The sequence below is a fragment of the Alkalicoccobacillus gibsonii genome, from assembly GCF_016798245.1.
Taxonomy (GTDB): Bacteria; Bacillota; Bacilli; order Bacillales; family Bacillaceae_D; genus Alkalicoccobacillus; species Alkalicoccobacillus gibsonii.
In genome coordinates, this window is record NZ_JAEUZA010000001.1 from 677,199 (window position 1) to 734,685 (window position 57,487).

Annotated in this window: 70 protein-coding genes and 1 other RNA gene (2 of these 71 only partly in view); 62 read left to right on the forward strand and 9 right to left on the reverse strand. The window is 36.5% G+C overall.

The features are described from left to right. From JNO66_RS03685 to JNO66_RS03745, 13 genes are all read left to right on the forward strand, one after another. Positions 1-405: the end of a ribonuclease H-like domain-containing protein gene (locus JNO66_RS03685; protein ID WP_203086844.1), read on the forward strand. Its footprint begins 858 nt before the window's first position; the window shows 405 of its 1,263 coding nt (coding positions 859-1,263); the start codon falls outside the window, past its left edge; it ends in the stop codon at positions 403-405. A gap of 221 nt (positions 406-626) precedes the next feature. Then, on the forward strand, positions 627-1,142 hold the full coding sequence (locus tag JNO66_RS03690; RefSeq protein ID WP_203086845.1) for a spore coat protein: 516 nt from the start codon (positions 627-629) through the stop codon (positions 1,140-1,142). Positions 1,143-1,199: 57 nt separating this feature from the next. Further along, on the forward strand, positions 1,200-1,751 hold the full coding sequence (locus JNO66_RS03695; RefSeq protein WP_203086846.1) for an SLOG family protein: 552 nt from the start codon (positions 1,200-1,202) through the stop codon (positions 1,749-1,751). Between the two features lie 91 nt (positions 1,752-1,842). After that, positions 1,843-2,160 carry a cell division regulator GpsB gene (gpsB, locus tag JNO66_RS03700; protein WP_203086847.1) on the forward strand — a complete coding sequence of 106 codons (318 nt, stop codon included), beginning with the start codon at positions 1,843-1,845 and terminating at the stop codon, positions 2,158-2,160. Between the two features lie 17 nt (positions 2,161-2,177). Next, positions 2,178-2,579 (forward strand): reverse transcriptase-like protein, encoded by a 402-nt coding sequence (locus tag JNO66_RS03705; RefSeq protein ID WP_203086848.1) that lies wholly within the window; start codon positions 2,178-2,180, stop codon positions 2,577-2,579. Positions 2,580-2,651: 72 nt separating this feature from the next. Then, positions 2,652-3,036: RNase P RNA component class B (gene rnpB, locus JNO66_RS03710), an RNA gene on the forward strand. 184 nt (positions 3,037-3,220) lie between these two features. Continuing rightward, positions 3,221-4,225: an ABC transporter substrate-binding protein gene (locus tag JNO66_RS03715; protein ID WP_203087492.1), complete on the forward strand. Its 1,005-nt coding sequence runs from the start codon at positions 3,221-3,223 to the stop codon at positions 4,223-4,225. 58 nt (positions 4,226-4,283) lie between these two features. Then, complete coding sequence (locus JNO66_RS03720) at positions 4,284-5,279, forward strand: ABC transporter permease (RefSeq protein WP_203086849.1); 996 nt, start codon at positions 4,284-4,286, stop codon at positions 5,277-5,279. Further along, positions 5,263-6,057, forward strand: coding sequence for an ABC transporter ATP-binding protein (locus JNO66_RS03725; protein ID WP_203086850.1), 795 nt, complete (start codon positions 5,263-5,265; stop codon positions 6,055-6,057). The genes JNO66_RS03720 and JNO66_RS03725 overlap by 17 nt, the downstream gene beginning before the upstream one ends. Positions 6,058-6,240: 183 nt before the next feature. Then, positions 6,241-7,455 carry a serine/threonine transporter SstT gene (gene sstT / locus JNO66_RS03730; RefSeq protein WP_203086851.1) on the forward strand — a complete coding sequence of 405 codons (1,215 nt, stop codon included), beginning with the start codon at positions 6,241-6,243 and terminating at the stop codon, positions 7,453-7,455. A gap of 139 nt (positions 7,456-7,594) precedes the next feature. Then, a complete protein-coding gene (locus tag JNO66_RS03735; RefSeq protein ID WP_203086852.1) occupies positions 7,595-8,737 on the forward strand; it encodes a THUMP domain-containing class I SAM-dependent RNA methyltransferase in 1,143 nt (380 codons plus the stop codon). 142 nt (positions 8,738-8,879) lie between these two features. Beyond that, positions 8,880-9,788 carry a tyrosine-type recombinase/integrase gene (locus JNO66_RS03740; protein WP_203086853.1) on the forward strand — a complete coding sequence of 303 codons (909 nt, stop codon included), beginning with the start codon at positions 8,880-8,882 and terminating at the stop codon, positions 9,786-9,788. Between the two features lie 209 nt (positions 9,789-9,997). Continuing rightward, positions 9,998-10,783: a winged helix-turn-helix domain-containing protein gene (locus JNO66_RS03745; RefSeq protein ID WP_203086854.1), complete on the forward strand. Its 786-nt coding sequence runs from the start codon at positions 9,998-10,000 to the stop codon at positions 10,781-10,783. Here the strand turns inward: JNO66_RS03745 and JNO66_RS03750 are convergent. Further along, positions 10,775-12,214: an SEFIR domain-containing protein gene (locus JNO66_RS03750; RefSeq protein WP_203086855.1), complete on the reverse strand. Its 1,440-nt coding sequence runs from the start codon at positions 12,212-12,214 to the stop codon at positions 10,775-10,777. The genes JNO66_RS03745 and JNO66_RS03750 overlap by 9 nt on opposite strands. A gap of 31 nt (positions 12,215-12,245) precedes the next feature. Then, entirely contained in the window at positions 12,246-12,959 is a 714-nt protein-coding gene (locus JNO66_RS03755) for a hypothetical protein (RefSeq protein ID WP_203086856.1), read from the reverse strand. Between the two features lie 172 nt (positions 12,960-13,131). Here JNO66_RS03755 and JNO66_RS03760 point away from each other — a divergent pair, with 172 nt between their 5' ends. The 34 genes from JNO66_RS03760 to JNO66_RS03920 all read left to right on the forward strand — a co-directional run bounded on the left by JNO66_RS03760 (position 13,132) and on the right by JNO66_RS03920 (position 40,607). Continuing rightward, positions 13,132-13,839: a helix-turn-helix domain-containing protein gene (locus JNO66_RS03760; RefSeq protein ID WP_203086857.1), complete on the forward strand. Its 708-nt coding sequence runs from the start codon at positions 13,132-13,134 to the stop codon at positions 13,837-13,839. A gap of 100 nt (positions 13,840-13,939) precedes the next feature. Beyond that, positions 13,940-15,016: a hypothetical protein gene (locus tag JNO66_RS03765; protein ID WP_210340758.1), complete on the forward strand. Its 1,077-nt coding sequence runs from the start codon at positions 13,940-13,942 to the stop codon at positions 15,014-15,016. Between the two features lie 419 nt (positions 15,017-15,435). Then, a complete protein-coding gene (locus tag JNO66_RS03770) occupies positions 15,436-17,895 on the forward strand; it encodes a hypothetical protein (RefSeq protein ID WP_246483156.1) in 2,460 nt (819 codons plus the stop codon). Between the two features lie 431 nt (positions 17,896-18,326). After that, complete coding sequence (locus JNO66_RS03775; protein ID WP_203086859.1) at positions 18,327-18,950, forward strand: HNH endonuclease; 624 nt, start codon at positions 18,327-18,329, stop codon at positions 18,948-18,950. Between the two features lie 130 nt (positions 18,951-19,080). After that, on the forward strand, positions 19,081-19,410 hold the full coding sequence (locus JNO66_RS03780; protein ID WP_203086860.1) for a hypothetical protein: 330 nt from the start codon (positions 19,081-19,083) through the stop codon (positions 19,408-19,410). A 60-nt stretch (positions 19,411-19,470) separates the two neighbouring features. Beyond that, the gene (locus JNO66_RS03785; protein ID WP_203086861.1) at positions 19,471-19,899 is read left to right on the forward strand and encodes a hypothetical protein; all 429 of its coding nucleotides are present in this window, start codon (positions 19,471-19,473) and stop codon (positions 19,897-19,899) included. After that, positions 19,892-20,266, forward strand: coding sequence for a hypothetical protein (locus tag JNO66_RS03790; RefSeq protein WP_203086862.1), 375 nt, complete (start codon positions 19,892-19,894; stop codon positions 20,264-20,266). Before JNO66_RS03785 ends, JNO66_RS03790 begins: the two co-directional genes overlap by 8 nt. Next, on the forward strand, positions 20,254-20,430 hold the full coding sequence (locus JNO66_RS03795; protein WP_203086863.1) for a hypothetical protein: 177 nt from the start codon (positions 20,254-20,256) through the stop codon (positions 20,428-20,430). Before JNO66_RS03790 ends, JNO66_RS03795 begins: the two co-directional genes overlap by 13 nt. Then, a complete protein-coding gene (locus tag JNO66_RS03800) occupies positions 20,420-20,656 on the forward strand; it encodes a hypothetical protein (RefSeq protein WP_203086864.1) in 237 nt (78 codons plus the stop codon). The genes JNO66_RS03795 and JNO66_RS03800 overlap by 11 nt, the downstream gene beginning before the upstream one ends. Before the next feature lie 4 nt (positions 20,657-20,660). Beyond that, complete coding sequence (locus JNO66_RS03805; RefSeq protein WP_203086865.1) at positions 20,661-20,948, forward strand: hypothetical protein; 288 nt, start codon at positions 20,661-20,663, stop codon at positions 20,946-20,948. 149 nt (positions 20,949-21,097) lie between these two features. Continuing rightward, positions 21,098-21,268 (forward strand): hypothetical protein, encoded by a 171-nt coding sequence (locus tag JNO66_RS03810; protein ID WP_210340759.1) that lies wholly within the window; start codon positions 21,098-21,100, stop codon positions 21,266-21,268. A gap of 284 nt (positions 21,269-21,552) precedes the next feature. Further along, positions 21,553-21,717 (forward strand): hypothetical protein, encoded by a 165-nt coding sequence (locus tag JNO66_RS03815; protein ID WP_203086867.1) that lies wholly within the window; start codon positions 21,553-21,555, stop codon positions 21,715-21,717. Next, complete coding sequence (locus JNO66_RS03820) at positions 21,718-21,921, forward strand: hypothetical protein (RefSeq protein WP_203086868.1); 204 nt, start codon at positions 21,718-21,720, stop codon at positions 21,919-21,921. After that, positions 21,905-22,303 carry an HNH endonuclease gene (locus JNO66_RS03825; RefSeq protein ID WP_203086869.1) on the forward strand — a complete coding sequence of 133 codons (399 nt, stop codon included), beginning with the start codon at positions 21,905-21,907 and terminating at the stop codon, positions 22,301-22,303. The genes JNO66_RS03820 and JNO66_RS03825 overlap by 17 nt, the downstream gene beginning before the upstream one ends. A 1-nt stretch (position 22,304) precedes the next feature. Further along, positions 22,305-22,619, forward strand: coding sequence for a hypothetical protein (locus JNO66_RS03830; RefSeq protein WP_203086870.1), 315 nt, complete (start codon positions 22,305-22,307; stop codon positions 22,617-22,619). A 306-nt stretch (positions 22,620-22,925) separates the two neighbouring features. Further along, positions 22,926-23,246 (forward strand): P27 family phage terminase small subunit, encoded by a 321-nt coding sequence (locus JNO66_RS03835; protein WP_203086871.1) that lies wholly within the window; start codon positions 22,926-22,928, stop codon positions 23,244-23,246. Beyond that, positions 23,243-24,910: a terminase TerL endonuclease subunit gene (locus JNO66_RS03840; RefSeq protein ID WP_203086872.1), complete on the forward strand. Its 1,668-nt coding sequence runs from the start codon at positions 23,243-23,245 to the stop codon at positions 24,908-24,910. Before JNO66_RS03835 ends, JNO66_RS03840 begins: the two co-directional genes overlap by 4 nt. Continuing rightward, complete coding sequence (locus JNO66_RS03845; RefSeq protein WP_203087494.1) at positions 24,894-26,072, forward strand: phage portal protein; 1,179 nt, start codon at positions 24,894-24,896, stop codon at positions 26,070-26,072. The genes JNO66_RS03840 and JNO66_RS03845 overlap by 17 nt, the downstream gene beginning before the upstream one ends. After that, positions 26,073-26,831, forward strand: coding sequence for a head maturation protease, ClpP-related (locus JNO66_RS03850; RefSeq protein ID WP_203086873.1), 759 nt, complete (start codon positions 26,073-26,075; stop codon positions 26,829-26,831). A 32-nt stretch (positions 26,832-26,863) separates the two neighbouring features. Then, on the forward strand, positions 26,864-28,024 hold the full coding sequence (locus tag JNO66_RS03855; RefSeq protein WP_203086874.1) for a phage major capsid protein: 1,161 nt from the start codon (positions 26,864-26,866) through the stop codon (positions 28,022-28,024). 11 nt (positions 28,025-28,035) lie between these two features. Beyond that, positions 28,036-28,323: a phage gp6-like head-tail connector protein gene (locus JNO66_RS03860; RefSeq protein WP_210340760.1), complete on the forward strand. Its 288-nt coding sequence runs from the start codon at positions 28,036-28,038 to the stop codon at positions 28,321-28,323. Then, the gene (locus tag JNO66_RS03865) at positions 28,310-28,675 is read left to right on the forward strand and encodes a phage head completion protein (RefSeq protein WP_203086876.1); all 366 of its coding nucleotides are present in this window, start codon (positions 28,310-28,312) and stop codon (positions 28,673-28,675) included. The genes JNO66_RS03860 and JNO66_RS03865 overlap by 14 nt, the downstream gene beginning before the upstream one ends. Position 28,676: 1 nt before the next feature. Further along, the gene (locus JNO66_RS03870) at positions 28,677-29,072 is read left to right on the forward strand and encodes an HK97-gp10 family putative phage morphogenesis protein (RefSeq protein WP_203086877.1); all 396 of its coding nucleotides are present in this window, start codon (positions 28,677-28,679) and stop codon (positions 29,070-29,072) included. Between the two features lie 3 nt (positions 29,073-29,075). After that, entirely contained in the window at positions 29,076-29,432 is a 357-nt protein-coding gene (locus tag JNO66_RS03875; protein WP_203086878.1) for a hypothetical protein, read from the forward strand. 26 nt (positions 29,433-29,458) lie between these two features. After that, on the forward strand, positions 29,459-30,037 hold the full coding sequence (locus tag JNO66_RS03880; RefSeq protein ID WP_203086879.1) for a major tail protein: 579 nt from the start codon (positions 29,459-29,461) through the stop codon (positions 30,035-30,037). Position 30,038: 1 nt separating this feature from the next. After that, a complete protein-coding gene (locus tag JNO66_RS03885; RefSeq protein WP_203086880.1) occupies positions 30,039-30,257 on the forward strand; it encodes a hypothetical protein in 219 nt (72 codons plus the stop codon). A gap of 77 nt (positions 30,258-30,334) precedes the next feature. Then, positions 30,335-30,721 carry a phage tail assembly chaperone G gene (gpG, locus tag JNO66_RS03890; RefSeq protein WP_210340761.1) on the forward strand — a complete coding sequence of 129 codons (387 nt, stop codon included), beginning with the start codon at positions 30,335-30,337 and terminating at the stop codon, positions 30,719-30,721. Between the two features lie 62 nt (positions 30,722-30,783). Next, positions 30,784-30,918, forward strand: a complete 135-nt coding sequence (gene gpGT, locus JNO66_RS20980; protein ID WP_373367150.1) for a phage tail assembly chaperone GT — start codon at positions 30,784-30,786, stop codon at positions 30,916-30,918. Positions 30,919-30,957: 39 nt separating this feature from the next. Continuing rightward, positions 30,958-34,998, forward strand: coding sequence for a peptidoglycan DD-metalloendopeptidase family protein (locus JNO66_RS03895; protein ID WP_203086882.1), 4,041 nt, complete (start codon positions 30,958-30,960; stop codon positions 34,996-34,998). Further along, entirely contained in the window at positions 34,998-35,708 is a 711-nt protein-coding gene (locus JNO66_RS03900) for a phage tail family protein (RefSeq protein ID WP_203086883.1), read from the forward strand. The genes JNO66_RS03895 and JNO66_RS03900 overlap by 1 nt, the downstream gene beginning before the upstream one ends. Then, complete coding sequence (locus tag JNO66_RS03905) at positions 35,708-37,273, forward strand: phage tail spike protein (protein WP_203086884.1); 1,566 nt, start codon at positions 35,708-35,710, stop codon at positions 37,271-37,273. Before JNO66_RS03900 ends, JNO66_RS03905 begins: the two co-directional genes overlap by 1 nt. Beyond that, on the forward strand, positions 37,266-39,143 hold the full coding sequence (locus JNO66_RS03910) for a glycosyl hydrolase family 28-related protein (RefSeq protein ID WP_203086885.1): 1,878 nt from the start codon (positions 37,266-37,268) through the stop codon (positions 39,141-39,143). Before JNO66_RS03905 ends, JNO66_RS03910 begins: the two co-directional genes overlap by 8 nt. Positions 39,144-39,152: 9 nt before the next feature. Continuing rightward, entirely contained in the window at positions 39,153-39,491 is a 339-nt protein-coding gene (locus JNO66_RS03915) for a hypothetical protein (protein ID WP_203086886.1), read from the forward strand. 360 nt (positions 39,492-39,851) lie between these two features. Next, positions 39,852-40,607: a DUF6236 family protein gene (locus JNO66_RS03920; RefSeq protein WP_373367156.1), complete on the forward strand. Its 756-nt coding sequence runs from the start codon at positions 39,852-39,854 to the stop codon at positions 40,605-40,607. Between the two features lie 227 nt (positions 40,608-40,834). Here the strand turns inward: JNO66_RS03920 and JNO66_RS03925 are convergent, their stop codons facing one another. Next, positions 40,835-41,290: a hypothetical protein gene (locus tag JNO66_RS03925; protein ID WP_203086888.1), complete on the reverse strand. Its 456-nt coding sequence runs from the start codon at positions 41,288-41,290 to the stop codon at positions 40,835-40,837. Positions 41,291-41,426: 136 nt separating this feature from the next. On the opposite strand from JNO66_RS03925, the gene JNO66_RS03930 reads away from it, so the two are divergent. The 4 genes from JNO66_RS03930 (at position 41,427) to JNO66_RS03945 (ending at position 43,858) form a co-directional block, all read left to right on the forward strand. Then, entirely contained in the window at positions 41,427-41,834 is a 408-nt protein-coding gene (locus tag JNO66_RS03930; protein ID WP_203086889.1) for a phage holin family protein, read from the forward strand. Next, positions 41,835-42,953 (forward strand): N-acetylmuramoyl-L-alanine amidase, encoded by a 1,119-nt coding sequence (locus JNO66_RS03935; RefSeq protein ID WP_203086890.1) that lies wholly within the window; start codon positions 41,835-41,837, stop codon positions 42,951-42,953. 188 nt (positions 42,954-43,141) lie between these two features. Then, the gene (locus tag JNO66_RS03940; RefSeq protein ID WP_203086891.1) at positions 43,142-43,318 is read left to right on the forward strand and encodes a hypothetical protein; all 177 of its coding nucleotides are present in this window, start codon (positions 43,142-43,144) and stop codon (positions 43,316-43,318) included. Positions 43,319-43,324: 6 nt separating this feature from the next. Beyond that, positions 43,325-43,858 (forward strand): type II toxin-antitoxin system PemK/MazF family toxin, encoded by a 534-nt coding sequence (locus tag JNO66_RS03945; protein ID WP_203086892.1) that lies wholly within the window; start codon positions 43,325-43,327, stop codon positions 43,856-43,858. A 61-nt stretch (positions 43,859-43,919) separates the two neighbouring features. Here JNO66_RS03945 and JNO66_RS03950 read toward each other — a convergent pair whose 3' ends face one another. Both JNO66_RS03950 and JNO66_RS03955 read right to left on the reverse strand, forming a co-directional pair. Further along, positions 43,920-44,915: a hypothetical protein gene (locus JNO66_RS03950; protein ID WP_203086893.1), complete on the reverse strand. Its 996-nt coding sequence runs from the start codon at positions 44,913-44,915 to the stop codon at positions 43,920-43,922. Positions 44,916-45,032: 117 nt separating this feature from the next. Next, entirely contained in the window at positions 45,033-45,929 is an 897-nt protein-coding gene (locus tag JNO66_RS03955; RefSeq protein ID WP_203086894.1) for an LptM family lipoprotein, read from the reverse strand. A gap of 135 nt (positions 45,930-46,064) precedes the next feature. On the opposite strand from JNO66_RS03955, the gene JNO66_RS03960 reads away from it, so the two are divergent. Further along, the gene (locus JNO66_RS03960; protein WP_203086895.1) at positions 46,065-46,871 is read left to right on the forward strand and encodes a hypothetical protein; all 807 of its coding nucleotides are present in this window, start codon (positions 46,065-46,067) and stop codon (positions 46,869-46,871) included. 520 nt (positions 46,872-47,391) lie between these two features. Here JNO66_RS03960 and JNO66_RS03965 read toward each other — a convergent pair. Further along, positions 47,392-47,634 carry a hypothetical protein gene (locus tag JNO66_RS03965; RefSeq protein ID WP_203086896.1) on the reverse strand — a complete coding sequence of 81 codons (243 nt, stop codon included), beginning with the start codon at positions 47,632-47,634 and terminating at the stop codon, positions 47,392-47,394. 202 nt (positions 47,635-47,836) lie between these two features. Between JNO66_RS03965 and JNO66_RS03970 the strand changes: the two genes are divergently transcribed. Further along, positions 47,837-48,049, forward strand: a complete 213-nt coding sequence (locus tag JNO66_RS03970) for a helix-turn-helix transcriptional regulator (protein WP_203086897.1) — start codon at positions 47,837-47,839, stop codon at positions 48,047-48,049. A gap of 116 nt (positions 48,050-48,165) precedes the next feature. Here JNO66_RS03970 and JNO66_RS03975 read toward each other — a convergent pair whose 3' ends face one another. After that, complete coding sequence (locus JNO66_RS03975; protein WP_203086898.1) at positions 48,166-48,846, reverse strand: hypothetical protein; 681 nt, start codon at positions 48,844-48,846, stop codon at positions 48,166-48,168. Positions 48,847-49,052: 206 nt separating this feature from the next. Between JNO66_RS03975 and JNO66_RS03980 the strand changes: the two genes are divergently transcribed. The 6 genes from JNO66_RS03980 (at position 49,053) to JNO66_RS04005 (ending at position 53,466) form a co-directional block, all read left to right on the forward strand. Then, entirely contained in the window at positions 49,053-49,235 is a 183-nt protein-coding gene (locus tag JNO66_RS03980; RefSeq protein WP_203086899.1) for a hypothetical protein, read from the forward strand. A 658-nt stretch (positions 49,236-49,893) separates the two neighbouring features. Then, positions 49,894-50,250 carry a DUF4870 domain-containing protein gene (locus tag JNO66_RS03985; protein ID WP_203086900.1) on the forward strand — a complete coding sequence of 119 codons (357 nt, stop codon included), beginning with the start codon at positions 49,894-49,896 and terminating at the stop codon, positions 50,248-50,250. A gap of 103 nt (positions 50,251-50,353) precedes the next feature. Continuing rightward, positions 50,354-50,713: a hypothetical protein gene (locus JNO66_RS03990; protein ID WP_203086901.1), complete on the forward strand. Its 360-nt coding sequence runs from the start codon at positions 50,354-50,356 to the stop codon at positions 50,711-50,713. 33 nt (positions 50,714-50,746) lie between these two features. Continuing rightward, positions 50,747-52,306, forward strand: coding sequence for a gluconokinase (locus JNO66_RS03995; RefSeq protein WP_246483157.1), 1,560 nt, complete (start codon positions 50,747-50,749; stop codon positions 52,304-52,306). 109 nt (positions 52,307-52,415) lie between these two features. Further along, complete coding sequence (locus JNO66_RS04000) at positions 52,416-53,189, forward strand: N-acetylmuramoyl-L-alanine amidase (RefSeq protein ID WP_203086902.1); 774 nt, start codon at positions 52,416-52,418, stop codon at positions 53,187-53,189. Between the two features lie 73 nt (positions 53,190-53,262). Continuing rightward, complete coding sequence (locus JNO66_RS04005; protein ID WP_203086903.1) at positions 53,263-53,466, forward strand: hypothetical protein; 204 nt, start codon at positions 53,263-53,265, stop codon at positions 53,464-53,466. Positions 53,467-53,494: 28 nt separating this feature from the next. On the opposite strand, the gene JNO66_RS04010 is transcribed toward JNO66_RS04005, so the two are convergent. Continuing rightward, entirely contained in the window at positions 53,495-53,818 is a 324-nt protein-coding gene (locus tag JNO66_RS04010) for an iron-sulfur cluster biosynthesis family protein (RefSeq protein ID WP_203086904.1), read from the reverse strand. A 133-nt stretch (positions 53,819-53,951) separates the two neighbouring features. Between JNO66_RS04010 and JNO66_RS04015 the strand changes: the two genes are divergently transcribed. After that, positions 53,952-55,451 carry a carboxypeptidase M32 gene (locus tag JNO66_RS04015; RefSeq protein ID WP_203086905.1) on the forward strand — a complete coding sequence of 500 codons (1,500 nt, stop codon included), beginning with the start codon at positions 53,952-53,954 and terminating at the stop codon, positions 55,449-55,451. A 107-nt stretch (positions 55,452-55,558) separates the two neighbouring features. Beyond that, positions 55,559-56,011 carry an NADPH-dependent FMN reductase family protein gene (locus tag JNO66_RS04020; protein ID WP_203086906.1) on the forward strand — a complete coding sequence of 151 codons (453 nt, stop codon included), beginning with the start codon at positions 55,559-55,561 and terminating at the stop codon, positions 56,009-56,011. 49 nt (positions 56,012-56,060) lie between these two features. Here the strand turns inward: JNO66_RS04020 and JNO66_RS04025 are convergent, their stop codons facing one another. Then, positions 56,061-56,687 (reverse strand): MarC family protein, encoded by a 627-nt coding sequence (locus JNO66_RS04025; protein ID WP_203086907.1) that lies wholly within the window; start codon positions 56,685-56,687, stop codon positions 56,061-56,063. A gap of 148 nt (positions 56,688-56,835) precedes the next feature. Here JNO66_RS04025 and JNO66_RS04030 point away from each other — a divergent pair, with 148 nt between their 5' ends. Next, positions 56,836-57,487: the 5' portion of an ABC transporter ATP-binding protein gene (locus JNO66_RS04030; protein WP_203086908.1), read on the forward strand. The gene runs 383 nt beyond the window's last position; the window shows 652 of its 1,035 coding nt (coding positions 1-652); the start codon lies at positions 56,836-56,838; the stop codon falls past the right edge of the window.

Genomic DNA, 57,487 nt, shown 5'->3' on the forward strand with positions numbered 1-57,487 from the left:
GAGCTTTCTAACGAATCAGAGAGTTATGAGCTCGGACGTTGGTATGCATCACTTGGTGAAATAGAGCCAGCGACTCGTTTTTTAAAAAGAGGAATGTTGAGTTCTAGAGGGGATATTGTCTCTAAGAGTATATTTGAATATGCGGAACTATTAAAAAAACAAAAAAAGCTGCGTGAGGCACTGACCTATTATCAACAATCCATTGATTTAGAATATAGAGTCACTGAGGCTGCTCTTGAATGCGCGAAAATGATGGAGCACTCAGAAAAAGATCTTTTAAGCGCTATTGATTTTACTCGAATTGCACTAAATGAATTATCATCAGTTTCAATTAAGAAACGATCTAAGCTTCAATTAGATCTTACAAAGCGTATGAATCGATTGGAATCAAAGCTAAGAAAATAATGAATCATTTCCTGGGGAAGCGCATAAACACTCATATTTCAGCATCTTTTGTACAGTTAAGATGAGAAATATGTTTGAAGCTGTAGAATTTTGATTAATTAGGGTCCTGGTTTAAAGCCTTCCAAAGAGATTCACCTAAAATAGGTCATACAACTAGTACACATATAGTGACATGAACATAGGTTATTAGTGATTCTAAATATAAAGGAGGCACTAATCCTATGTATGGAAAGAAAAAACACTGTAAACCTTGTCAATCATTTAACCCTTGCCCGACGTTACCTGCTTTCACTCAGAAGCCTACTACAACAAAAATGATGCCTGCGATCATTCATCCAACGAAACATAGTGTGGTGGAGAAAACGTGTGAGTATATCGTTCCTGAGGTTCATCCAACTCACACTGATTACGTAACAAATCATGTGTATAAGCATGTACACAGCTGCCCACACACTGAAGCTAACCATCAAAATGTGAGCAACCAACAATTCATGGCTAACAACCCAGTAATGGGAGCACAAAGCAATATGCCAGTAATGGGAGCACAAAGCAATATGCCAGTAATGGGTGCGCAGAGCAATATGCCAGTAATGGGAGCACAGAGCAATATGCCGGTAATGGGAGCGCAAAGCAACATGCCGGTAATGGGAGCGCAGAGCAACATGCCAGTAATGGGCGCACAAAACAACATGCCTAACTGGCCAGTAATGGGTGCACAATCAGGTAAAAAACGATAAACTAGTGTAATGGTACGAATCGGGTCCTTAGGGGCCCGTCTTTTTTAGGAGGTTGATATGAAGACGTTACTTGTTACAGGTTATAAACCCCATGAGTTAGGGATTTTTGATCATAAACACATCGGTATCACATACATAAAAAAAGCGTTACAGAAAAGATATATTCCATTAATAGAAGAAGGAATCGAATGGATTATGATTAGTGGTCAGCCTGGTGTAGAGTTATGGGCTGCTGAATGTGCATACGAATTAAAGAAATTGTATCCGGAATTAAAAGTGGCTGTCTTACCACCGTTTCTAGAGCAAGAAGCTCAATGGAAAGAAGAGTCCAAGGAAAGATATCGTGAAGTATTAAATCAAGCTGACTTTGTGAAACCTATTACAAATCGAGCGTATGAGAGTCCGTCACAACTACGACTAAAAAACGATTTTTTAATCGAAAAATCCGATGCACTACTTGTTCTCTATGACCATGATCAACCAGGAACTCCAAAATTTTATTTAGAGCCAGCTCTAAAAAAACAAAATAGTGTAGCCGACTATCCTATTTTTTATTTAACACCAGAGGATATTGAGGATGCTAGAAGAGAAGAAGAAATGGACTGGTAAAAGCCAACAGAAACAAAATTGACTTTTGACGGGACTTTTGAAAAAATATAAGTGAGATAATACAGTAAAGAAAAAAGCAGGGGTGATTTGAATGAACAATCAAGAGATTAAACATTCAGCAAAAGAAATTTTGAATAAAGACTTTAAAACAAGCATGAGAGGGTATAACCCAGACGAGGTAGACAAATTTTTGGATTCGATTATTCAAGATTATGAGCTTTATGAAAAGAAGGTTGAAGCGCTTGAGCTTGAGTTACAGCAGCTTCGTCAAGAAAACAAGAAATTACAAGAAAGACCTGTAAGACAAGCATCAAGCTCATCCCCTTCATCAAATAATACGAATTATGATATTCTGCAGCGCCTTTCGAATCTAGAGAAAAAAGTATTTGGAAGTAAGATGTACGAATAACTGAAGGAGGCTCCATAATGATTGATGTTTATTTTGATGGAGCGAGTTCCGGTAATCCTGGTCTATCGGGAGCTGGAATTTTTATTAACTTTAAAAATGGAAAGGTTGAAGAGCATGCAATACCGCTTTCAGCCATGTCCAATCATGAAGCCGAATATGAAGCCTTTCTTTTTGCTCTCAAACGTTGTTTAGAGTTAAAGCTAGAACATGTCTCTTTTCGTACAGATTCGCAACTAATTGATGACGCGGTTGAAAGGCAACATGTGAGGAACCCTCTTTATAAACCGTACCTAGATGAAGCTTTAACTCTTATCGGTCAATTCGAATCCTTTTATCTTAAATGGGTGCCAAGTAAGTTAAATGGAAATGCTGATCGCCTGGCCAAACAAGGAATTTTGCTTCAAAAGAAGAACAGATGAAAACAAAACTTGCGTTTCATCCCGAAACAAGCTATATTAGATAAGCGCGTTTGCGTATCAGGTTTAAGTTAAGCATTCAGGTGGCCGCTGTGTAGCAATGCATAGAGGAAAGTCCATGCTCGCACGGGCTGAGATGCCCGTAGTGTTCGTGCCTAGCCAATTCATAAGCTAGGGTAGTCAGGTAACTGGCTAACGGCAGGAGAATTGCCTAAGTCTTTGTGGATATGGTAAACACTCCTTGAAAGTGCCACAGTGACGGAGTCCATTTGGAAACAAATGGAGTGGAACGAGGTAAACCCCTCGAGCGAGAAACCCAAAAATAGGTAGGGGCATTTTCTGATTTGGAATCAAACAAAATCAGAAGGACAGGAGTTACTCCTGTAGATAGATGGTCACCACCAGCGTACGAGGCTCATCACCGCTTGCAGTACAATGGAACAGAACATGGCTTATCGAGTGCTTAACGATGTTTGACTGATTAACTAATCATACGTGTAAAAAATCCCTTATGTGGGATTTTTTTAATTTGTTTGACCCCTTTAATGCATAAACACGTCTATGCATGTAAATTTTTGTTTACTTGTTCTGAAAATTCAATTAACATAAAGAGGAATTACATAGATAAAGAGGGGGAAATCATGATGCTAAAAAAATGGGGTATTGGAGTAACCGCATCAACTGTTATTCTAGCTCTAACTGCCTGTGGTAACGGGAATGAAGAAGAAGGAACAGGAGGAGCTGAAGATACAGAAGAAGCGTCATTTACAATTGGCGCCACTCAAATCTTAGAGCACCCGTCCTTAGATGCAGCTTATAAAGGGTTTCAGGATGCACTAGAAGATGCAGGAATTAACGTTGACTACTCTTTTCAGTCAGCTCAAGGGGACCCGAACAATACCTCAACCATAGCTACAAACTTCGTTTCAGATGGAGTAGATTTAATATTTGCTAATTCAACACCAAGTGCGATTAGTGCGTTACAAGCTACTCAAGACATTCCCATTGTCTTTACTTCTGTCACAGATCCGGTAGAAGCAGGTCTTGTTACAGCGCTTGACGAGCCTGGTGAATTAATTACAGGAGTAAGAGATCTTCATCCAGAAGCGATTAGTGATACAATCGCTTTTATAGAAGAGAATTTCCCGGATTCAACTATTGGTCTTGTTTATAATGCAGGTGAATCAAATTCGGTTGTTCAAATTGACGCCATTAAAGGTGAAGTAGAGGGTACTTCATTAAGTACAACAGAACGAACAGTTGCAACGTCTGCAGATGTCCAGTCCGCAGCAACGGCGCTTGCTGATGATGCTGATCTAATCTATCTTGTCACGGATAATACAGTCATCTCTGCTTTAGAGTCCATTGTAGGTATTGCGAATGATCGTGACCTACCGCTGATTGCAAGTGATCCTGAATCGCTTGATTCTGGAGCATTTGCAGCTTTCGGTGTAGATTTTCATACACTTGGTTATCAGGCTGGTGAAATGGCTGTAGAGATCTTAAGTGAAGATAAATCACCAAGTGAATTACCAGTCCAATCACCAGCTGAAATTAATTTAGTGATCAATCGTGAAGCTGCAGAAGCACAAGGAATTGAATGGAAAGACGAATGGGAAGACGCTGCAAACACATATGAATCTAATTGATAAGAATAGACCGACCTCTTTAATAGGTCGGTCTTACGTTTAAAGGAGAAGTGGTACTATGCTTGCACTCTACGGGGCATTAGAGCTTGGATTTATTTACGCCATTATGGCGCTTGGAGTCTATTTAACGTTTCGAATTTTGGATTTCCCGGACTTAACAGTAGATGGAAGTTTTGTAACTGGGGCTGCGGTTGCGGCCATATCTATCGTGAATGGAGTTGACCCTTTTGCCGCAACGATACTTGCCGTTTTAGCAGGTTTTGTAGCTGGTTGTATAACAGGGCTTCTTCATACAAAAGGAAGTATTAACCCATTGCTCGCAGGAATTCTAATGATGATCGCTCTTTATTCAATTAATCTGCGTATTATGGGGATGCCTCGTGTTTCCTTATTAAATGAACCGACCGTTTTTGCGTGGGTACGGGAAAGATGGGATGCGCTTGGCTTAGACCAAGCATTCCGCTCCTTTTTTGAAGGTATTGGACTAACAACGCTACCGTCAACATGGTCACTTTTGTTTGTTATGCTTGTATTAATCATCGTAATCAAAGTAATTACCGATTATTTTCTTAAAACAGAGGTTGGTCTTGCAATACGAGCTACAGGTGATAACAAGCGGATGATCCGTAGCTTTTCAGCGAATACCGACCACTACATCATATTGGGTCTTGGACTATCAAATGGATTAGTCGCGTTATCGGGTTCATTAATCGCTCAGCAAGGTGGATTTGCTGATGCTGGTATGGGAATTGGGATGATTATCATCGGGTTGGCTTCAGTTATTATAGGTGAGGCTTTGTTTGGTACTAAATCGATCTTTCGGACAACCTTAGCCGTCATTTTTGGAGCCATTATTTATCGGATTGTTGTTGCATTCGCATTAAAGGTTGATTTTCTTGAAGCGGGTGATATGAAGTTAATTACAGCTATTCTCGTTATCGTTGCATTGATCTCACCAAAGGTTATCGAGAAACAGCGAGATCGTATGAAGCGAAAGCAAAAGCATCGATTGGCTAAAAAGGAAGGAGGCACAAATCATGCTAAATCTGCGTAATGTGTCCCTTACATTTAACGAAGGCACGTCTGATGAAAAAAAGGCATTGCAAACGATTGACCTTCAATTAAAAAAAGGAGACTTCGTCACGATTATTGGAAGTAATGGTGCTGGTAAGTCTACGTTAATGAACGTGATCTCTGGAGCTCTGTTACCGGATGAAGGAGATGTACAAATTGATGGGAAAACAGTCATTAAGCATCAGGAATACAAACGTTCTGCGCTCATTGGCCGGGTTTTTCAAGATCCTATGGCAGGTACGGCTCCGACAATGACAATTGAAGAGAATTTAGCCATTGCGTATTCGAGAAATCGTAAACGTACGTTAAAGCCAGGTGTCAATAAACAACGAAAATCTTTTTTTAAAGAGTCGCTTGAAACGCTTCACCTAGGACTTGAAAATCGTTTATCAGCTAAGGTTGGTATGCTATCAGGTGGTGAAAGGCAGGCATTATCTCTTTTAATGGCTACATTTACTGAACCGAGCATTCTTTTACTCGATGAGCATACCGCTGCCCTAGATCCATCAAAACAAGAGTTAATCACGAATTTAACACGTGAAATTGTTGATCGACATCAATTAACGACATTAATGGTTACACATAATATGCAGCAAGCCATTGATTTAGGGAATCGACTCATTATGATGGACCAAGGAAAGATCATCTTAGATGTACCAGAATCTAAAAAACAGCATATGACTGTTGAAGGGTTATTGTCTGAGTTCAAACGTATTCGCGGTACACAAATTGAAAGTGATCGAGCTGTACTAGGATAATTAGATAAAAACTCATTCGCTCTTGCGGATGAGTTTTTTTGTCGTATTTTAAACTGGTCTAAAATGACACTTGTGTTCCTCAAAAAAACACTTTATAATTACACCTGTTAAAGACAGATGTCTTTATATAGAGGACTTGTCTTATACATATGGCAGATATTTTACAGCGAGAGTGGAGCAGACATGAAAAAATTCTTATTATCTTGGAACAAGCTTGGCTTAGTTAAACAAATAGTCATTGGTTTACTTGTAGGGATTGTTCTTGCATTAACCATCCCTGACATTGCATCTCCTATAAGCATCTTAGGAACATTATTTGTAGGAGTTCTAAAAGCAATTGCCCCAGTTCTAGTATTGTTTTTAGTTATTTCTTCTATTGCACAGCATCAAAAAAATAAAAAAACAAATATGAAATCAATTATCGTATTATATTTAGTTGGGACTTTCTCAGCAGCCGTAGTTGCCGTTCTTGCAAGTTTCTTGTTTCCGGTCAGTTTGGATTTAGTTGATAGTCCAGAAGGGTTTGTAGCGCCTGAGGGAATAGTTGACGTTTTACAAACCATCCTTTTAAGTATCGTTGATAATCCAATTAAGGCAGTTACGGAAGCAAATTTTATTGGAATTCTTGCTTGGGCTATCCTTTTTGGAATTGCATTTCGTCGTGCTGGTGATTCAACGAAAGCATTATTGCACGATACATCAAACGTTATGCTAAAAGTGGTTGAATGGATTATCCGTTTTGCCCCACTTGGGATTTTAGGATTAGTATTTGAATCCATTTCAGCAAATGGTCTTGGTTCGCTTCTTTCATATGGGAAGCTACTAGCCTTGTTACTAGGGTGTATGTTTATCGTTGCCCTAGTCGTTAATCCCTTATTCGTCTTTAGCTTCACAAGAAAAAACCCGTACCCTCTTGTTTTAACATGCTTAAGGGAAAGCGGAATAACAGCCTTCTTTACTCGTAGTTCAGCAGCCAACATTCCTGTAAACATGAAACTGAGTGAAAAGCTTGGACTGAACAAAGATACGTATTCAATAGCCATTCCGCTTGGAGCTACAATTAATATGGCGGGTGCGGCTGTGACCATCACGGTCTTAACGCTCGCAACCGTTCATTCATTAGACATACAAGTAAATCTGTTAACGGCACTCCTTTTATCCTTTATGGCGACAATAAGTGCATGTGGAGCATCAGGCGTCTCAGGCGGGTCCTTGTTGTTAATCCCACTTGCTGCGAGTTTATTTGGAATCCCATCTGATATTGCCATGCAGGTCGTGGGGATTGGGTTTATTATTGGAGTTGTTCAAGATTCAGCTGAAACAGCCTTAAATTCATCAACTGATGTGATGTTTACCGCTGCAGCTGAAGCAAGAGAGAAACGACTATCAGGTCATTAATTTCCTAAAAAAGCGAGAATCCTTCTTAAAGGAACTCGCTTTTTTAGATGATATGCCTGAAGGGTTAATGGGCTCCTTGTCAGCAAACCACTCAACCCGTATAATGAGGGAAGCTTGAGACATAAGGGAGTTAGAATAAATGAATAAAGTGAAATTACTAGCTACAGCTACAATGGGGCTAGAATCAATTGTTGCAAAAGAAGTGAAAGACTTAGGATATGAAGATGTTACTGTTGAAAATGGAAAAGTTACCTTTATGGCAGATATACAGGCAATTCCTCGTGCCAACCTATGGCTACGTACCTCTGACAGAGTAAAACTAGTTGTTGGAGAATTTAAAGCCTTTACGTTCGATGAATTATTTGAAAAAACAAAAGCACTGCCATGGGCTGACTTAATTCCTGCTAATGCAGAGTTCCCAGTCATTGGACGTTCCGTAAAGTCAACGCTATTTAGTGTTCCAGACTGTCAAGCGATTGTGAAAAAAGCAGTGGTTGAGAGCTTGAAATTAAAACACAATATAAGCTGGTTTGATGAGGATGGTCCGCTTTATCGAATTGAAGTAGCCTTACACAAAGATGTAGCGACACTTACGCTTGATACGAGTGGAGAGGGTCTCCATAAACGCGGCTACCGTTATTTTCATAACGAAGCACCTCTGAAAGAAACATTGGCAGCGGCTCTAATTAAATTGACAACCTGGAATCCAGATCGTCCATTTGCTGATCCATTTTGTGGGTCAGGCACGCTTCCAATTGAAGCAGCTATGATCGGGCAGAACTTAGCTCCAGGGTTTAATCGTGACTTTGCATCAGATGAATGGGATTGGATTGGTCGGGATCGTTGGGATCTTGCAAGACAAGAAGTAGAAGACTTAGCGAACTATGATCAAAAGCTCGACATCTTAGGATCTGACATTGATCACCGAAGCGTGGAGCTTGCTCAAAATAATTCTGCAGAAGCAGGATTTGCGGACCTCATCACGTTCAAACAAATGCAAGTACGTGACTTCAGCCATAAAGGTAGCTATGGAATTATTGTTGGTAATCCTCCTTATGGTGAGCGGATCGGGGAAAGAGATGAGGTTGAATTCATGTATAAGCAAATGGGTGAAGCCCTACGTAAACATGATACTTGGTCAGTCTACATGCTAACTTCAAACGAGCAGTTTGAGGAGTTATACGGGAAAAAAGCCTCTAAAAAGCGTAAATTATATAACGGTAATTTAAAAACAGATTACTATCAATACTTTGGACCGAGGCCACCGAGGAAAGAAAGATAAAGCCTAATATACCAAGGGTTTGAGAAATGTGAAGTAATCAGTGCTACTTATATCTGACTATTTCACTCTGAAGAACACATTATTTTTTAGATAATCTATTCACTTAACGAGTAGGTAAAACTAAAAAAGGATGTGTTCTTTTTTGTTGATCAAATATGCGATTAAAGAATTTCTGGATGATCGAAGCTTTAAGAATTTATCGTTTTATACCATCAAAATGTATAAACAAAACTTACTCCAATTTGAATTATTTTGCGTTTCCAACTTAGAGATCATCGACACTGAGCAAATAACAGCAAGGTCAATCAAACTATATTTGCTTTCTTTTAAAGAAAAAAACAGAAAGGTATCTACAATTAACAATAAAATTCGTTCAATTAAAGCCTTTTTCAACTATCTAAAAGACGAAGAGCTTATCAAATCATTGCCTTATGACCGTTTAAAGCAATCAAAAGAAATTACTAGGATTAGAGTGCCTACCGATGAAGAGGTCAAGAAATTAGTGGATTACTACGTGTACAAAGGATATCGAAACGGCGACTTTTTATCTTCACGTAATAGGCTATTAATACTTTTAGTTGTAGGTACTGGAATAAGGAGGAGAGAGTTAGTTGATATACGATGGTCTGATATTGATTTTCAAGCTAAATCTATTCAGATTTTCGGTAAGAAGCAGCAGATTGAGTCGGTTCCCATCGCAAACAAATTGGAGAAAGAATTAGCTGAGTATCGAATTTTTTGTGATTACAAGGAACTGAAATCAGAGTATCTGTTCAGTACTCTTGCTGGAAACAAGCTAAGTGACGAGGCAATAAGTTGTCTGTTCAAGAAGCTAAATAAAAAAATGGACTTTGACTACAGTCTTTCATGTCATAAGCTACGGCATTTCTTTTGCTATAAGCTAATCCGATCAGGGATGTCCACTTATAGTGTGCAAAAACTCATGAGACACACAAATATCGCAATGACAGAGCGGTATGGGCGTATGTGGGGAAATGATTTGGTTGAGGAAAATGAGAAGCATTCACCGTTGAATACTATTGATATATAAAGTTCTGTGAATATTAAATTCTAAATAAAAAAAGACGCACAATTCTATGCGGGAATTGTTCGCCTCTATCGAGTCGTTAAACTCTATACGTTAAGTTTAGTTTAATGCCATCTTGCTTAAAAATCAAGCACTATAACCTTTATTTGGTGATGCTATTTTTAAGTGATAGCAGGGCGAAGTGCGTCTTCTAATCAAAGGAGACAATTACAATGACTAAGCAAGCAATAACAATCATCTCATCTGTTGAGACTTTCAACAATCTTCAATCGTTCGAATCTGTACAAGCCCTTAACGAGTCCGTGAGAGCTTATTTGAGCGACTCTGCCATTAAGCCAACTAAATCATCAGTAGCTATCCTAAAGCTTCTACACAGGCATTCTTGTAAGTACTATGGTGTATCATTCTTGTCTAAGAATACCATAGCTACAAAGCTTGATATTAGTCGTATGACAGTGATCCGATGCTGCAAAAAATTAGAAGAATATGGAATAATAAAACAATACGAGATGAAGCGAAAGAGTGACATGCTACAGTCAAGCAATGCAATTGTAATTCAGCCTTTTGTTACACAAGAAGAGCCCAATTTAGAGCAAAAATGTGACTCCAATAAAACAACTTCTACTCTTAAAACAAATACAAAAGATTACGTAGAGGAACCGGCTCAACAGGAAATTACATTGGATGATCTTGATTCCACTTTCATTCCTGATGAGATAGTTCCAGAAGGCTTTAAAACGACAGTTAAACCATTTTTTTCTGCTACTGAAGCAATTCAACTTTGGAAAAGGGTAGAAGTAGCACACAGCAAATCAGCGCTATCAAATGCTCCTTGCAGCTATCTAAATTCAATTGTGAGAGCATTTAAAGAGACCGTATACCAAAGTAAGGTTAAGCGAGTGAAGTCCTTTTATGGTTACTTTTACAGGGTGGTACAAGCTTATCTGAGCGTTGAAAAGAGACGAGAAGTGAATAACCTTCCGAACTGGTTATATTGATCCAATCTCTTCAATTTTTATCGAGTTTGTCAATAATGGTGTGTTACCAAATCCAGTTATTGATTTATCTAGAGTAATATCTTTTAATTTCTTTTTTAATTCTTCAACATTTTCAACATCAAAGATATACTTAACATCTTCAAAATGCTTTTTCATCTTGAGCTTTGAGAAGAAAACAACTTGTTCTCTAGATTTCCACTCGAAAGCAGTTGTACGGGGGTACCAAACTGAATACATGTCATTATTAAAAAGTATCTTTGAAGCGTTATACAATAGTAAATCAGCTTCTATTAATTTTTTCTCGTTAGCTGGTCCTACTCTTTCCATAAGTAAGCTCGCCTGCAAAGAAATTTTATTAAGACTTAATTTTTGATTTCTATAATAAATACTATCGCAATGAAAATTAAATTGCGTAAAATTAAACTCTTTAGTTTCCCTTAAGAACTCAATGAAATAAATATTTCGTAAGAGTTCGCCAATTATTATGTAATTACGACTCTTAATTAAATGCATAATTGTATGAAGGAAAAGTTCATTGATAAAAAACTTGAAATGGTCAAACTGCAAAGGGCTTGTTGATTGATTGTTAACTATTTTTATATCTGTAAAAGTGCAAAGCCCCTCAAAAAAATCAATTATCACATCGCTTGATAATATACCAGCTTCTTCAACGCATTCAATAAATTTAATGAAATCATTTTTCAAAGGTGAAAGTTCATTAATTTTATCGATTATAATTTCATAGTTTGGGGAACTACTTAATTGTTCGTAGTTAATTTCGTACTCTTCCAAAGTAGAAAAATAATTATCTTTAAACTTTCTAATTAATCCAGGCATCCTGTTCGGAGTGCTGTATTTTGCTTTATCAATATTTCTTAAGGTCTCTTTAATCGGAAAATCGCTAACTTTTTGATCTGTTAAGAAACTTGGGAAACTTCCAAGTGCAGGTCGTTGATACATGGGAACTTCAAAAATGTCTCTGGTTAATAGCTCATACTCATCTTCAAAAGTTTCTTCGTTTGAAAGATCTCTATACATCCTTGAAGATATAAAAGTAGGTATTATTTCTCGTCCTTCTTCTGTTCTTTCGGCGAGTACAGGGATGAATTTAGTTGAATCAACTTGATTATAGATTTCTGAAGTTAATATCTGAGTTTCTGTTCCCACGCCACCTTGGCGACTATCGGCTTTTTCTTTATAACCTGAATCGCAAATTATTAACACTTTATCTACTTCTTCAGATTTGACCATGGACTCCATAAAGTGATATTTATCTTGTCCAGTCCTTAAATCCCACTTATCAAATCTCACTTTTATTCTACTGACTGAAACTAGCCTTGTAGCAAGTTGTAATACCCAATCCTCATGTTCTTTAGATGTCCAACTATAACTAATAAAAACTGTAGGCTCAACTAATTTTTGATTTTCCATATACAGTACCTCCAAACTATGTGATTTTATATTATTTCTTTAAACTAGCCTTATACTCTTTCCATAGATTATCAACTAAGACGTGAATGTAAATTTGCTGCTCTCTGAGCATTCTTGCAAACTTAGGATTATTTTTAATGTATCTGTTACAGAACATTTTTCTGCCACTAGGATTAGTCGATTCCTTAAATTCAGGATGATTTAAGATATCGTTCTTAATAGTGGTTAAATTTTTTGCCAAGCGTTTTTCTTTGTTTTCATGATAGATGTCTAATTCTACATCTGATAATTCAACAAATACATCGTCAGCATAATTCTTGACCAGTTCTTCTCCGAATGGATAAAATTCATTTTCTTCAAAGTAATTATCGAAATTTACGTGATAAAACATAAATCCATTATCTATAAAAAACATAGTTAGACTAGTAGCTCTACTGAAGTTAATTGTTTTTACCTGTTCTTTGTAGTTATTAATTTTTAGTTTAATAGCGTTATGAAGTTCAGGATCTTGATCTTCCATCAGATCCTCAATATGCTCATCATTTGCAACGTAATCATTTTTCTTTTCGTACTCGTATTTATAAAAAAGAATTTTCTTATCAATGTGAGCACTATAAGAAAAGAATTCTTCAATACTTTCAAATTCAATAGCTTTATTATCGTAAACGTTCGCATTAGCTTCGATACCTATGAATCCATTTTTCTCAATCCAACTCTTCAAGCTCTCTTCAGTCATTAAGCTCATTTAAAACGCTCCTCTTAAAATAACAGTTTTAATTCGTTATCATTACTATATATCAATATTTTAACAAAAAATTAAGTATAAGTATTATTAAATCCAAAAAAGACTTGCTAAACTTTCTCAGTTATTATATATTTGTAATACAATGTATTACAAATGGAGAAGGAGGGGTCTAATGATTGGTTTGGAGTACATAATTAAGACTTTTAATAAGTCATTTTCACAAGTCTCAAGTGAGCTTGAGTTATCTAGACAAACAATGAATTCATGGTTAAAAGGAAGGAGGAATATAAGTAAAAAGCATTTACCTAAACTTTCTGAGATGTTTAATCTTCCTGAAGAGTTCTTTCAAAAAGAGTTAACTCAGTCAGAGCGCTTAAGAGTCCAACAAGGATTTATACAACAAGAGGATGAGGGAGAAGAAGTACCTATCTTTAATGATGAAGGAAAGGAGTTAAATCAAACTCGAACATACTATCAAAATGAATATATGGTTAGGCAGCTTGAGCAAGAAATAAGAAGTCTAGAACGTAAAGAGTGGATAGCTAAACAGGTTGAACGGCTATTTAAAATAGAGAGTGATGAATATAATAACTCAACAGAGGATTTGAAACTTAATACTGATCTGAAGTTATTAATAAACACATTAGAGGTACTTGGCAAGGATAGAGGTAATAAACAGAGGTTTTTATTGAAATTACTTCTTCAAATATTTGTGCTTGATCAAGGTAAAGCTTCAGATGATTGGGATGTTATGGCAGACTTTTTTAATCCAAAAGAGTATTTAGGAGACTTGCCTGACTCGTTTGAGAAGGCGTTCATTAAACTTTTGTTCGATGAAGGCTTTATTACCAATGAAATATTGAATGATTATATTAAATAGTGTGGGTGAAAATAAGTGAGTTACTTTGCGCAATAAATATATTAGTCTCAAGTCGTTCTAGTAATAAAATTAAAATAAAGGTGGTTAGTATTTGATATATATGCCGATAGAGAGTATTGCTATTACTAAATTAGAAGGGGGACAAGAATTTAAGAACTATCCTGAGCTTTGCCGTTACATGGGTTGGTCGCAAAGTCGTTCGCCTACGACAAAAGAAGGCAGGCTAAAAGAACTTAGGCGATATTATGAATTAGATGAATCCGCACCAAGAGTAATTAAAGTGGTCGCTGTAAGAGACGATCCACTACCTAAAGTGGACAATAGAGGGAAATTTAAAGGCGATTACAGAGATTCTATATTTACACCTAATATACAAGCATCGTTAATCTATATGGCCACGTCTAGTAAAGAACCAGTGGTTAGGACATACAATCAACTTTTACAGGATCTAGGTATAGTTAATCTCAACTACAGTCAATGTAAGTTGAATCCTAGAGGCTTGGAGAAGGTGACTGACATTCCAAGAGAGGTCATAGATGATTTCCTTCAGAGTGTTAAGTCATTCAAGAAAACAATAAAGCGTGTACTTGATAACTTAAGCGATTCAAAAATCCTACGCTACGAAACAAAGATTAAAGTGATTTCTGATAGTAAGCATTCTGTTGCAACAGAGGAACAAGAAGAACAGGTAATACAATATCGTGAAAAGGTATTAGAAATATTTGATTGCAAGAACTTCCAAGAAGTGTTGAGGAAAGGTAAAGGAATGGAGTACGACAAGAAGCTCAAAGATTACTTTAAGCAGTACACAGATTTTACCTCGGCTTATGAGGCCTTAATGATTACTGGAAAAAGGTACAAGTTTCAAAGGTCGCAAGACTACCTATTTAATGAGTTTAGAAAGAGCGCAATTCAGAAAGAGAGCAAAGTTAAGCTTGAACATAACGCTATTGTACGCCAGTCAAAGACCAAAGCTGATTGGGGCAAGGAATACGACAACGAATACCGCACGAAAGAGAATTACATAGAACAAATTAATACCCTTATTGACTTACTAATTGATCCTCAAGCAGACGATATCCGTAAGCCGACGAAGGACGCTCAAGAACAAGAGACCAAATTGGACGATGAGTTATTGGAGTTGTTGGATACAGGCATGGATGAGTTATTCGGGTGAGAACAATGAAATGATAACAAATTAGCCCTTGTAAGTTTAAAAAGTGACGATTTTTTTACCAACACAATAAACATGTCACGAGGGTTGTTGTTGAGGTGGTTTTCCTCAATAACACACGCTCGGCACGTTGGTGATGGGGTGGTTTTCCCCATTGCCATAGGGCTAATTAACGGTGGCACATCTGAAAGTTAACAGTTTGTTATCTGTTGATTGGTCTCCAAAGGTAATAGTTAATATAAGGAACACATTGAAAAGATAACAAACTTAAATTGAGTAGCTTAAATTTTTCAGCTTTGACATGCAGCGTAGCGTAATGGAAGAAAAATTGCGCCAATAAACGCCGCTAGGCTTTATAGGCGGAGCATTTGACCTTAATCTTTAACGATATTAAAAATATAAAATAATGAGGAGTTGGTTTATTGAAAAGAGTCGCAAAGAAAGTTAGCTCAAGATCAGATTTGACTAAACAAATTTATATCTACAGCGTAGATACTTCTACTTTTTACAGTGATGATGAATTTGAAATGCATAAACTTAGTTTTAAGGAGAAAAAATCTTCTGAGTCAAAATCAAATTTTAGAGCAAAGCTTGATTCAGCTGACAATAAGCCTAGACAGTTAAGAAGTGAAAGTATTAATGAAAAGAATATTGTTTCTTTATTTGACAGTGTATTAACTAGAACATTAAAGCTTTCAGATAATGGAAAACCTAATGAAAGTCTAATTATAGTTAGAAGTTACTACAATTCAGTTTTAAAACAACTTATAACAAATGGCTTTATACATAACAATGAAAAATATATATACTACTCTTCCTCAGCAGGGCAGATACGCACAAAGAAAGCAGTATTCATAAAGAAGAAGCTATGGGATCGACACAAGGATGCCTTAATGTGCGGCTTAACAGTAGATTCTATAAACAAACAGGGTGGAGCAAATATTAATAAGTATTTAGCGTATAAGGCTCTGCAATTTTCTGCTAGTACCGAGTGGACTAACTTTGATATAGACAAAGCAATTGTTGTCGATGATTTGTCCACAGACTTTAATTGTAAGGTAGATTTTATAGATCGAGATACTTATGAAATAACTGAGAAAAAAGAAATGGCTATAAACATTGAGCATACTGATGGCGCAGGAATGATTTTACCTTCAGTTAGTAAGTACGCCTTCATGACAAGACTGCCTTGGATAAAAGGATTGTTAGTACCTTTTGACTTTAACAAATTTGCAAGAGAATGTGGAAATTATAAGATAAAAGATATATGGAATAAGGAATGGGATATCAAGCATGACAGAATAGAGATCGTCTTTACCAAATCACAATTCAAAATGTGGAAGTATTACGAGAGCTGGGAAGACTACAAGAATAAATTTAAAGAGTATAAGTCTGTAGCAGCTAAAATGAATGAAGAAGATACATACTTTAAAAAAGCAAATTTAGGATATCAAATGCTTCAAACTTTGACGAACATTACAGATGATGAAATCAAATCACTTTCGGAAAAAACTGTGGATCAAATTTACAGCTTGAAGACAAATAAAGAAACTATGCTTGAGGTTTTAGGAGCTACTGAGACTAATAAATACAAGACAAATTATCAACATGCTCTCTATACGTACAACGAACTTCTAAATGATGCTGATAGTAAAAACGTAATCAACAACAAGGCAAAAAAGCTAATTAATGAAGCCAAGTCAGGAAGGTTATTGATTGATGGTCATTATACTTATATCTCTCCAGATTTGTATGCTTTTTGTGAGTTTTTATTATTAGGTAAAAGTAAGCCAAGTGGTTTGCTGAAGAACGGGGAAGTATCTACTCGACTATTTGAAAAAAACGAGAACCTAGATGTTCTTCGTTCGCCACATTTATATAGGGAACATGCAATAAGACAAAATATCAGAAATGAAGAACTAGACAAATGGTTTATTACAAATTGTATATACACAAGCGTCCACGACCCTATAAGTAAAATGTTACAGTTTGATGTTGATGGAGATAAAGCCCTAGTCACTAATGATAAAACCTTAATTACAGTAGCAGAACGTAATATGGAGGGGATTGTTCCTCTTTATTATGAGATGGCAAAAGCTGATCCAGAAGTGCTTAACAATGAAAATATATATACAGGTCTAGAGAACGCTTTTAAAGCTAACATTGGTAGGATTAGCAATGATATAACAAAAGTTTGGAGTAGCGAAAACCCAAACTTAAAGGTTGTTAAGTGGTTATGTATGGAGGGGAATTTTGAAATTGATTACGCAAAGACTCTTTTTAAACCCAAAAGGCCAAAGCATGTTGATGAAATAATTAAAAGTTTTACTAAGTTAAAAGTTCCATATTTCTTCGTTTACGCTAAGGATAAAGAGAAAAGTAAGGTAGCTGATTTGAACAATTGTGTTGTAAACAGAATAGGTAACATTATTCCTTCTAAGAGTATTAATTTCAAACAGGTCGCTGGCGAGGTTAACTACAAGTATTTTATGAGCAGTACTATAGCTAACTACAAGAATAGAGAAGATATTACCACTTTATATAATAAACTCTGCAAACAAAAGAGCCAGTCAATTAAAGCTGGCATTGAATCAGAAGACAACGGTTGGAATAATAAGCTTTACGTATTTAATAAAATTAAAGAAGAGTTATTAGCTCTGGAGCCAAATGTAAACAAAGTGACTAATACACTTGTTGAACTGCTGTTTACTTCAAACTCTCGAAATAAAAGAATATTATGGGAGTGCTTTGGAGATGTAATGCTCAAAAACTTGTTAAATGAGTTCGTGGATAAGATAGTATGTCTCACATGCCAAAAGCGTGTGCCGAAGACAAATAATAGACAAAAGTATTGTTGCAAAGAGTGTTCAATAAAGAAGTAGTTAATTTAAGAAAGTCTGAAAAAGCCAGTAAAATAGGGCTTTTTCAGACTTTAATTTTTGCTTGATTTTATTGAAGTCCTAGAACTCTTGCAAGTAAAGGTCTTCAGAGTCTGAATTAAAATTGTGAAATGCGACTATAAGGAGGAAGTGAGGAACAAAGTACAAAATTAAAGGTAATTTTACTTCCTTCTTTTTAATTAAGTTATTAAACGATACCGTAATTATAAATTATCACAATTTGAGATGAAAAGCAATAACAATTGATACAGTTTGGTGGGATTCATCCTCCCATATTTCTAGCGTACTTAATTGTGGAGGGCTGCGGGTAGCTACCGTAGTCCTTTTTCATAAAATCGCTATTAATGATGAATTCGACCAAAGTGTATTAATCGAAAAGGTTAGTGCGCTAAAAATTAAAAGGATGATGTTTATTGACAAAGGCTAACAAAATCTTCACAACGGAATTATTTAAATTGCTTAAAGAGAAAGGAGAAATAACTCCTATACCAGGAATCGATGCAAAATCATACCTTGCTTGCACAAGATTAGGTAAAGTATATAGCCTAGCTTCTGAAAAATGGTTGGGGCTAGGTAGTGTCGGAGTTGGAGGAAAGGGTTATATTCTGGTGAGCCTTAAAGACAATGAGGGGAAAAAAGTTAAAATTTATGAACATGAAGCAATTCTCTCTAGTAGATTAGGTATTGAGAAAAAACTTTGGAGAAATGAAAAAGAACGCTATTTTCTTTATACAGAGCCAATGGAAATTGACCACTTAGACGGAGATGTAAAGAATAACTGTATTAGCAATCTTGAACTAGTCACTAGCGCTGAGAATAAGCGAAGAATTAAAGCACGAAAAGTAGCTAAAAGGTTATCACAAGAGGATAAGTACGACATTGTAGATGCGTTCTTAGAGTGGGAAGCTGGCAAGATGGACTTTTATAAGAATATGGGACAAGAGCTTGGATGTGACTTCAGAACAATTCAAAATGTAGTTATTGCATTCAACCGAGATATAGATGGAATAGAAATAGATGGAGAGCAAACACTTTAAGCGATAATAAATCGCCTTATATTACATAATTATACCTGTATAAAGTTCTGTATCTTTAGTCGCTTTTATAATTAAAAATATACTAAACCACTCCTTTTTGCTGTATAATTGAGTAAAAAGGAGTGGTTTTATGGTTACATTTGATAAGTACACTAATAATTGGGCGAGAGCGGTTTTCTACATAGCAGTACTCACATTAGGTGCAAGTGTTGTTTTTGCATTTGTTTGGGGAGTAGATAATAGATATTATATGGAATTTTATCCTGAAATTTTTTTCCCTACTTTGCTATCAGGGATAGTGTCCTTTATTCTTATGTCTGGTTTCGCTGAGATAATCGAAAATATATCACTTATTAAGCATAAACTTTACGGGGAAATTGTAGATGATAACTTGCAAAGTAATAAGGGTTTAGACTTAGATCAACGAATATTAAATAAAACTAGAAAAGAAGAAGCTTGAGTTGAAAGCACCCATATTGGGTGCTTTTTTGTTTTATAAAACTATTAGGAGAGTGGATGGATGAATAAGGAAACGTTGAGTGCATTAATTGAAGAGTTAAAAGAAAACTGTTTCGCAATGAGTGATGAAGATGAGGAAAAGGCAAAGAAGTTATTTAATGAATTTATTAAGGCTGTAGGAGCTTACATTTTACTTAGTAATAAAGTTGGATCAATGGTAAATAAGCTGGAAAGTAAACTTATAGATTACGAGCAGGATATAGATACATTGACTATGTTTGCAAATAATTATATTGACGAAATCGACGGATATCAAAAAATTCTATTAGGTTATGCAAACACCTTAGATAGATCTGAAAAGGATAAGCTTGTAGGCTATTTAAAGAATATTTACGGCAATGGGTACGTTGATAGTGATTTAACAAAGAAAATTATTAAAGTGCTAAATGGCGAAACGGAATTTAATCTTGTGGAGGATATTTATGTCTAAAATTACTATTAACGTATCCTACGACGAACATAGACAGCCAAATCATAAAAATATAACACGATTCTTTAGACAGTTATCTTACCAATTAAATCAAGAACGTTTGATGTGTCAGGACACACCTAAGAATGTAGTTTTAGTTAGTAGATTAACCGAAAAGAGTAATAAAGACCATATTAGTAATTACATAGAGAATTTGTATCGTCACCGAAGACTTCCTAAAAAGGATGCTAAATCAATGATTGCTTCAGCTCTTGAAGCTGTTAGGGGTACTTATACATCTAATTCTGCAAACCCTTTAAGCGAAAACACTACACATAAGAATCTAAGCCAAAGATGTCATGAGGAGTTGTTAAAATGCCACAAGTAACTTTGACATTAAAGGAATATAAAAATATAGAAAAAGGCGTATGTCAATTAGTTGAGTTTATATTCGATAAAAACGAAAAGATTAGAGATTTAAAAGAAGAAATTAAACAGCTTGAACGAGCAATTGGTATTGACCGAACAGAGAGATTTATATATGGACGATAATAATAAATCTTTTGATGAGGCTTTTGATCAAATAAGAAAAGCATTTGAAGTATATGCGAATCAAGCAAAAGAAGCTTGGTTTAATGTAAAGAAAGTTTTTGATAAAGCTCATCATGATGAAACCTTACATAAGCCAAATAACATGGCCGAGATTATAGAGCGGAAAAAGAAACAAGGTAAACAAAAGGAACAATTAAACCAGTATCTTAAAAAAGGAAAGTGGTGAATGATTGGTCTATGTTCTAGGGTATTTAATTATCGGAATGATTGTAGCTGCGTTTGATGCAAATAAAACATTTCATAGAATAATCAATGATAATGAATCACTAACTCGGGATGAAAAGATTATGATCTTTGATAGCAAAGTAAATGACCTATCTCAAGAGGCATTAGTTCAAACAGGATTTGCAATTATCTTTTCGTTGATCTTTGGTATTTTCGTTGTATTCTTCTATCCATTTCTAATTGCGATGAAACTGATAGTTAATGTTAGAAAAGCATTAAGAAAGAGAAAATAATATACAGCGATTATGCATGAAAAAGACAAATGGTACTAATTTACATCGTTGATGTACCAAGGGTCGGAACCAATCGTTAACTGGAATGTATTGGATATACATAGTAAGGAAGTGGGAGTTTGAAACTTTATAGAGCTTACTCAGGCTACATGGCTAACGCACCAATCAGTGTAATTGTTGTGGCGAAGAATGAAGAAGATGCATGGAGATTAGCAACAGGTAAATTTGAAGCAGAGAATAATAAGTATGGATCTGCAGACGTTGAGTTGCTATGTGACAACTTAAGGAAAGAATACGTTAGCGAACTTGATGAAGGATAAAATAAACATTAAATATAAATATTAACTCTATGTACTTATTGTTCTATCTGTAGTAAAATATAACTATAGAGAGGAGCTGGTAAGTATGTTGAGAGCATTGTTTAAAATGTTGCAGATTATAGGTGACGCAAAGAGTGTAAGTAATGGAACTTATCATAAGCGGTTGGCTAAGAGAGCAATAAGAAGACCAGTTAACAGAGGAATAAATAAAATGTTTAAGTAAAGATCATTCGTGAGTAATTGCGAGTGGTCTTTTTATTTGCATATTAATAGGAGGAATGCTAATGAACGATTTCGATAAGTTTGAAAAGGATTTTGACAAGACCTTTAAACGTACAACAGGTGTAGTAGTTGGAGTTATTATCTTTAACTGTTTGCTAGGAATAGGTGTGCTTGGTGGATTGGGTTTTGCTGGTTATAAGATCCTTCAATATTTTGGAGTGATGTAATTGAAAGAAATATTTAAGATATTAATCAGCTTAATCTTCCCTTTAATTAGCATTGGTCTTACAGTACTCACATCAATTGCAATTGATGGAGAGTTAAGTGTTTATGGAATAATAGGCTGTTGGTACATAACATTTGCTATGTTCCTGTACTTTGGTTTTTCATTCTTATTAAAAGATGAGAGTAAAGATGAGCAAGAAGCCTGAGTATAAAACAAGACAACAGAAACAAAAATTCTATAAGAGTTCAGCGTGGAGAGGAAACAAGAGTAGGAAAGGCGTAAGACAGTTGGCCTTGGAGAGAGATAACTACGAGTGCCAAGAGTGTAAACGAAATGGTCTTGTTCATGTTGATAGTAAGAAGATAGAAGGAGAACGTAAAAGTATTGAGTTAAACGTTCACCATTTAAAAGAAATATATACACATCCTGAATTAGCTTTAGAGTTGGATAACACGGAGACATTATGTTTAGACTGTCACAACATAATTCATGATCGAACAATGGATAAGCTTAGGAAGATTAAAGAAGAGCGAGAGAATAAACCTAAGACCAAGAAGAAAGTATGGGACGATGAGAGGTGGGATTGATATGGGTAATGAGAAGAGTTATTACAAGGGAACATTAGGAAGGGTAGCCGATCAAAAGGCACGAGAGTACGCAAGTGATATAGAGTTTAAGATGCGTGAAATAAAAGCACAGTTAGAAGAGATATCAAATGCTACGAAGAATCATTTAGGAGATGAATACATTGTAGTGGAAGAGTTGGTAGGTCTACTAGATTCAAGCGAATCAGATGAACTTAATATGGATAGATATAGGAAAGAGAAGTTACTTGAATATCAGATGTTAAGAGTGATGAGAGATACTAGTAGCCTATCTCTTATTAAAGCTTTCGGAGGCTGATAATAATAAAATATATCACACGATTAGGTAGAACATTAATTAATGATATTACAATTATAGTGGCGTACACATGGGAAATAATAAAGAAGGTAACGTGTCCAGTCGTAGATAAAGCAACAAATGTAGCAACACGGATATATTGCAAATTGTTTAATTTGTAGAAAATGCAAAATTGCTCAAACATTAAATTTGTAGGAAACATACCCCCCGTCAAAAGTTTTGGTGTTTCTCTATAGAGGGGAACCGGTGCAGGGGGTGTACTGTCAACTTTTTTGCGAAAAATCACTCACGTTAGGAGGTGTGGCCGTGGCAGTAAGTATTCCAAAGTTAAAAAAACACTTAATGAATCTAATTGATACAGATAATTTAACAGAAGTCGATAAAGTTGAACGCTATATAGACCTCGTACAATCCTTCCGCAAAATATCGAAAACCATATCTGATGAAGGTGAAACAGTAACCACTATAAATGCTTCACAATCTTTCACTAAAGCACACCCTCTAATTACTGAGCGCTCAAAAGTTAACGCCTCCCTGATTGCTCTTGAGAAAGCCTTCCAATTTAAACCCCAACCAACAGCTAATAACGCTAATACCTCTACTTATAAAGAGAGTGATCTAGTGTGATTAAACAAAAATACGTAGATGAATACATCAATCTCTATAGAACAGGCAAGGTTAAGTTTAATAAGGAACGTATAATGCTAATTGAATACCTCGAACGTGATGTATTAAGTCGAGATGATTTATATTTCAATGATGAAATGATTGAAAACTGTATCAAATTCGGTGAGAAATGGTACTTTCCTCTACAGCCTTTTCAAAAATTCCTCATAGCCTTTGTATTCCTACATTATAAAAACAATAATCGCAACTTCTATCGTAAATTCCTTTGGATGCTAGGTAGGGGTGGAGGTAAGAACGGCTTACTATCAGTGCTAATTCATTTCTTAATCTCAGAATTACATGGTATACCCAATTACCATGTATCAATCATTGCGAACAGTGAAGAACAAGCTAAAACCTCTCCCGACGAAGTTCATAATACGATAAAAAATAATGAAGTCCTCCAAAATGCTTTTAAGACAACCCTCACACAAACTATATCCAAGAAAACTAATTCTTATATTAAATATAGAACTTCGAATGGCGACACAAAAGACGGCCTTAGAGACGGAATGGTCGGATTTGATGAGGTTCACCGCTATGAAACTAATAAAGATGTAAGAGTGCATATCTCAGGTCTTGGTAAAAAACCGAATCCAAGAGAATTCTATATTGGAACAGATGGTTATGTGCGTGAAGGATTCCTAGACTCACTTAAAGACAAAGCTATGAAAGTATTAAAAGGAAAAGCTAGAGCCAATGCCATTTTTCCGTTTATGTGCAAATTGAATGAAGAGACTGAAATGGACGAACCTGAAAATTGGGAGCTTGCTAATCCTATGCTCTCGCTGCCTTTAAGTGAATATGCTCAAGGACTCTACGACACAATCTATGAAGAATACGAAGATTTAGAGGACGATCCAAGTAACAGACAAGAATTCCTAACTAAGCGTATGAATCTTCCTGTCGTTGATTTAGAGGTATCTGTAGCCAACGAAGAAGAAATTATGGCCACGAATCGAGAGCTTCCTAACTTAAAAGGAAGGGAAGCTATAGGTGCGATAGATTTCGCCTCCATACGCGACATGGCCAGCGTGGGCATGTTATTCCGTGATGCTGAAACTTATTACTTCATAACTCACGCTTTTATTCGTAAAGAGACTGCTGATAAATATTACGGATATTCCAGAAAATCCAATGATGTAAACAAGGAGAAATTTGCACCAATTAAAGAATGGGAAGAGCAAGGATTATTGACAGTTATAGACGAGCCTAGTATCAATCCTCAACACATTGTTGATTGGTTTACTGAAAAGTCAAAGGAATACTCCATTAAAAAGATTGTTGGAGATAACTTTAGACTTGAGAGTATAAAAAGACCGTTAGAGGATGTTGGTTTTGAAGTAGAGGTGATTAGAAGATCTAGTTCTGCTGGAAGTCTATTAGACACAAGGCTTTCAATTGGATTCGCACACAAGAACTTTGTATGGGGAGACAACCCATTGTTACGTTGGTGTACTCGTAACGTAAAAGTCAGAACAAAATCAGACGGAAACAGGGTCTATGAAAAGAAAGATCCATTTAGAAGAAAAACCGATAGCTTCCATTGCTTTATTCATGCCTTATGGAGAGCTGATGATTTAGCCGGTGTGAGCAGTGATTGGTTTGATGATATGGATTGGTAAAGGAGGTGAAAAATTGGGGTTATTTGATTGGATAAAAAAAGATAGTGAAATTGAGGATATTATTGACGATCCTGACCTATACGCAAGTCCCTCTCAAAAAGCATATTTAAAAAGATTAGCCATTGAAACTTGTATTGGTTTAATTGGTCGTACAATAAGTCAAGCAAATTTTGAAGTACATAAAAATGACAAGCTTTTAAAAAATGAAATGTACTATCGCTTCAATGTTAGACCTAATCGCAATGAATCAGCAGCTTTATTTTGGCAAAGAGTAGCTAGGAAACTGGTACATGAAAATGAGTGTTTGATTGTTTTTGGCGATAACAAAGAAATGCTTATTGCTGACACATTTACAAAAAAGGAGTTTGCAGTTTTTGATTATATTTTCTCTGATGTTGTAGTTAAGGATTTTGAATTTAAAAGAAACTTTGAAAACAATGAAGTCCTATATATCAAAAATTCAAATGCTAAACTTGCCGCTCTCATGGAGGAGCTTTTTGCTGATTATGGAGATTTATTTGGTAGGATGCTTGATTTCCAAAAATTCAAAAATCAGATTAGAGCAGTTGTAAATATTGAGAGCCTAGAGGGTACTCCTGAAGAAAAGCGTAAAAAAGTATCTAACCATATTAACAAGCTTTATAGCACCTTTAGAAAAAATGTCTTTGCTATTGCACCTCAACATAAGGGATATAACTATGTAGAAGAGCAACAATCAACAGGAACTAATATAAGCGTAGACGAGATCAACAAAGTGACTAATGGGTATTATACTCACCTAGCTAATGCTTTAGGAATACCTATGGGTTTGCTCAGAGGCGATATAGTAGATGTTGAAAAAATCACAAGGAATTATATGGTTTATTGTATTAAGCCTATCACTCGTAAAATCGCTGATGAAATTAACTACAAGATGATTGAGCAAGATGATTTTCTTAAAAATGGACACAGAGTCGAAATCAGAAATGTTTCTTATAGTACTATCTTTGATTTGGCTACAAGTATCGATAAGTTAATTGCTTCAAGTGCTTTCAACCCAGACGAGATAAGAGTGGAATTAGGCTATGAAGAAAGTGGAGATCCTGAAATGAAAAAGCACAGAATCACCAAGAATTATGAAACTGTTAATAGTAATTCAGATTCTACGAAGGGAGGTGAGTAAATGTCAAACGAGCTTAAAAAGCAAATCTTGAGCATGATGAGTAAGAAAACAGATATCCGTTTTGAGGTATCTGCCGAAAAAGAAAAAGAAGCAAAATTATATATTTATGGCCCCATTGGAAGCTATTTTAATGAGAATAATGGTGACGATGTAAGACGTAAGCTAGAGAATACTGACGCTGAAACAATTCATGTGCATATCAGTTCTCCCGGAGGTTCTGCCTTTGAAGGAGTAACTGTGATGAATCTTCTTAAGAATCATAAGGCAAAGGTTATCGTTCACATTGACGGAATGGCAGCAAGTGCAGCTAGTGTTATCGCTATGGCAGGTGATGAAATCCGTATGCCTGCAAATAGTATCATGATGATTCACCGAGCATCGACAATTGAATGGGGAAATGCTGCTAATTTTGAAAAGACGGCCAAGGACTTACGTAAGATTGATTCCGCATTAGCTGCATCTTATAAGAATCGTTTTGTTGGTGAAGAGGGTGAGCTTGAACAGTTATTAGATGAAGAAACATACCTAACTGCAGAGGAAGCTGTTGCATTTGGTTTAGCTGATATTATAAGCGAAGAAATTGAAGTACCTGAACTGGAGGATAATGAATCTGATGAGGGTGAAGGTGTATTTGAAAACTCTAAAGATAAATTGTTAGCGAAATATAACACAAATAAAACTATCGACAATAAAGAGATTAAGCCTGAGCAGGAAGAGAAACCGGCTCACAAAATGGCTAATCTTTTTTTAAATTGGTAAACAAAACAAACATTAAAGGAGAAATTTAAACTATGCCAAAAATTACATTTTCAAATCTTGAGGAAAAGAAAGTAGCATTTGCAGAAGCATATGCTGGTGATGATCAAGCACTACAAGCAAAAGCAATGACAGAAATGGTAGAGGCAATGTCGGCTCAAGCTACTAAAGAAGCCAATAACGCATTTAATGCACAAATGGCTGACCGAGCAGTATTACAGGGACGTGGACATAATATCCTAACTTCTGAGGAACGTGAATTTTTCAATGCTGCAATTGAAGAAGGTGGGTTCAAGTCTAAGACTACTCTTCCAGTAACTACTCAAGAGCGTATCTTCGAAGATCTAGTACAAGAGCATCCATTACTGTCTCAGTTAGGGTTGCAAAACCTCGGTGCGGTAACAGAATTTATTTATGGTGATCCTGAAGGTATGGCAGTATGGGGAGAACTATTCGGGGATATTCAAGGTCAGTTAAATGCAACGTTCCGCAAAGAGAAAATCGAACAGCTTAAATTGACTGCTTTCATCCCAATCTCTAACGATATGCTTAACTTGGGGCCTGAATGGATCGAACGTTATGTAACAGCAATGATTAAAGAAGCAATGGCTGTAGGTCTTGAACGTGGTATTGTGGCTGGTAATGGTAAGAATGAACCAATCGGCTTACTAAAAGATTTAGACGCACCAGTAGTCCAAGGTGAATATGCAGATAAGGAATCTGCTGGAACACTTACTTTTAAACCGGGTCGCACAACTATTAACGAGCTTAAAGGCGTAGTTGAGAAGCTATCTACTCGTCCGGGCAAAGACGGTAAAGATAAAGTACATAATGTATCAGGTAAAGTATTGATGATTGTAAACCCATTTGATAGCTTCGGCATTCAAGCAAATTCTACAATTCAAAACAGTGCTGGTCAGTATGTACAAAGCTTGCCTTTCAACCCGACTACTACTACGTCTGCGTTTGTACCAAAAGGTAAAGTAGCATTTGCGGTTAAAGATCGATACATCGGTGCAACAGGTGGAGTGATGTCTATTAATAAATACGATCAAACACTTGCTATGGAAGATGCTACTTTGTATATTGCTAGACAGTATGCAACTGGTAAGCCAGTGGACAATTATGCTGTACAAGTTTACGACCTTGACTTAGATGGTTCTGACCAAGAAACTACTCAACCTGAAGGTGCTTAATCATGCAATCCGTGACTGATGAAGTCTTGGAGCAATTTAAATCCTACATGAAAATTACACATGGCTCAGAGGATAATAGTCTAAAAAGGCTCTTATTCTCTAGTTATTTAAGGATTAAAGATTTGTGTGGTGATTTCAGCCTTGATGAAGAAGGGATAGGTAAAGATTTAGTTTTTGGTCGAGCAAGGTACATGTATAACGATGCGTTAGAGTATTTTGAGCCGAACTTCTTAACTTTAATTAATGGATTTGCTCTTTCTAATCTACCTGATGAGGTGATTAAAGATGAGGAAGTTTGAGTATAAACCTCCACGTCTCCATAGTGGCGAATTACGTACACCTATCGAGTTTTGGGGAAGCAAACCTAATCCGGGGCCTATGCCGGATAGTACTGAAACTAAGGTGTATAGCACATGGGCTAAGGTTGACCAAGTATGGTTGCGTGATCTAGAGACAGCTAAAGCAAATGGTACTTTATCAGATATCACAATCAGCATTCGAGACCCACAATCTAGCTTTATCCCCTCAAACCTCCATTTAATCTCCATTGATTCCCCTGAATACAAAGGGAAAAAGTACAACATTAAACAGGTTCAACCTGACCTCCAAAACAAACAATTCATTTCGATTATTGCACAGGTAAGTAAATAGTATGGCTAAAAGCAATGTAAGAGTAACTGGTCAAAAAGAATTGATTGCAGAGTTAGAGAGGCGCTATGGAAAAGTAGCCATCCAGAAAAAGATTGATGCTGCATTGATTAAGGGTGCCGAAGTATTTAAGAAAGAGCTAGAACGTGAGTTTACGTCTTGGCAAGACACAGGAGCATCCAAGCTTGAAATAACTATCTCTAAACCTATGGATTACGGTGGGAAGCGAACAGTTAGGATACATTGGAGAGGAGACAAGGGTCGTTATCGTATTATTCACTTGAATGAGTGGGGTACTGTTAAAAACCCTAATCCTAGAGGTAAGGGAGCAGTGGCTAGAGCAGAAAGAGCAGGGGCTAAAGCCTACATAAAAGTTATCGCACAAGAGTTAGGAAGATAGCTAATGAAAATGAAAATTTATGATGCTTTGAAAGCAGACCCTTTTATAGCTGACAAAGTTAAAAACGAAATTAAGTTTTATGAGTACCCTCCAACTGATGCTATGGAGGGTTTTTATATTGTCGTTGATCCATTAGACGTGCCGATTCCCGGAACATTTGCTGATAACAGGACTCTCACACGCAATTATCTGTACCAAATTGAAGTATGGGCTTTAGAGCCTGTAGATGATATAGCGGACAGGATTAGTGACGTGATGTGGGATCTTGGCTTCGGACAAAGAGGCGGTATTGATGAGTACGACAAAGACACAGCGATATTTAGACAAGCAAGAAGATACGAAGGAACGTTTTACAAATAAAAATTAAAATATGGAGTGATTTATAAATGGGTAAAGGTTCAAGCACAGGAGTTACAGAGTTTTACTACCGAAAACACGGAGAGGCTGGAATTCCAACTGGAAAAGTTTATCGTGTACCTTTCTTGCAAGATATTACTGTAGAACAAGCAGTAGAAGTATTTAAAGCTTACGGAGACAACCGTACTGCTGAAGTAGGACAAGCAATTGGAGATATCACAGTTACTTCAACTTTTCACTCGATTGATGATGAGCATAAGGTAAATCTATTTGGTGTGAAAACTCGTGATGGAATTACTGTTTATAGCTCAGATGATGTTGCACCTTATGTATCTGTTATTTTTGCTAAGACATACGAGAATGGCGATAAAGAATGGGTAGGTTTATACAAAGGTATTGCAAGTCGTGGGAATATAGAAGGAAGCACAAAAGAAGGTGGGGGCGGTGAATTCAGCTCTGAAGAAATCTCTTTCTCTTTCATGGAGCGTGAATTAGATAACGAAACTCTTGCTACCGCTTACGACAAAAAAGGGGAAACTACGAACAAAGAAGCATTATTCGCTGAAGTGTTTGGAGCAGACTTAGAAGACACGCCTGCAGGAGCTTAGTATGGCAAAATACATAGTACTTGAAGACTTCACAGATTTAAAAGATAAGAAAAAGGTTTATCGCAAAGGTGACAGATACCCTAAGCCAGCCAACAAGAAAATTAGTGAGAGTAGAATTGAGCAATTATCTACTTTTAAAAATAAATTGGGTTCGCCTTTGATCAAACTAGTAGAAGAAGAAGACGTTGAACAATTAGACTTGAATGACATTTTGGAGTAGGGATTCCCTACTCTTTTTACTATCGAAAACAATAAAACTTACATAAAAGGGAGAATGATTTATTAATGGCAAAGAACATGAAAAGACGCACGATTGAATTGGTTACTGGTGTAAATGGAGACGGACTAGAAACGGTTACTTATGCAACGCCAATCTTCGTTTCAACTGAGGTTACTTACGAAGCCTACGATATTACTGAAAGAATTGAAGAACAAGTTAAATTTGAAGAGGGTAAGATCGACAAAGTAGAAGATCCACTCACACAACGAGGTATGTTTGAAATGTTAGCAGATTTCACTGTAAAACTTTATGGAGACAAGTTTACTAAGAAGGAATTAATTGCTGGATTACATGCCCCTGAAGCTTTAATGACACTGCAAGAAAACTTACGTTTTGTTACTCAAGGAGATCAGTCTGAAGAGAATACTCAAATGACAAAAAAGTTTTTGGCGAAGAAGGGTTAACAGACGAAGACTTTTCTGCTGCCAAACAAAAAGAATATTTAGAAGAAGTTATCTCTCAGCTTATGGAGAACGGCAAAGATATAAATGAAATACTGAATATGCCTTATAAATTCGTTCTTAAATTGATAGAAAAGAAACATGCACCTAAGCGAGAAACCTCTCTAATATCTACATTTACATTAGCAATCGGACGGTGAATTATTCACCGTCTATTTTTTATGGAAAGGAGGAAATAAATGGAGCGTATTAAAGGTCTCAGTATAGACCTTGATTTAAATACAGTAAAAGTTCAACGTGGTTTGACTGGTCTTAAAAGTGCTGTTAAAGGCATGGATAGAGAGATGGCTGCTAACATGTCTACGTTTGATCGGTCAGAAAAGTCTGTGGCAAAGTACGAGACTCAATTAACTGGTCTCAATAAGAAAATTGAGTATCAAACAAAAGTTGTCCAAGAATCTGAAGCCAAGTACAAAGACATGGTTAAGACTCATGGCGAAGGTTCAAAGAAAGCCATGAACGCTGCTGCCGACTTCAATAAACAAGCAGCTTCCTTAAATAACCTAAAGAGTTATACCGAAGGTGTTACGAAAGAATTTCAGACTTTTCAGAAGCAACAAGCAATAGCTAATTCTAATTGGACAAAAATGGGCAATGCTTTTAGTTCTGCAGGTAAAGGTCTAGTTAGCTTTGGAAGTACCATGGGAAGTGTCGGTAAACAATTAACATCAGCTATAACCCTACCAGCAACAGCCGCAGCCGCAGCCCTTGGTGGAATTGCAGTTGCTAAAGGTTGGAATAGATTAGTTGGCATTGATACAGCAAAAGCTAAACTTGAGGCATTAGGACACTCAGCAGAAAACGTTGAGAATATTATGGGTTCAGCTTTAGATGCTGTTCGTGGTACATCATTTGGATTAGATGAAGCCGCAACCACTGCTGCCAATGCTGTAGCTGCTGGCGTGAAAGAGGGAGAAGATTTAACTAAGTATCTTTCTACAACTGGTGACGCTGCGGCAATTGCTGGGTCTAGTTTATCTGAGATGGGAAGTATCTTCAACAAAGTTCAAACGTCAGGTAAAGCCTATACAGGTGAGCTTCAAATGTTATCTGATCGAGGATTACCAATCTATCAATGGTTAGCAAAAGAGGCCGGAGTTACTGCTGAAAAGGTTAGTGAAATGGCTTCAGCAGGTGAAATATCAACTGACTTATTCTTAAAAGCCGTTGAAAATAATATTGGTGGAGCAGCTAAAGTTATGGGTGAGAAATCATTCACGGCTGGTATCGCTAATATGTGGGCTTCTGTTGGTCGTTTAGGAGCAAGTTTCTTAGACGCTGGTGGCGAAGGTGGAGGATTCTTCAGCACTATGAAACCTCTCATTGGTGAAATGACAGAAAACCTTGATGGTTTAGCTGGATATGCTCAAACAATGGGTGAAAAATTCGGAGAAGCGTTCGCTAATGTAGTCGATAAAGTAAAGACTGGTGTAACATGGTTTAAAAATCTTGATACTGAAAAGAAAAAGTTAGTAGGAACATTAGCAGGTCTAACACTTGCAGCGGGGCCAGTATTAATGGTCTTTGGTAAGATGGCAACAAGCTTCGGTTTACTTTTCACCGCAATATCTCCCGTATTCTCATTTATTGCTACACATGGCGGTCTACTAAATATACTAAGAATTGGTTTTGCCGCACTAACGGGGCCAATTGGTTTAACAGTTGCCGCAATCACCGCATTAACCACTGGATTTGTCATTGCTTATAACAAATCCGACACCTTCCGCAACATTGTTGATAAAGTGAAAGATGCCTTTGTCAATGCCTACAACAAGGTCAAAGAATTCCTCACAACTAACCCCAAACTACTCTCATTTGTTGATTCCGTAAAAAGTGGATTTGAAACAGTAAAAACTAAAGTCATGGACGCAATAGGCGTAGCAATGGGCTTTGTACAGGATAAGATTGCTGATGTTAAGAAATTTTGGGATGCAGAAGGCTCAGGTTTACTTCAAGCGTTTCAAAATATTTTTAATGGAATTTCTGCAGTCGTGACCCCAATTATTGACGGTTTAGTTTCTGCTTTTAAGTGGGCTTTTCCATACATGAAAACTATCTTTTCGGGAGCATTTTCATTAGTGCTTTCTATCGCTAAATCAATTTGGGGCAACATACAGGGCGTAATAGATGGTGGACTAAAAATCATTATGGGATTAGCACAAGTTTTCTCAGGTTTATTTACTGGTAATTTCAGTAAGATGTGGGAAGGAGTAAAAACGCTGTTTTCCGGTGCAGTTCAATTTGTATGGAACTTTGTGCAATTGACATTCTTTGGTAAATTATTGGGCGGAGTTAAAGTTTTCATTAAAAGTTTTGCCGGTTTCATTTCTTCAATGTGGACTGGAATCAAAAATACATTTTCTACGGTCGTAAAATGGGTCGTTGATTTTGTGAAAAATCGCTTTACTTCAATGCAGACAACCCTATCTAATATCACAACTGGAATAAGTAATTTCTTCTCATCATCTTGGAATTGGATATGGAATGGTATCATTATGCCTGTTGTACGAAGCATTGTTGACTTTGTACGTGGAAGATTTTCAACTATGCGAGACACAGTGAGGAATATCCTTACCACAATCAGAGATACGGCCAAAAACATGTTTGATAAAGTCAAATCGAACATTATCAACCCTGTACGTGACGCAGTTTCAAATATCCGAACAAAATTCACAGAAATGAAAGATAAGGTAACTGGAATATTCACAGATGTGAAAAATAATGTATCGGGCTATGTAACAGATATGGTAGATACTGTTAAGGAAATGCCACAGAAAATGAGTGACGGCTTAAAATCTACTGCTGGAAAAGTAGGAGACGGGTTAAAAGCAGTCGCAAATAAAATGACTGAGCAACTTGGTAAAGGTGTAAATGGCGTTATTGGCGGTGTGAATTGGGTACTTGAAAAAGTCGGTGTAAGTACGACTATTAAAGAATGGGCAGTTCCCCAATATGCTCATGGTACGGACGGTCACAAAGGCGGTCTTGCTGTTGTAGGAGACGGTAAAGGTAGTAATGCTGGACAAGAACTAATCGAAACACCTAATGGCAGACGTTACTTATCACCTGCTAATGACACTCTTGTCGATCTTCCAAAAGGTACTCATGTATGGTCTGCAACTGAGACTAGAGAAATGATGGATACACCTCATTATGCTTGGGGTACTATCAAGAATTTTGGTAAATCAGCTTGGGGAGCAACTAAAAACGTAGGAAGTAAGATAAAAGATTCTGCTTTAGACGTTTGGGATTATATTTCTAACCCCGGTAAGTTGTTCAATAAAGCTCTAGACATGTTGGGAGTAAAAGCACCATCAATGGGCGGTTCTCTTAAGGAACTTGGTGTAGGTGCTTACAACAAAGCTAAATCAAGCCTTAAAGATTTCGTTATCAATAAGGTGAATGGTTTCTTTGAAGGTGGAGAAGGTGGCGCAGGACAAAAAGGTAAAGGTTGGGGTTCTCCTTTCTATTTATCTTCACGCTTCAATCCTGCACGTAGGCATCCAATTACTGGACGAGTTCAACCGCATAACGGTGACGACTGGGCAGCACCGATGGGAACACCATTTTTCGCTCAAGCTGCCGGAAAAGTTTCTTATAGTGGTTGGGGTAATGGTTATGGAAATCTCATCAAGATTCAATCAGGAGCTTATGAACGCAGATATGCACACAACCAGCGTAACTTAGTCAAAGCTGGTCAAACAGTTAAAGCAGGTCAACGTATCGGTTTAACTGGGTCAACAGGTGACAGTACGGGGCCTCACGTTCACTACGAAGTGCGTAGAAACGGTATTGCTATTAACCCAAGAGGTTTGGCTACTGGTGGATTGGTTAATAAGCGTGGTTTCTATGAATTAGCAGATGGTGGATATCCTGAGTTTGTTATTCCAACAGATCCAGCAAGACGTACCGATGCTCAGAAGTTATTAGCTATTGCTGGTAAGCAAATTCAAAGTGGAGCAAAGAGACCTAATCAATTACCTAATCCTAGCAGTAATAATTCAAGTCAAAGCAATAATAGTCAACTAGAGAAATTATTAGCTGCTACATTGGAACAAAATGAATTACTTAAAGATAACAACAAGAAACTAGAAGATGGATTCACAGCTTTACTTGCAAAAACAATTGATGTCTTCTTAAACAAAGAGAAAGTAGGAAGGTCAGTTGATGAAGAAAGCGGAAAAAGACAAATACTTGATGGAATGGGGATTGCTTATTAATGTCTTTCACTGGAATTGAGTTTAATGGTTTACATAGCTTTAAAGACCTTGGGTTGACTATTGAGAGTAGAGACTTAGGTAATCCCTCCAAGGTCAAAATTATGGAAGACGTGCCTTATTCTAATATGAGGTACGACTTCTCTTCTCTATATGGAGAGCAGCAATGGACAGAGCGTACATTGGTTTATAAGTTCAATATTGCTGGGAAACAGGCTAAAGAGTATTTTTATTTAGTCGAGACTGAAATACAAAAATGGCTAACTATGCCTAATCAAAAGATACCCTTGTACGATGATATGCTATCAGGTTTTTATTATTTAGCTGAAGTACAGGAAGGGTCAGACAACGAATATAGATTTGTTATGGGTACATTGACAGTTACTTTCACGGCATATCCATATAAAATTGGTACGTTGCCTGAAGGTAATGACGACTGGGATGAATTTATGTTTGATTTGGATTATGCACAAGACACATCATTTACAGTAAATGGTTTATTGAATATTGAATTAGAGAATGTAGGGAGTAGAAAAACAACTCCTGAAATAGATTTATCGTCTAATATGCAAATCATTAAAGATGGTGTAACTTACTCATTTAATGCAGGCAAAACAACTTCTAGAGATTTTACTTTAAAAACAGGTACTAATCAATTAAGAATTATCGGTAACGGTACAGCCTCCTTCAACTTCCATAAGGAGTTGATTTAGTGTACAAAGTTGATTTGATTAACAATGGTAAAGCAACAACTATACATCATCATGAGTTTAATGACTTAAAGTTGATACGTGGGGATATCAAACAAACAATTGGACTGTCCTATAGTTTCACTTTTGATATTCTCCCTAACAACCCCGGTTACAACTTGATTAAACCGCTAGAAACTTTAGTTGTTGTTGAAAATACTAAGACTGAGAAAATTGAGTTTGATGGTGTAGTACTTATGCCCACTGAAGCAATGGACGACTCAGGTAAGTTCGGTAAGTCATTTCTATGTGCTAGTGAGCTAGTGTATTTAAACCACAGCGCACAGAGGCATGGGGAATATAGGAATATAACTATTAGACAGTTTCTACAAGCAATCGTTGATAGACACAACAGAGAGGTAACAGAAAGCAAGATTGATAAAAAGTTTGTATTAGGTAAAGTAGACGTTGTTAACAATACAGATAATGTATATAGGTACTTAGGTTATGAGAGTACGCTCGATTCAATAAATGATAAGCTTGTTAATCGCTTAGGTGGAGAGCTATGGGTTCGTAAAGAGAATGGTGTTAGATACCTCGATTATCTTGTAAAAGGTGGTCAAGTTTCTAAAACTAAAATTGAATTGCAACATAACCTTAAAAGTATAACTAAAGAAGCAGATCCATCTGAAATTATTACTCGTTTAATTCCGCTTGGTGCATCTATCGAGTCAGAGGAAGAAGGAGCAGTTGACGCAAGTCAAGCTAGGATAACTATTGAATCTGTTAACGCTGGGAAAGACTACATAGACGATCTTGAAGCACAAAAAATATTTGGGTTAATTGCTAAGAGTCAGACATGGGATGACATAACCATCCCCTCAAACTTACTCACAAGAGGAAGACAATTTTTAAACGAAAATAACCGTGTTAAAGTAAAGCACGAAATTAACGCATTGGATTTAAGTTTAATCGGTTTAGATACAGATAGCTTTGACTTAGGTAATAGCTATCCAGTTATTAACCCTGTAATGGCCATTAATGAAACTCTTAGGGTCGTTGAGAAAAATATTGATATTAATAATCCTGCCAACAATAGCTTAGTTGTTGGAGACTTATTCAAGAAGGCTTCGCAGTATCAGAATGAAGCGAATAAGTCATTACGAAACATAGGTGAGATACAAAATACTGTTGGTCGCCAATCACGTTCAATTGGTGTTTTAAAAAATGATTTTGAAGCTGTAAACAGGGCAGTTGGAGAAATTAAAGTTGTTATTGATAACAGTGACATTCCGGGTATTGAGCAAGCAGTATTAAATCTAAATTTAGCTCTCAGAGATTTAGAAGACACTATAACTGAATTACCTGTTTACGAACCAGCTACACAGCTTAAAGACGGACTGTTTAGTTTTATCGATAAAACTAAGCTAGATGGACTACAAAATTATGAACCTGCTACCGAAACGGTGGACGGGCTTTTTAGTGCGTCTGATAAAAGTAAATTAAACAAAATAACAGCTACTCAAGTAGTTGACTTAGACAATGTATTGACAAGATTAGCAAGGCTAGAAGGAGGAGTAAATGGCTAATATTAAAGACATTTTATATAGAATTATAACCGCCAAAAAAGGTAAAGACGTTCGTAAAAGTCTACACGATGGTTTAGATGCAGTTAATAAGGAAACAGAGGCTACTACACAATTAAGTTTTAATACTCAACGCAGGCAGGACATTGTCACTAAGCAATTTGATGATCAAATAGCCAACATGTCGCTTGAGAATCCATCTAACGCAGAAACAGTTGCAATGCGTACTAGTCGAATTACAGGTAAAAGTTACGATACCGCAGGAATAAGAGTAGATGATATAGACAACCAACTGTCCAAAACAATTTGGATTGGTGGTCTGCTAATGATCCAATTCGGTGTTAAAGGTGATGGGGTAAGTTTTGATTCAGATGCTCTACAAGAATTGTTAGATTATGTTGAACAAAAAGGGGGAGGTAAGGTTGTTTTACCTCCGGGTAGATACATACTAGATAAAACAGTATTTATGCCAGCGAATGTTGATTTAGAAGGACATGGCGTATCGACTATTTTAAGTGGATGGAGACCAGATGGTATTAGGGGCTATGCTTTAATCGCAAATAAGGGAATTTCAACAGAAGCTGCATATAATGGTGCACATGATTTCTCTTTAACTAATATAACCATTGATACCCCAATGACAAACGGTATTACTTTAGTCCATGCAAGAAACGTCTATTTTAATAAGATTTATGGTTTAAATGCTTATCACCACTTTTTTGATATTGCAGGAAGCAAGAATGTTATAGCTTCTGATATATATATTACCGGCTATAGCGGTACTGCCCCTTATCAAATTGACGGTCAAACAAATGGGCGCTTTAACAACTTTACATGGGATGGAACAAAAGCAATTGAGCCATATCATGACTACACTGAGAATGACGGGATCTTCTTATCAAAAGGGATTTTTGAAACTACAAACCTCGTGGATCGTTGTATTCATCTACATAGAGATGGTGGGAAAAATATCTTTATGAATGACCTTGTTATTAAGAACGCTAAAAGAGCATTTGCTAAAGATCCAAACGTTGTAAGAAAGAATGTCAAAGTGTCAAATGTAGTCGTAGAGAATTGTTATAGCTTAATTGACTTCGAGCCAATTTCAGGTAGAAAAGATAACGATATTTCATTCCAAAACGTAACCATTAAAGGAGCAACTTTAGGTGAAGGACTAGCTATTATTCGTATTCATGATGTTCAAGGATTAGATCTTATAGACGTAAGTCAGACAGTAGATAAAACTGTTGTAGATATAGGAGTAAGAACAATCAGAAATAGGCTGGTTCGAGTTACTGATTTTAATATCAGAAATTCAAGGTTAGATGGTGGCGCAGCTAGTGGATCTCACTATTGGTTAACTGATTGTCACAATGGCTACTTATCAGAAATGATCACGAGAGATTGCGGAAGGTCAATTCGAACAGAAAACTGTACAAGAATTAAAGCAGACGGTTTAATTGAACTCGATATTCTTGGGAAAGAATTACCTGTATCAATCTTAGGCACTGTTGAGTTGAAGGGAAAAGATTACATTGAAGTTGAATTAAATCATTCAGATATTCCTGTTGGTAGAGTAGATGTAGGAAGGTATATCGGGAGACTCTATGAAGGACGTGCTATCACAGGATTATGGATTTCTTCGACTAATTCAACGTGGGATAACGATGTAGAGTTAAAGGTTAGAAATGAATCAGGATCTACAGTTTTTGAGAATCTAGACTTACCTACGCAAAATCAAAACTGGGAAAGGTTACACTTTCCTACTCCATTGGGTGCCACAGATATGCGTGTGCGCTCCTTGTACATTGAAAAGAATAAGGCGACAACAAAAGGTAAGTTGACATTAAAAATCAGATCAGAATTATGGTGAGGTGGAATTATGGGATTACAAACAACGTTTACACTACCTCCGGGTAGTAATATTGCGGATTTCTTTGATGATCCTAATGTCTCTAGAGTGGAAACGATTGAACCGTATGAGGTGAAAGATGGGTATGTGAGGCTCGATTATTTTGAAGGAAACAAGCACGAAATAAGGTTTACAATTGCATACCTTAAGGAAAGAGGGGCTAAGACGTTAAGACAGGAGACTTTTTATTTTACTCCTATTACTCTTCATGGTTCAACGAGCATTTTTGAACAAATTTATGGTCATTTAAAAGTAAATGTGTTTGCAGATACTAACGATGTATTTGAATCTGAGAACTTTGCAAGTTAAATACTAGTTGGTTTTAACAGTGGCCACACATAAGATTAATACTCATGACGTAAACTTTCTATATAGGAGGAACGTTTATGAAAACTACTGGAGGATTATTTAAGGGTTTAATAATCAGCTTACCTATTTCAATCTTATTGTGGGTTATCGTTATTTTAGTAATAAGGCTGTTTTTTAAAATATAAGAAGTCAAAGCTTGAATAAAATAAAGGATTTCCCTCTTTTTGTCGAATTAGTAGTTATAAACAATAAGGGGGATTTATTATCAAAGGATTAGTAGTATCGCCGAGATATAAGGTAGATAATGATAGCACGACTTTTGAAACCACATTTATACAACCAATTGAGTTAAGACAATATATAACGTATTGGGACATGATAGATTTTCCAGACAATCGATTAATCAGTTTTGAAAGTGGTAATGAAGAATACCTTTATTTAATGAATGCAGGTGTAATGAAACGTACTCAATTCACAGCCGGTATTTCAACAGGTAACATTGGTGAGGTTTATCAGAAAATGCAGTACCAAGCTTTTGAAATCAACAATAATATTCCAAATGAAACATGGTTTATTGCACAACCTCAAACAGAACTTGTTCTTAATAAAAAGGATTTAATAAGAACGCGAGCTTTAAATGTTGAACTACACAATTCTTTACCTGTACCTGGCGAAAAAACTAGATTAGAAGACATACTAGAATTTAAAAATAAACGTTCGTCAGAACTAAACGCATTCAGTTTACAGATGGATGATTTTTATCAAGATATTATCAAATCACAAGATGAAGAACATGCATTACAATCAAAAATAAATAGAATTCAACAAAGTTTAACAGATCTTACACGAGTAATGGATGAATCTTATCTAAATAGAGTTCAAAGAAGCTTAAATGCTAAAATTGATTTAAGTAAGGCTTCAGGTGCATTCGGTAGTGTTATTGCAGGTAGTGTTAGTGGATTATATCCTATGACAGTTGGTGTTATCGGTGGGATATCTGCTGCCGCATTTGCAGGGGTAAGGTTAAGTGCTGATTTCTCGTTTAAACCTAAGGAAATTACCTCTGAACTAAAACCATATGCATATTTGTATGAGGTTAATAAGTTAAACAATTAGGATGGTGGGATGTATGGGATTATGGGAAGCGTACGAGATATTTTCTGTTTTTATAACAACCACATTATTGCTATTTCATTTTCTGAATGTGCAAGTTACAAGTGCACCTCTTATTAAGAGCAGAGGCCCTTTGTTTATTAAGAAATAATAGCAACTTTCAAGCTCTCCAGATTGGAGAGCTTTTTATTTTGCAAGAAATATTGAAAGGAGTAATAATAGTAAGAGCTTTAAGAAAAACTCTTACTATTTAAATAAGATCTTAAATGACTCAATACGCGTATATAGACTTTTCTTTTACTTCTTCTTTTTAAATCTAATTGAATAAAGGCAAATAAAAAGAATGTAAAAAAGCTATAAATAACTCCAGCGAAAATTTCTTCCGAAATATAGAGTTCTTTAGGGCGAATCAAAGTTACAATTGATATCATAATAGCTAAATAAGCGTAATTTTTAGATAAGGAAGATTGATGTTCTTCAATATTATCTTCTAATAGAGCTATCAAATTCATTATTGTTGTATTTGATAGCGAATCTAACTTTTCTTTAGCTTCTAAAGGATTATTAAACAAGAGCTTATCCAATCTTTCTAAGCTTATGTGTATATAATCAATACTATAAAAGCTCAAAGATTGTCTAGTGTGTAAATATATTTCTAAGCGTAATTCGTCATCATTAAGATTCAATTTCATAACCCCCCACTCTATTATCGGAAGGGACATAGGAAAGTTATATATTTACTATATATTTAATTCGAGTCTTTCACATGGAAGACTTTTTATTTTATTTTTTAAAGAGAGAAAGAGACAAGGAGAGGGTTTGATGGAGAACATTTCACTTTATTTTAGTGCCGATCGTTTTGAGGCATACATGCTGTATCTATTCGGAGGCGTTAATTTCATTGATCTACTATTCGTCTTAATGTTATTAGATATAGCCACAGGAATTTTAAAAGCAATCAAAGATAAAGATTTAAGGAGCAGATCGTCCTATTTCGGCTATGTGAGAAAGATAATGGTTTTTGGCTTAATCATAGTAGCAAACATTATAGACAATATCTTAGGACTTAACGGCATGGTTGCTACGACAACTGTGCTTTTTTATATTGCCAATGAAATCTTATCAATTGTTGAGAATTCAGCAAAATTAGGACTGCCTATTCCACCAATCATTATGGAGAAATTACGTGGTTTTGATAAATACGGAGAGAATAATAAGGAGGACGAGTAAATGCAAATCAAGCAAGATTTATTGCCAACATCAGCAAGTAATAGACCGGGTAATAAAATTACCCCAACATACATAACTGTTCATGAAACAGCCAACACAAGAAATGGGGCGAATGCTGAAACTCATGCACGATATATTAAAGGGGCTGATGCACGTAATAGACAGGTATCTTGGCATTACACAACAGATGATAAAGAAATCATTCAGCACTTGCCGGACAATGAAAGAGGTTGGCATGCGGGTAGTGGTAACGGATCGTCTATCGGCATTGAATTATGTGTAAACTCTGATGGAGATTTTCAAAAAACAAAGCGGCATGCAGCTAATTTAATTCAAAGACTAATGAAGAAGCATAATATTCCTCTATCTCGTGTAGTGACACATAAACATTGGACAGGAAAGAATTGCCCTGCTCGATTGCTCAATGAGTGGGACTCATTTAAACAATTAGTCTCGGGAGTTACAAGCGTGCCTAACGAAACTAAGCCTGCTACCCCTGCACCTACTCCAGCATCTAAACCTCAACCAACAACTTCAAACACTGCTGCAAAATCTGGCGAAGGTATTGTAGATTATTTAAATCGTGTCGGCATCGATTCTTCAATGAATAACCGTAAAAAGTTAGCTGATCAGCATGGTATAAAAAACTACACAGGGACAGCACAGCAAAATACTGATTTGTTGAATAAGATTGCTTCAGGTAAAGCTCCTGCGACTAAACCAGCACCTAAGAAAGCAACTACATCTTCTACTCCTGCCAAGAGTGGTGAAGGATTGGTTGACTATCTAAACAGAGTTAAAATCAATTCTAGCTTTGGCAATAGAGAGAAACTAGCTGCTGAACATGGTATTAAAGGCTACAAGGGCACTGCTAGTCAGAATACTGAATTGTTAAACAAGATTAGTGGTAGCTCACCTAAGCCAACTAGTAAGCCTGCAGCTAAGAAATCAAGCAATCCTAAAGCTAAAAGTGGAGAAGGCCTAGTTGATTACTTAAAGCGTATTAAAGTTGATTCGAGCTTTGGGAATCGTCAGAAGCTTGCTAGTCAACATGGCATTAGGGATTATAAAGGGACAGCAAAACAGAATAGTGATTTGTTGAATAAGATTAGTGGATAGTAGTTATCGGGGTGGCTTCGGATGCTCTTCATTTCTTCATCTTATCACTCTACGTGGAGCAAACTCAGCTATAGTTTATTGCAAAATGTCAATTTATCATGGTATAATTTAGTTGAAGTTAGCGTATACTTTTTACCACTTACAAGGTGGTGATAAGTATCAAGGATAGCGATAAAGGGGATGATAGCGTGGCGATGCCAAAAGAACGAGTTCTTAGTCGTAAACCTCTTAGAAAACCAAAAGCAAAAAGATCTAGCCTGCTTTCCAATACTACACCAGAACGCTTAGCGAAAATTAACAAATTGTCCGAGAGAGATGGCGGTTTAAGTAATTTAACCTATGAGCGTGTTTTTGGAAAGGAGTAAAGCTCTTTGTCCAAAATAGATTTCAAACAAAGAAAGAATTGGCATATTATTGAAAGAGGTTGTTTTTATCAGGCGGCTATGCCTTACATGTCTGATACTGAACAGCCTCTTAAATTTTTGACCTCTGATGAAAGTGGTAAGCTATCATTTGTAGAAAGAACCGATGATTTCTTACCGGCTGAAGATGAAAATGGCAGAAAAACTGCAGTTCCTCAAGACATTATTGTAACCGTAAAGCCAAGGCAAGTAGTTGTATTATCTAATGATGTATTAAACAAATCTAGAGACTATTCCTATGTACAAGTAGCTCCAGTATACGGTCTTTATAAAACCGACACAACTAGATGGTACTACGAAGATCTAATTAATGACAAATTAGAAGGGTCAGTTTATGTGCCTTCTAATGGCTACGGAATTAGAATTGATCTTATACAGATTACATCTATACATAAGAGTATGTTATTACAAAAGCAACGTAAAGTTGATAAAGAAAGAATGGAATTAATTGAATCTGAATTAGTCGGATTGTTAGATTTATAAGAGAAACAACTAGCCCCTCTAATGAGACTTAAACATCTCATTAGAGGGGCGTTTTTTTGTTTCACTTCCCAATCAACTTTCTGCCTTCTTCTATTTGCTCTTCATCAAGCCACATTATTTCATCGACCATAGATTTGAGTAACAATATAATTTTTAAAGAAGTTTCTTTATTGGCAAATTGAGTAGGTAAACTAGCTCCATGTAATATTGCATGTCTTTGTACATCAAATTCGATATCTTTACCATGCTCAAAATGTGCTAAGACTTGATTGAGATAAAAGTCTTTAAGATCTTTCTCTTGTCTATTCTCTCCTTTGAAGATAAATTCAATTAGTTTTTTTAAATTTTTTTGGGATAAGTAAGAGTCTATTTTAAAAGTACTGGCCAGTATACCTTCCAGTTGAGTTATTAAGGTTGGTACTGATAGGGCGTATAACCCTAAATTATGGGCTGTTAATGCTTGTCTCAAAAGCATTATCCTGTCATCTAAAAAAGAGTAACAACTGTCGTGCCAATTCAAGCTAAACGTAGTTATTGCTTCTTCATCATAAATTTCCTCCATAATATTGTTAACTGTCGAGATTACTGTGGCAGAGTCCCATTCTTCAGTCTCATACTTTATGTATATCTCACTTAGTAATTTAGTTCTGGAAAATCCTAAGTTAGTATCGGGAGGGTAACCTACAACTTGCATTAAAAGCAGATACTTTTCCGTGTTGCTTTCATGTTCCTTAAGGTGTTCTCTCAGTTCATTGACTTTCTTAGCAAAGTCGAAAGAGATCTGCCTGAAGCTATCTACGAACGGAGATAAATTCTCTTTAAGAATCCACGAAGACTCAATAATCTTCTTTCGAGTCTCAAATATTGGTTTTGTAAAGAGTTTAATTCGGTTATTCATTTGAATTGCTTCTGCATTCATTTTTATGAGAGACTTATCAATTTTGGGTACATCAATATTAAATTTAGTAAAAGAGAACTCGTATTTGCAGGCATTGCATTTTTTATTTATAAAGTCTAGCGTAATTATGTCTTCACTTCGGCATTTAGGACACTTCATGGTATCAGCTCCTTTATGAAGAATTTAACACATTTTGATTGAAAAGTTGAAAGAAACACATTCGGGGAGTAGATTGGCTCATTAAGTTAAGTTGGTCTACTCCCCGTTTTTTTTGTTTTAATCCATCCACTCGTCACCATAATCCATAAAATAAGACCATGCTTCCATATCAGCTATATTCTCGTATTGATCTCTTGGAAATGGAGGATTTTCTGTTTCAATTCCTCTTTTAGATCCAGCTTGCAAGACATCATCATCTAAACCAGTTGTTAAGCCTCCAATAAATTCTCCATTATCGTTATAAAAAACAAATGCTGATGTTACTCCTTGTGCGTTAACGTCTGTATTATTTTCTAAAGAAGCTGTTGCACTTAATCTATGGTCTGTACTATAAGTTGGGCTTTTTGTATCTAATTTTGTTGAATCAAAGATGGATAATTGTACATTTACATCTGCTTCGGCATAATCAAAGCTTTCTAAATCAGCATCATTAGTTAATTCATAGGTTCTTACTAAGCCTTTTTCACCTTCGTTTATTACATCAGGATAAGCTCTTAGTCCCAAATCATCACTAACTGCTGCTACGCTTCCATCTTGATTATAGAATGTAACAGCATTAGGATAAATCTCTATTGCACCTTTACCTGTATTAGTTACTAATGCGTAATAACTATAAACTGATTGACCACCGCTCGTTTCTGCTTCTTTCCAAGCGTAACCTATTTCCTCGACTTCAAAATCAATCAATTCTTCCTGAGCGTTATAGGCTGCTATCCATTCCTCTTCACCAATTGATTCGTCTGTAAGATCAACATTAAGCAATTCATTATCGCTTTCCTCAGATACTTCCTCTGCTTGCTCTTCGTTATCGCTTTCATTTTCGTCTGCGGTTTCTGAAGTAGCTCCTGTTTCCTCATTAGTAGGCTCAGAGGAGATCTCTTCACCCTCATTTCCACATGCTGCAAGTGATAAAGCTATAGTTAATGCAATCGAACTAAACAGTAATTTCTTCAAATAAAACCCTCCAGTTAACTATTATTAAAAATATAAAAAATATTACTACCATTTAAATGAAAACATTGGTTATTTTTAGAACTAATATAGTATTATTGTAACATGAGTTAATATAACTAGACAGGGGAGAAATCAATGTTTAAAAGCAAAGAATTTTTAATCCATTCATTCTTATTAATTTCATGTACTGTACTCTTAGCAGCATGTTCAGGAGGTCAATCTTCACTAAGTCAAGGAAATTCTTCATCAGAACAACCGTCAGAAGTCACTCTTGAAGCGTTAGACGAATCCTCATTCGATTACGAAACTTTGTATGCTGATGATTTTGAAGTAACCAATAACTTTAAATACAAAGAGTATCCAGTCCTAGATATCGATAAGATTGACTTGGATAGAGTGAACGAGAATCTTTTAGCATTCATTGTCGCTGATTTAGGCTTAGAGGAAGATGAAGACACTAATACTGAAGAAACGAACAACGAGATTAGTGAAGACGATAAGGACGTTGCCGTAGTTGAACAAGATGATGAAGTGGAAGAGGTAGCTAACGAGGAAAGTGATAATCCTGAAGCTGCTGAAAATGAATCAACTGAGTTAGATGAAGCGATGGATGAAATAGTTGAAGATGAGGGTTGGGTGGAAGGAAAGGGGTATACATGGGCAACTTATACAGGTGGAGAAGTTACTCAAATCACTGTCGATCCAACAACTAAAAAATCTCCTGAAGATCAGACCGAATTTTCAGGTTCAATGTCTTACGCCCCATTACTTCCAGATGGTGGATTATGTCCTGCCGAATATTGTATTCCGCCAAGTGATTTACCAAGCACTGCATTCTTTGGAAATGATGGTTCTATCTATGACACTGAATACGCAGGAACATGGGAATATTATATTACGGACGAACAAGAATGGACTTGGTACGCTTGGAATAATAATTAGCTATTAGAAGAGAGGGGAAGGTTTGTTAAATAAACTAACCTTCTTTCTTTTTGCTATTGAAGGAAAGGGTAATAAAATGTCGAAAGTAACATTAAAGGAGTGGTTATTTTGGACTATAACTTAAAAAGTTACGAGCTAATTAGATTATTAAACAATTACTTAGTGAGAAAATACCCGCATTGCATTAACAACTTTTATAGTTATCCCTTTTTAGTCAGTCAGGTATGTAAATACCATGCTAGAGAATTACCTAATGATTTGATTAAGACGAAAAGTATTAGAAATAAGATTGCACACTTTCGAATAGTTACCGAAGAAGAATTCTTACTCCTCGAAACAATAGTCGTGTCAATGGGTATCAAGGAATCAAACTTCGTTAAATAACCTCTTAATTAATAAACTCTAAGCACACAAAAAAGAGCCAGCAAGGGCTCAGTAAAAATCTAAGAGTTGATAATAAGATTGGAGTCGTACCTCATCTATTTGATTTCTTTGATTATACTACATTTAAATTTATTATTTAGTAGTCAGGAGGATCTAAGTAATCTGGGGTTTCTTCGATTTGGAAAGTGTTAAAGTTTTCAATATAAGTATCTTCATCAGTATTTGACTTTTGTTCCCCATAGTCCATTTCAAAATCTATTTGTTGTGACTTACCAATCCCATAACCAATTACCATCATTAGAACAATTATAAATAGAAAGAGTCCTATAATCACCACTGATATGGAAAATATAAGTTCTTTAAAAATATTTCTTTCCATTAAAGACCTCCTAATAGGTAACCAAGGAGTTAGGGATATAAAGCAGGTATCACATTGATAGTCACCTAGTAGTTATTAAAACTGCTTTATCTCCTTGGTTGATATTAATCTTAGCATAAAACAACACACGTTATTCAATATAAAGTATGTTAAGATTAAAAATGTAAAATACAGTATAAAGCAGGAAAAGGGAGAATAGAATATGGGCGCAAAGAAGAAAGAGCTCTTGAGTGTAACTGACATCAGAGAGATTACTGGGCTAGGTAGAGATAGAGTTTATGAACTAATGTATAGTGGGGAGTTTACAGTATATCGATTTGGTAATCGCTTCATGGCGTTAGAAAAGGATTTTTATGCATGGCTTTATAATGAGAAGAATAAGAATAGCTTTGTTTTTAAGGTTAAGGGATTATAATAGAAGATAAATGATAATAGTTTATAAACAAGCGAAACTTAAAGGAAAATACAACGTAAATATTGAATAAGTAAAAAGAGCATCGGCTCCTACCCCGACACTCTTACATTTTCTATTTATTGTATTACAGTACTGATTAATGTTAAGTTGGTTTTAAGAGTAGCTAATTCATTCTCTGAGGTTGCAGCCTCGCTAAGTGATTGAGCAACTACTATTTTTGCAATTTCATCTTGGTTGTCTGTCTCTTTTCCCAAGTAATCGACAACCAAGATACCTCCATTGGTTTGAAAACTTGCTTGATAATGAGTGTTTCCTAGTTTGTTATCTTCATAGCGTTCCATCCTGTCGCTGTAAGTTTCAGTAACACCTACGATGCCGATTGCTGGAAAGAAAAGTATTGGATCTTCAAATACTACTTGATTGTACAAGCTGTCGTATTCGTTCCAAGAATCCTCTAAAGTGGATTGCCTTTCTTTATTCGATGAAGCGAAAACATAAGGGACTGTAACTTCGACACCCATAGAGACCAATTTTTGACCAGGCTTTAAATTATATGCGTGTTCAAATTCAGGATCTTCTTCACCATAATTATCTTCGGTAACAAATGTAACCTTATAGTCTGCTGGTGAGTAAACAACTACTTTCTTACGGTCATAGCGGATGTTTAAATCACCTATTGTTTCAGAACTTGTTAAATCAGCAGATTCCGAGCAAATAAAGCAAAGCTCATAATACTTAACCATAGTAGCACCAAAAACCTGATAAACGTTACCTTCTACTTGTACACTAGTTGACATAGACATTCTCCTCGTAAAGCCAATAGGGCTTTTTTATTTTGGTCAAACTTGGAAAAGCATGTTCTTGATTTCGAGTATAAGTGACAAGTCGGATAATGTAAAGGATAAATAAATTATTTGATGGGTATCTTTTAAATTATTTATTGACTTTTTGAACGGTATTATCTATATTAAAGCTAAGATATACATTAATAGGAGGTGTGGATATGGCAGAGAAGGTATACAACTTAAAATACGATACTGAGTATGACAGAGATATTCATGATTGGATGGAGAAAATACCGAAGAGTAGAAAAGGCGAACTTATAAGAAGTGCTATTCGCTTATGGATGAATCAAGATAACGAAAAGACTTTAATTATTCCAGTAGGAAATCCAGATCCAAAATAGCACAAAGTATTTTTACAACAGAACGGAGTATTATAATTGAATAGATTATCTAGAAAATAATCAAACACTTGGTATAGTAGGCTTTCCTCTAAAAAGCGTAAATTATATAACGGTAATTTAAAAACAGATTACTATCAATACTTTGGACCGAGGCCACCGAGGAAAGATTAAGTAAGAAAGGTTTAACTGATACGAACACATTATTTTTTGATAAACTATTCATTGAATGAGTAGCTACTTCCAAAAAGTAATGTGTTCTTTTTAATTTAACCAATTAATCAGATTTAAAGTTGAGAGGTGTTAGAGTGAGCAAAAAAATAGTTTTGATTGTAGCGATTGTTTATTCAATCGTATGCTTGATATTAAATAATGTCCTGCAAACGGCTGTAGGAGGATATATGATGACCTTAAGCTTACTCGCTTTTGTAGTCGCTTTTATAGGAGTTCTATATTATATTTTGAAGTTTAACATTAAGTGGTTCAGGTTCAAACATAATCAAAGAAACCATTAGGGCTAAAAAAATGAAACCTAACTTAAGATCACTCGTAAATGATAAATGTAATAAGGATTAAAAATATATCCAGTTTCAAATGTTTATTTTTCTTCTAATTAGGCTATTTATCCTAAAAAAATGTTGCTAAAAAGGAGCTACCAATTATGCCAACGAATGAAATCATTGACTACCATGAGGAACCGTCATCGGACGACCGTACATTCGCAATGCTTATTTATGTATCAAGTTTCTTTACGACAATTATAGGACCATTAATTATATGGTTACTTAAAAAGGATCAATCTCCTTTTATAGATAAACATGGGAAAGAATATTTTAATTTTGTGATTTCGTATGCAATTTATACGCTTATTGGATTTATAACGATCTTTCTTTTCATCGGTTTTATCATTTTACCAGTGGTTGGATTGTTGGGCTTCATCTTTACAATTGTCGGTGCGATAAAAGCATATAACGGTGAATGGTACCGCATACCACTTACAATTCCTTTTATTAAATAAGAGAGTTTAGCGACGGACTTAGGTTCGTCGCTTTTGTTTGGGTTAAAACTGGTCTCATCATTTGATGGATGCTAAGATGGTGGAGAAAAGGTGGTTGATTCATATGAATACACTTATTATTACGAGTTATGCAGTAGGAAAAGATCATGAGAAAACAATCATATTTAAGAGTACGGAGAGCAAGGACATTCATCAGCTCATATTCGACGGGTTAAAAGCGCTTTTACAAAAAGAAGAATTAGAGGCTTCTCCTGGAATTGGTGAACAATTAAGTATTAATATGATTGAGCAGGAACCTGGGCAGTCCCTACCACGTATACAACACATTTCTGTTTCTGGAGAACTTGAGGATCTTTTGCTGAATCGACTCGATGATATTCAAGAATGGATAACACAGCACGAGATTAAAGAAGTCTCCAATCATTCGGATACGCTCGCGAAATTAGTTAGTGAACTTTCATAATTTCATTTACCAAATTAAGTTAGGAGTGATTTTTTGAGTCAAAATCTATTAATGTTAGGAATTGATGTAGGAACAACAAGTGCGAAGTCAATGATTTTCAACACGCAGGGAGTGGTTGTAGGATCAAGTGAAGTTAGTTACCCAACGCTATCGCCGCAACCTGCTTGGTCAGAACAGGATCCTGAAGTGATCCTTCAAGCGGTAAAGGGATCCATTAAGCAAGCAGTTGCGTCCTCGGGTCTTGCTCCGAATAAAATTGCTGCTGCAGGTTTTTCGACAGCAATGCATTCTTTATTAGCTGTCACAAAAGATGGAAAGGCCATTACAAATAGTATCATTTGGTCGGACAATCGAAGCTCTGAGCAAGTAAGAAAGCTTAAACAAACAAATGAAGCAGCAGCCTTTTATATGCGGACTGGGACGCCCATTCACACTATGTCTCCTTTATCAAAGCTCTTATGGATGAGGGAGCATACACCAAATGTGTTTAATGACGCGTACAAATTCATCTCCATTAAAGAATACATTTGGTTTCATCTATTCGGAGAATTTGTAGTTGATTATTCAATTGCTTCAGCAACGGGTCTCTTTCACCTTGAAAAAAATGAGTGGGACTTGGATATTTTGTCATCGATTGGTTTGCCTATTGATAAATTATCACCGCTCGTTCCGGTTACATATAAAAAAGAGTTACCTTATACAAGCCTTGCTGATGAATTAGGTGTAAGTCAGGCGATGCCATTTGTTATTGGTGCTAGTGATGGTGTGCTGGCTAACGTGGGGGCTGGTGCCGGTGCAAGTGATAAAACGATTATAACGATCGGAACAAGCGGGGCAATTAGGAGAACCGTAGATCAGCCGATAACGGATCCTTTGCAGCGAACGTTTTGTTATGCGTTAACTGAAAACAAATGGGTAATAGGTGGAGCGACAAATAATGGAGGAAATGCGTTTAGATGGTTTCGAGATGAGTGGTCAAAAGGGAAGTCCTCTGGGGGAGACGAACCGGTTACAGAGGATCTATATGAGTACTTATTGCATCTAGCATCTACCTCACCAGCCGGAGCAAAGGGATTAGTATTTATGCCTTTCTTAAATGGAGAACGTGCTCCGTATTGGAATCCGGATGCTCGTGCTGGATACATTGGTATAGCTAATCATCATACACAAGCCGACTTTACTCGGGCATTACTTGAAGGAGTTATTTTCAGCATCTATTCAGTTGGTACTGCTTTGCAGGAACTAGGTGGACCGATAAAAGAGATTCGTGCTTCTGGCGGCTTTGCTAGGTCAGAGCTATGGCTTCAAATTTTAGCAGATATATTTGGTCATACCATTGAAATTCCGGCAAGCTACCACGCTTCCGCTTTTGGTGCGGGCATTATAGCTTTAATAGGTGGAGGACAGTTAGACCATTTAGAAGAGTCGGATCGATGGACAGACGTTACACAAATGATTGAACCGGACCTTACCACTCACCAGACATATGCTCAAATCTTTGAGATCTATCAGTCTATCTACCTTGCATTAGAAAAGCCGTTTCAACAGCTTGCAGACATTCAAAAAACGCATATTCATAAACCATATGAATGATGTAGATGATAATTTGATTATGTAAACCTGTGGATTAGCCGTTTCCTTAGATTTCCCCTCCCCGTATGATAGAGTGCACCACGATATATATGATATGGGAGGGGATTTAATGGTTAAAATCTTTTTAGATCCAGGTCATGGTGGTACAGACCCAGGTGCAGTAGGAAATGGATTACAGGAAAAATCACTTGTGCTTACGATTGCGAGTTTAGTAAGGGACATGCTTCTAGATGAGTACCTTGACGTTGAAGTAAGAATGAGTCGTTCAACAGATGTATTTGTAGCTCTCTCAGAACGTAGTCGGTTAGCCAATCAGTGGGGTGCAGATTACTTTATGTCAATCCACATTAATGCAGGTGGAGGGACGGGGTTTGAATCCTTTATTCACTCAAGCCGTGCTGCCAGAACCGTACAGTTACAAAACACGGTTCATGCTGCAATTATGGAGCAATTATCCGTTGCGGATCGGGGCAAAAAATCAGCTGATTTTGCTGTTTTGAGAGCGAGCAGTATGCCTGCGATCTTAACAGAGAATCTATTTATTGATCGAGTCAGTGATGCGAATCTTTTAAAGGACGCTGCCTTTCTTCGTTCCGTGGCACGTGGCCATGTAAATGGAATTGTACGTGCCTTTCAACTGCAGCGAAAGCCCGGTTCTGGTGGTGGAAGTGTGTACCGTGTCCAAAGTGGCGCCTTTAGTAGTGAACAAAATGCTACTCAATTAAAGACGAGACTAGAACAAGCGGGATACCAACCATTTATTCGTTTAGAAGGTGGCCTGTATAAGGTTCAAGTAGGAGCGTTTTCGAATCAAACGAATGCCGAAGCGTTTGCAGTAGAATTGCGTAGTAAAGGCTTTGAGGCTCAAGTATTTCTTTCATAAATCAGCAGATGTATGCATACCTTCATAGATGGGAAGGTTATTAGCAGTTTCTGAATGATATGGGGGAATGACAATGGATGTAATGAAAAACGATGCTTATGCTCAGTCCGTTTTAAAAAGACTAGAAAAAGCAATAAATACTGTAGAGGCCAATATTGCTGCTGAGCTAGGTGAAATGAATGGTGAGCAGGTTCAACAAGCAAATTTATTTATCAAAGAAGCTCGTTCTGACTATTTAGATGCACAGCAATATGTCACAAAGCAATCGTATCTGTAAGAAAAAAAAGAAGCGGAAGCCTATATGCTTACGCTTCTTTTTTTGAGTGTTCTTCTGGATGAGCTGCATCCGTAAAACGAGGCTGTATAAATTCTACCCGATCAAGATCTGTTTGATAGTCAATCGTCATTCCATCCACGTACCAAAAATCATCTGGAGTGACAAAGAATGAAATACCTTGCTTTTCAATAATAAATGATTGTGGAGTTGGAAGATCTCTCATAACGCCTACTGAAAACCCTCCTGAACCAACGCCTCCAACTCGTACATAAAGACGAACAGATTCGCCGTCTCTCAGTTCCATTTCTTTTTTATATAACGAAACAACCGAATCTGATAACGTTAATTGCATTTCTAACCCCTCCTTACATAAATAGTGTATCATATTAAGCAGAATATTTTCGAAAAAGAGAAGGAACATCTTTTTCGAATGTCGAAATAAGTAGTTGCTCCATTTTAGTACATAAGAGATTGGTGGGTTTAATATGAAAGCAGAAGAAAAATATCTTGGCCTAGTCCAAAAGCAAAATCATTACAATCAAGCATTGTCACTCCTTGCATGGGATGCCCGTACAGGTGCACCTAAAAAAGGAGCAGCACAACGTTCAGAAGTGATAGGAACTCTATCATCAGATGTGTTCGCTTTATCTACATCAAATGAAATGAACGAACTGCTTTCTGAACTTGAAAATGAAAAGGACTCTCTTTCTGAAATTACAGCGAAAAGTATTGAAGAATCGCGTAAGGATTATGATCGAAACACGAAGATTCCCGCTGAAGAATTCAAGGAATACGTTACGCTTCAATCGCAAACAGAGACACTGTGGGAAGACGCAAAGGATCAATCTGACTTTGACATGTTCCGTCCTAACTTAGAGAAATTAATTGAATTTAAGAAACGTTTCATTGGCTATTATGGTGAGGATACAGGCCATGTATACAACACGTTACTTGATGATTATGAGCCTGGTGTGTTTGTTGATACCATTGATGAGGTATTTGCTGAGTTAAGAAATAATTTAGTTCCTCTTGTTCAAGCAGTAACGGAGTCTTCACACCAACCTAAAATGGATAGCTTATTCGCCCATTTTCCTAAAGCAAATCAACAAGCGTTAAGCAAAGATATCTTAAAGGAAATTGGATTTGATTTCTCAGCAGGCCGTATGGATGAGACGGTTCATCCGTTTGCGATGGGGATTAACCCTTATGACGTTCGTGTAACAACGAAATACAATGAGTCTGATTTCCGTGTATCTCTGTTTGGCACGATTCATGAAGGTGGCCATGCGTTATATGAACAAAATATCTCTCCAGAATTAATGGGTACACCGCTTTGCGGAGGAACTTCAATGGGGATTCACGAATCTCAGTCCTTGTTCTGGGAAAAGTTTGTTGGACAAAATATGGCTTTTTGGGAGCGGAACTATCCGTTATTAAAGAAGCATGCCAATGGACAGTTTGATCATGTAAGTTTGGAAGATTTCTACTTTGCAGTAAATCAGGCAAAGCCATCTCTTATTCGAATCGAAGCGGATGAGTTAACCTATTGCCTACACATTATCCTTCGTTATGAGTTAGAAAAAGCACTAATTGAAGGTAGTCTTGCTGCAAAAGACCTACCACACGTATGGAATGAAAAAATGGTTGAATACCTTGGGGTTAAGCCTAGCAATGATGGTGAAGGCGTGCTTCAGGATGTACACTGGTCCTTTGGGTCCTTTGGATATTTTCCTTCCTACGCATTAGGTTATATTTATGCTGCTCAACTAAAGGAGTCATTCACCAAAACAAATCCTAACTTTGACGATTTAATTCGCCAAGGCGATTATGCGCCAATCCGTCAATACATGACTGAGAATGTTCATCAGTTCGGTCGAGGCAAAAAGCCAGCTGATATCCTAAAGGATACAACAGGCTCTGGAATTGACGCTAAACCGCTAATTCATTACTTAAAAGATAAATACACTACTTTGTACAAGCTATAATCATAGGAGCGGGCAACTTGCCCGTTTTTTCTTTGTGTATTATTCCTAGTTGACTACTATGAATAATGGGTATATAATAATGAAAAGAGGGAAAGGAGCAATTCTGTATGGCGCATTTAACAATGTTAACGGAAAATCCGCTTATAAATAAACAAGATAAGATGTTTAAAGCACAGTTAGAAACGTGGGTCCTGCAACAAGGTCATGAGCTTTCAGAAGTTTCTATTACTACTTTCACTCCGGATCATCTTGAAACGGACATTTTTATCCTTGCGATACCTGTAGAACAAGATGCTTACCAGGCATTTAAGCGCTTTTTACAGTCGTTACCTGAAAACACCTTTAGGGATAATCAGGTTTTTCCTTTTATCCTTGGAGGAACGATGGCTCACGTAAGTATTATGGAGTTGTATCTACAGCCATTGCTGAACCGCTTAGGAATTATAGAGGCCTTAACGATTGTACCTAAATCTACTAAGTCACAGAAACAACAATATGTAAAACAACTGTTTTCTCAATCTAGATTTAATCAATTCTTACAACCATATATTGCAATTTAATGTTGTAAGCTGAGAGCCGACTAAAGTGGTTCTCAGCTTTTTTGTTAAGCTAAAGGGTAAGAACTTCTTTTAATCCGCTAACGATCATTTCAACTGCCATTACCGTTAAGATAAGCCCCATTAAGCGTGTAACGATTGAAAGTTCCGTTGCATTAAGCTTGCTATGAATCCAATGTGAATAATAAAAGATCACATAAGTGACTAAGAGAATGACCGTAAAGGCAATAAAAACACCAATGGTATGACTCAGCCTAGCAGAATGTTCAGAGGTCAAACTCATCACGGTAGCAATGGTTCCAGGTCCAGCAATTAATGGAATGCCCAAGGGAGTAATTGAGATGTCGTCCTTTTCTAGCCCTTCCTGTTGCTCTTCTTCGTGAAGGGTATGGCTATGCCTTGACTTTGCACTGACCAAATTGTAGCCAATTCCGAAAATAATAATCCCACCTGCAATACGAAGTGCATCAACTGTGATGCCAAATGCTCTAAACAAAATCGGCCCAAGAATTAGAAATGCAGTTAGGATCACAAATGCTGTGAGTATAGCTTTAAAGGCAATGGTCCTCGTTTCTCTCACAGTATTCGTTTGTGTCATGGCGATAAAGATAGGAACGTTTCCTATAGGGTTCATGATAGCGAAGATTGAAACAATCGCTTGAAGTGTAAAAGAAAGCATAATGAAACCTCCATCGTAGGATCTTTATGATAGCTTTCCTCACTTTTTCGGATCAATTCAGGCCTTAGAGGACTTAAATGTTTTGGTTTAGGGTATAAGATGGGGTGAACTTATTTTTAGATAGATAAAATAGAGAGGTTGTGCAGGATTGATAACGTTTGAAGGGGTCACTAAAACATTTGCAGATGGAACAAAAGGTGTAAATCACTTATCGTTGACCATTAACAGCGGTGAGTTTTTTGTACTAATTGGACCAAGTGGTTGTGGGAAAACAACAACAATGAAAATGATTAATCGATTGATTGATCCAACGGAAGGAACCATTAAAATTGATGATGACCGTGTACAAGACGTCAACATACATAAGTTGAGGTGGAATATCGGATATGTGCTTCAGCAAATTGCATTATTCCCAAACATGACGATTGCAGAAAATATCGCAGTTGTACCGGAAATGATGAAGTGGAGCAAACAAGAGATTCAGACAAGAGTTGATGAATTGCTGCAAATGGTTGGGCTCGATCCGGAACAATTCCGTCATAGAATGCCTGATGAGCTATCTGGTGGACAGCAGCAGCGCATTGGAGTGGCACGTGCGCTAGCAGGAAATCCTAATATCATTTTAATGGACGAGCCTTTTAGTGCACTCGATCCAATTAGTCGGGAACAGCTGCAACAAGATATTAAGAATCTGCAAAAGGATATCCAAAAGACGATTGTTTTTGTTACACATGATATGGATGAAGCATTGGCATTGGGTGAGAAAATCTGTGTGATGCAGGATGGGACCGCCGTTCAAA

Coding starts and splice junctions, on each gene's coding strand:
- JNO66_RS03690 (WP_203086845.1), top strand. CDS start 627: ATGTATGGAAAGAAAAAACACTGTAAACCTTGTCAATCATTTAACCCT.
- JNO66_RS03695 (WP_203086846.1), top strand. CDS start 1,200: ATGAAGACGTTACTTGTTACAGGTTATAAACCCCATGAGTTAGGGATT.
- gpsB (WP_203086847.1), top strand. CDS start 1,843: ATGAACAATCAAGAGATTAAACATTCAGCAAAAGAAATTTTGAATAAA.
- JNO66_RS03705 (WP_203086848.1), top strand. CDS start 2,178: ATGATTGATGTTTATTTTGATGGAGCGAGTTCCGGTAATCCTGGTCTA.
- JNO66_RS03715 (WP_203087492.1), top strand. CDS start 3,221: ATGCTAAAAAAATGGGGTATTGGAGTAACCGCATCAACTGTTATTCTA.
- JNO66_RS03720 (WP_203086849.1), top strand. CDS start 4,284: ATGCTTGCACTCTACGGGGCATTAGAGCTTGGATTTATTTACGCCATT.
- JNO66_RS03725 (WP_203086850.1), top strand. CDS start 5,263: ATGCTAAATCTGCGTAATGTGTCCCTTACATTTAACGAAGGCACGTCT.
- sstT (WP_203086851.1), top strand. CDS start 6,241: ATGAAAAAATTCTTATTATCTTGGAACAAGCTTGGCTTAGTTAAACAA.
- JNO66_RS03735 (WP_203086852.1), top strand. CDS start 7,595: ATGAATAAAGTGAAATTACTAGCTACAGCTACAATGGGGCTAGAATCA.
- JNO66_RS03745 (WP_203086854.1), top strand. CDS start 9,998: ATGACTAAGCAAGCAATAACAATCATCTCATCTGTTGAGACTTTCAAC.
- JNO66_RS03750 (WP_203086855.1), bottom strand. CDS start 12,214: ATGGAAAATCAAAAATTAGTTGAGCCTACAGTTTTTATTAGTTATAGT.
- JNO66_RS03755 (WP_203086856.1), bottom strand. CDS start 12,959: ATGAGCTTAATGACTGAAGAGAGCTTGAAGAGTTGGATTGAGAAAAAT.
- JNO66_RS03760 (WP_203086857.1), top strand. CDS start 13,132: ATGATTGGTTTGGAGTACATAATTAAGACTTTTAATAAGTCATTTTCA.
- JNO66_RS03765 (WP_210340758.1), top strand. CDS start 13,940: ATGCCGATAGAGAGTATTGCTATTACTAAATTAGAAGGGGGACAAGAA.
- JNO66_RS03780 (WP_203086860.1), top strand. CDS start 19,081: ATGGTTACATTTGATAAGTACACTAATAATTGGGCGAGAGCGGTTTTC.
- JNO66_RS03785 (WP_203086861.1), top strand. CDS start 19,471: ATGAATAAGGAAACGTTGAGTGCATTAATTGAAGAGTTAAAAGAAAAC.
- JNO66_RS03790 (WP_203086862.1), top strand. CDS start 19,892: ATGTCTAAAATTACTATTAACGTATCCTACGACGAACATAGACAGCCA.
- JNO66_RS03795 (WP_203086863.1), top strand. CDS start 20,254: ATGCCACAAGTAACTTTGACATTAAAGGAATATAAAAATATAGAAAAA.
- JNO66_RS03800 (WP_203086864.1), top strand. CDS start 20,420: ATGGACGATAATAATAAATCTTTTGATGAGGCTTTTGATCAAATAAGA.
- JNO66_RS03810 (WP_210340759.1), top strand. CDS start 21,098: ATGGCTAACGCACCAATCAGTGTAATTGTTGTGGCGAAGAATGAAGAA.
- JNO66_RS03815 (WP_203086867.1), top strand. CDS start 21,553: ATGAACGATTTCGATAAGTTTGAAAAGGATTTTGACAAGACCTTTAAA.
- JNO66_RS03825 (WP_203086869.1), top strand. CDS start 21,905: ATGAGCAAGAAGCCTGAGTATAAAACAAGACAACAGAAACAAAAATTC.
- JNO66_RS03830 (WP_203086870.1), top strand. CDS start 22,305: ATGGGTAATGAGAAGAGTTATTACAAGGGAACATTAGGAAGGGTAGCC.
- JNO66_RS03845 (WP_203087494.1), top strand. CDS start 24,894: ATGATATGGATTGGTAAAGGAGGTGAAAAATTGGGGTTATTTGATTGG.
- JNO66_RS03850 (WP_203086873.1), top strand. CDS start 26,073: ATGTCAAACGAGCTTAAAAAGCAAATCTTGAGCATGATGAGTAAGAAA.
- JNO66_RS03855 (WP_203086874.1), top strand. CDS start 26,864: ATGCCAAAAATTACATTTTCAAATCTTGAGGAAAAGAAAGTAGCATTT.
- JNO66_RS03865 (WP_203086876.1), top strand. CDS start 28,310: ATGAGGAAGTTTGAGTATAAACCTCCACGTCTCCATAGTGGCGAATTA.
- JNO66_RS03870 (WP_203086877.1), top strand. CDS start 28,677: ATGGCTAAAAGCAATGTAAGAGTAACTGGTCAAAAAGAATTGATTGCA.
- JNO66_RS03875 (WP_203086878.1), top strand. CDS start 29,076: ATGAAAATGAAAATTTATGATGCTTTGAAAGCAGACCCTTTTATAGCT.
- JNO66_RS03880 (WP_203086879.1), top strand. CDS start 29,459: ATGGGTAAAGGTTCAAGCACAGGAGTTACAGAGTTTTACTACCGAAAA.
- JNO66_RS03885 (WP_203086880.1), top strand. CDS start 30,039: ATGGCAAAATACATAGTACTTGAAGACTTCACAGATTTAAAAGATAAG.
- gpG (WP_210340761.1), top strand. CDS start 30,335: ATGAAAAGACGCACGATTGAATTGGTTACTGGTGTAAATGGAGACGGA.
- gpGT (WP_373367150.1), top strand. CDS start 30,784: ATGGAGAACGGCAAAGATATAAATGAAATACTGAATATGCCTTATAAA.
- JNO66_RS03895 (WP_203086882.1), top strand. CDS start 30,958: ATGGAGCGTATTAAAGGTCTCAGTATAGACCTTGATTTAAATACAGTA.
- JNO66_RS03900 (WP_203086883.1), top strand. CDS start 34,998: ATGTCTTTCACTGGAATTGAGTTTAATGGTTTACATAGCTTTAAAGAC.
- JNO66_RS03910 (WP_203086885.1), top strand. CDS start 37,266: ATGGCTAATATTAAAGACATTTTATATAGAATTATAACCGCCAAAAAA.
- JNO66_RS03915 (WP_203086886.1), top strand. CDS start 39,153: ATGGGATTACAAACAACGTTTACACTACCTCCGGGTAGTAATATTGCG.
- JNO66_RS03930 (WP_203086889.1), top strand. CDS start 41,427: ATGGAGAACATTTCACTTTATTTTAGTGCCGATCGTTTTGAGGCATAC.
- JNO66_RS03935 (WP_203086890.1), top strand. CDS start 41,835: ATGCAAATCAAGCAAGATTTATTGCCAACATCAGCAAGTAATAGACCG.
- JNO66_RS03950 (WP_203086893.1), bottom strand. CDS start 44,915: ATGAAGTGTCCTAAATGCCGAAGTGAAGACATAATTACGCTAGACTTT.
- JNO66_RS03960 (WP_203086895.1), top strand. CDS start 46,065: ATGTTTAAAAGCAAAGAATTTTTAATCCATTCATTCTTATTAATTTCA.
- JNO66_RS03965 (WP_203086896.1), bottom strand. CDS start 47,634: ATGGAAAGAAATATTTTTAAAGAACTTATATTTTCCATATCAGTGGTG.
- JNO66_RS03970 (WP_203086897.1), top strand. CDS start 47,837: ATGGGCGCAAAGAAGAAAGAGCTCTTGAGTGTAACTGACATCAGAGAG.
- JNO66_RS03975 (WP_203086898.1), bottom strand. CDS start 48,846: ATGTCAACTAGTGTACAAGTAGAAGGTAACGTTTATCAGGTTTTTGGT.
- JNO66_RS03980 (WP_203086899.1), top strand. CDS start 49,053: ATGGCAGAGAAGGTATACAACTTAAAATACGATACTGAGTATGACAGA.
- JNO66_RS03985 (WP_203086900.1), top strand. CDS start 49,894: ATGCCAACGAATGAAATCATTGACTACCATGAGGAACCGTCATCGGAC.
- JNO66_RS03990 (WP_203086901.1), top strand. CDS start 50,354: ATGAATACACTTATTATTACGAGTTATGCAGTAGGAAAAGATCATGAG.
- JNO66_RS04000 (WP_203086902.1), top strand. CDS start 52,416: ATGGTTAAAATCTTTTTAGATCCAGGTCATGGTGGTACAGACCCAGGT.
- JNO66_RS04005 (WP_203086903.1), top strand. CDS start 53,263: ATGGATGTAATGAAAAACGATGCTTATGCTCAGTCCGTTTTAAAAAGA.
- JNO66_RS04010 (WP_203086904.1), bottom strand. CDS start 53,818: ATGCAATTAACGTTATCAGATTCGGTTGTTTCGTTATATAAAAAAGAA.
- JNO66_RS04015 (WP_203086905.1), top strand. CDS start 53,952: ATGAAAGCAGAAGAAAAATATCTTGGCCTAGTCCAAAAGCAAAATCAT.
- JNO66_RS04020 (WP_203086906.1), top strand. CDS start 55,559: ATGGCGCATTTAACAATGTTAACGGAAAATCCGCTTATAAATAAACAA.
- JNO66_RS04025 (WP_203086907.1), bottom strand. CDS start 56,687: ATGCTTTCTTTTACACTTCAAGCGATTGTTTCAATCTTCGCTATCATG.